Annotated in this window: 52 protein-coding genes (2 of these 52 cut by a window edge); 22 read left to right on the forward strand and 30 right to left on the reverse strand. The window is 64.5% G+C overall.

Annotation, left to right across the window (positions count from 1 at the left end; translation table 11 throughout):
• The 3 genes in view from HHL14_RS25045 to HHL14_RS25055 are tightly spaced (at most 22 nt apart) and all read right to left on the reverse strand, a layout consistent with a single transcriptional unit that may run on beyond the window.
• On the reverse strand, positions 1–263 hold the 5' portion of the coding sequence (locus tag HHL14_RS25045) for a hypothetical protein (protein ID WP_169500228.1). It extends 10 nt beyond the left edge of the window; only the first 263 of its 273 coding nucleotides appear in the window; its start codon is at positions 261–263; its stop codon lies off the left edge, out of view.
• Positions 238–1,242: a cytochrome d ubiquinol oxidase subunit II gene (cydB, locus tag HHL14_RS25050; protein ID WP_169500273.1), complete on the reverse strand. Its 1,005-nt coding sequence runs from the start codon at positions 1,240–1,242 to the stop codon at positions 238–240. The genes HHL14_RS25045 and cydB overlap by 26 nt, the downstream gene beginning before the upstream one ends.
• Before the next feature lie 22 nt (positions 1,243–1,264).
• The gene (locus HHL14_RS25055) at positions 1,265–2,689 is read right to left on the reverse strand and encodes a cytochrome ubiquinol oxidase subunit I (protein ID WP_169500274.1); all 1,425 of its coding nucleotides are present in this window, start codon (positions 2,687–2,689) and stop codon (positions 1,265–1,267) included.
• A gap of 804 nt (positions 2,690–3,493) precedes the next feature.
• Between HHL14_RS25055 and HHL14_RS25060 the strand changes: the two genes are divergently transcribed.
• The 3 genes from HHL14_RS25060 to HHL14_RS25070 all read left to right on the forward strand — a co-directional run bounded on the left by HHL14_RS25060 (position 3,494) and on the right by HHL14_RS25070 (position 6,801).
• The gene (locus HHL14_RS25060; protein ID WP_169500275.1) at positions 3,494–4,315 is read left to right on the forward strand and encodes an alpha/beta fold hydrolase; all 822 of its coding nucleotides are present in this window, start codon (positions 3,494–3,496) and stop codon (positions 4,313–4,315) included.
• A gap of 347 nt (positions 4,316–4,662) precedes the next feature.
• Positions 4,663–5,457: an NAD-dependent epimerase/dehydratase family protein gene (locus HHL14_RS25065; RefSeq protein ID WP_169500276.1), complete on the forward strand. Its 795-nt coding sequence runs from the start codon at positions 4,663–4,665 to the stop codon at positions 5,455–5,457.
• 45 nt (positions 5,458–5,502) lie between these two features.
• Positions 5,503–6,801 (forward strand): MFS transporter, encoded by a 1,299-nt coding sequence (locus tag HHL14_RS25070; RefSeq protein WP_169500277.1) that lies wholly within the window; start codon positions 5,503–5,505, stop codon positions 6,799–6,801.
• Positions 6,802–7,028: 227 nt separating this feature from the next.
• Here the strand turns inward: HHL14_RS25070 and HHL14_RS25075 are convergent, their stop codons facing one another.
• Together HHL14_RS25075 and HHL14_RS25080 are read right to left on the reverse strand one after the other, a co-directional pair.
• A complete protein-coding gene (locus HHL14_RS25075) occupies positions 7,029–7,328 on the reverse strand; it encodes a contact-dependent growth inhibition system immunity protein (protein WP_329601726.1) in 300 nt (99 codons plus the stop codon).
• On the reverse strand, positions 7,329–8,066 hold the full coding sequence (locus HHL14_RS25080; RefSeq protein ID WP_407945305.1) for an RNase A-like domain-containing protein: 738 nt from the start codon (positions 8,064–8,066) through the stop codon (positions 7,329–7,331).
• A gap of 391 nt (positions 8,067–8,457) precedes the next feature.
• Between HHL14_RS25080 and HHL14_RS25085 the strand changes: the two genes are divergently transcribed.
• Positions 8,458–8,817 carry a DUF1493 family protein gene (locus tag HHL14_RS25085; RefSeq protein WP_169500279.1) on the forward strand — a complete coding sequence of 120 codons (360 nt, stop codon included), beginning with the start codon at positions 8,458–8,460 and terminating at the stop codon, positions 8,815–8,817.
• A gap of 125 nt (positions 8,818–8,942) precedes the next feature.
• Here HHL14_RS25085 and HHL14_RS25090 read toward each other — a convergent pair whose 3' ends face one another.
• On the reverse strand, positions 8,943–9,872 hold the full coding sequence (locus tag HHL14_RS25090; RefSeq protein WP_268966643.1) for a 2-hydroxy-3-oxopropionate reductase: 930 nt from the start codon (positions 9,870–9,872) through the stop codon (positions 8,943–8,945).
• On the reverse strand, positions 9,869–10,669 hold the full coding sequence (gene garL, locus HHL14_RS25095) for a 2-dehydro-3-deoxyglucarate aldolase (RefSeq protein WP_169500281.1): 801 nt from the start codon (positions 10,667–10,669) through the stop codon (positions 9,869–9,871). Before garL ends, HHL14_RS25090 begins: the two co-directional genes overlap by 4 nt.
• Before the next feature lie 237 nt (positions 10,670–10,906).
• Between garL and HHL14_RS25100 the strand changes: the two genes are divergently transcribed.
• Both HHL14_RS25100 and HHL14_RS33995 read left to right on the forward strand, forming a co-directional pair.
• On the forward strand, positions 10,907–12,490 hold the full coding sequence (locus HHL14_RS25100; RefSeq protein ID WP_169500282.1) for an aldehyde dehydrogenase (NADP(+)): 1,584 nt from the start codon (positions 10,907–10,909) through the stop codon (positions 12,488–12,490).
• A gap of 123 nt (positions 12,491–12,613) precedes the next feature.
• Positions 12,614–12,967, forward strand: a complete 354-nt coding sequence (locus HHL14_RS33995) for a hypothetical protein (protein ID WP_169500341.1) — start codon at positions 12,614–12,616, stop codon at positions 12,965–12,967.
• Here the strand turns inward: HHL14_RS33995 and HHL14_RS25110 are convergent.
• The 3 genes from HHL14_RS25110 to kdgD all read right to left on the reverse strand — a co-directional run bounded on the left by HHL14_RS25110 (position 12,868) and on the right by kdgD (position 16,468).
• Positions 12,868–13,611 (reverse strand): FadR/GntR family transcriptional regulator, encoded by a 744-nt coding sequence (locus tag HHL14_RS25110; protein WP_169500283.1) that lies wholly within the window; start codon positions 13,609–13,611, stop codon positions 12,868–12,870. The genes HHL14_RS33995 and HHL14_RS25110 overlap by 100 nt on opposite strands.
• A 346-nt stretch (positions 13,612–13,957) precedes the next feature.
• Positions 13,958–15,343, reverse strand: coding sequence for an MFS transporter (locus HHL14_RS25115; RefSeq protein ID WP_169500284.1), 1,386 nt, complete (start codon positions 15,341–15,343; stop codon positions 13,958–13,960).
• Between the two features lie 207 nt (positions 15,344–15,550).
• Entirely contained in the window at positions 15,551–16,468 is a 918-nt protein-coding gene (kdgD, locus tag HHL14_RS25120) for a 5-dehydro-4-deoxyglucarate dehydratase (RefSeq protein WP_169500285.1), read from the reverse strand.
• A gap of 257 nt (positions 16,469–16,725) precedes the next feature.
• On the opposite strand from kdgD, the gene garD reads away from it, so the two are divergent.
• From garD to HHL14_RS25155, 7 genes are all read left to right on the forward strand, one after another.
• A complete protein-coding gene (gene garD / locus HHL14_RS25125; RefSeq protein ID WP_169500286.1) occupies positions 16,726–18,315 on the forward strand; it encodes a galactarate dehydratase in 1,590 nt (529 codons plus the stop codon).
• 132 nt (positions 18,316–18,447) lie between these two features.
• Positions 18,448–19,299, forward strand: coding sequence for an NAD-dependent epimerase/dehydratase family protein (locus HHL14_RS25130; RefSeq protein ID WP_169500287.1), 852 nt, complete (start codon positions 18,448–18,450; stop codon positions 19,297–19,299).
• Complete coding sequence (locus HHL14_RS25135) at positions 19,299–20,228, forward strand: SMP-30/gluconolactonase/LRE family protein (protein WP_169500288.1); 930 nt, start codon at positions 19,299–19,301, stop codon at positions 20,226–20,228. The genes HHL14_RS25130 and HHL14_RS25135 overlap by 1 nt, the downstream gene beginning before the upstream one ends.
• 615 nt (positions 20,229–20,843) lie before the next feature.
• A complete protein-coding gene (locus tag HHL14_RS25140) occupies positions 20,844–21,836 on the forward strand; it encodes a TRAP transporter substrate-binding protein (RefSeq protein ID WP_169500289.1) in 993 nt (330 codons plus the stop codon).
• A gap of 180 nt (positions 21,837–22,016) precedes the next feature.
• A complete protein-coding gene (locus HHL14_RS25145) occupies positions 22,017–22,526 on the forward strand; it encodes a TRAP transporter small permease (RefSeq protein WP_169500290.1) in 510 nt (169 codons plus the stop codon).
• Between the two features lie 13 nt (positions 22,527–22,539).
• Complete coding sequence (locus tag HHL14_RS25150) at positions 22,540–23,892, forward strand: TRAP transporter large permease (RefSeq protein ID WP_169500291.1); 1,353 nt, start codon at positions 22,540–22,542, stop codon at positions 23,890–23,892.
• Positions 23,893–23,968: 76 nt separating this feature from the next.
• A complete protein-coding gene (locus HHL14_RS25155) occupies positions 23,969–25,195 on the forward strand; it encodes a porin (RefSeq protein ID WP_169500292.1) in 1,227 nt (408 codons plus the stop codon).
• A gap of 226 nt (positions 25,196–25,421) precedes the next feature.
• Here HHL14_RS25155 and HHL14_RS25160 read toward each other — a convergent pair whose 3' ends face one another.
• From HHL14_RS25160 to HHL14_RS25170, 3 genes are all read right to left on the reverse strand, one after another.
• Positions 25,422–25,652 (reverse strand): 4-oxalocrotonate tautomerase, encoded by a 231-nt coding sequence (locus HHL14_RS25160; protein WP_329601727.1) that lies wholly within the window; start codon positions 25,650–25,652, stop codon positions 25,422–25,424.
• 62 nt (positions 25,653–25,714) lie between these two features.
• On the reverse strand, positions 25,715–26,491 hold the full coding sequence (locus tag HHL14_RS25165) for a class II aldolase/adducin family protein (protein ID WP_169500294.1): 777 nt from the start codon (positions 26,489–26,491) through the stop codon (positions 25,715–25,717).
• A 169-nt stretch (positions 26,492–26,660) separates the two neighbouring features.
• A complete protein-coding gene (locus HHL14_RS25170) occupies positions 26,661–27,686 on the reverse strand; it encodes an urea transporter (RefSeq protein WP_169500295.1) in 1,026 nt (341 codons plus the stop codon).
• Between the two features lie 191 nt (positions 27,687–27,877).
• On the opposite strand from HHL14_RS25170, the gene HHL14_RS25175 reads away from it, so the two are divergent.
• On the forward strand, positions 27,878–28,432 hold the full coding sequence (locus tag HHL14_RS25175) for a putative glycolipid-binding domain-containing protein (RefSeq protein ID WP_169500296.1): 555 nt from the start codon (positions 27,878–27,880) through the stop codon (positions 28,430–28,432).
• Here HHL14_RS25175 and HHL14_RS25180 read toward each other — a convergent pair.
• The 7 genes from HHL14_RS25180 to HHL14_RS25210 form a co-directional block, all read right to left on the reverse strand.
• Positions 28,393–29,400 carry an alpha/beta fold hydrolase gene (locus HHL14_RS25180; protein ID WP_169500297.1) on the reverse strand — a complete coding sequence of 336 codons (1,008 nt, stop codon included), beginning with the start codon at positions 29,398–29,400 and terminating at the stop codon, positions 28,393–28,395. The genes HHL14_RS25175 and HHL14_RS25180 overlap by 40 nt on opposite strands.
• Entirely contained in the window at positions 29,397–30,275 is an 879-nt protein-coding gene (locus HHL14_RS25185) for a metal-dependent hydrolase (protein ID WP_169500298.1), read from the reverse strand. Before HHL14_RS25185 ends, HHL14_RS25180 begins: the two co-directional genes overlap by 4 nt.
• Before the next feature lie 85 nt (positions 30,276–30,360).
• On the reverse strand, positions 30,361–31,269 hold the full coding sequence (locus HHL14_RS25190; RefSeq protein ID WP_169500299.1) for an SDR family NAD(P)-dependent oxidoreductase: 909 nt from the start codon (positions 31,267–31,269) through the stop codon (positions 30,361–30,363).
• A gap of 42 nt (positions 31,270–31,311) precedes the next feature.
• Positions 31,312–32,922 carry a flavin-containing monooxygenase gene (locus HHL14_RS25195; RefSeq protein ID WP_169500300.1) on the reverse strand — a complete coding sequence of 537 codons (1,611 nt, stop codon included), beginning with the start codon at positions 32,920–32,922 and terminating at the stop codon, positions 31,312–31,314.
• Positions 32,923–33,126: 204 nt separating this feature from the next.
• The gene (locus tag HHL14_RS25200) at positions 33,127–33,984 is read right to left on the reverse strand and encodes a MerR family transcriptional regulator (RefSeq protein ID WP_169500301.1); all 858 of its coding nucleotides are present in this window, start codon (positions 33,982–33,984) and stop codon (positions 33,127–33,129) included.
• A 46-nt stretch (positions 33,985–34,030) separates the two neighbouring features.
• A complete protein-coding gene (locus HHL14_RS25205; RefSeq protein ID WP_169500302.1) occupies positions 34,031–34,612 on the reverse strand; it encodes a GNAT family N-acetyltransferase in 582 nt (193 codons plus the stop codon).
• A 223-nt stretch (positions 34,613–34,835) separates the two neighbouring features.
• Positions 34,836–35,723: a DMT family transporter gene (locus tag HHL14_RS25210; RefSeq protein WP_169500303.1), complete on the reverse strand. Its 888-nt coding sequence runs from the start codon at positions 35,721–35,723 to the stop codon at positions 34,836–34,838.
• Between the two features lie 110 nt (positions 35,724–35,833).
• Here HHL14_RS25210 and HHL14_RS25215 point away from each other — a divergent pair, with 110 nt between their 5' ends.
• Positions 35,834–37,273 (forward strand): aminotransferase-like domain-containing protein, encoded by a 1,440-nt coding sequence (locus HHL14_RS25215; RefSeq protein ID WP_169500304.1) that lies wholly within the window; start codon positions 35,834–35,836, stop codon positions 37,271–37,273.
• A 101-nt stretch (positions 37,274–37,374) separates the two neighbouring features.
• Here the strand turns inward: HHL14_RS25215 and HHL14_RS25220 are convergent, their stop codons facing one another.
• The 3 genes from HHL14_RS25220 to HHL14_RS25230 form a co-directional block, all read right to left on the reverse strand.
• Positions 37,375–38,451, reverse strand: coding sequence for a TAXI family TRAP transporter solute-binding subunit (locus HHL14_RS25220; protein ID WP_169500305.1), 1,077 nt, complete (start codon positions 38,449–38,451; stop codon positions 37,375–37,377).
• 350 nt (positions 38,452–38,801) lie between these two features.
• Positions 38,802–39,968 (reverse strand): hypothetical protein, encoded by a 1,167-nt coding sequence (locus HHL14_RS25225; RefSeq protein WP_169500306.1) that lies wholly within the window; start codon positions 39,966–39,968, stop codon positions 38,802–38,804.
• A gap of 378 nt (positions 39,969–40,346) precedes the next feature.
• Positions 40,347–41,879 carry an MDR family MFS transporter gene (locus HHL14_RS25230; protein ID WP_169500307.1) on the reverse strand — a complete coding sequence of 511 codons (1,533 nt, stop codon included), beginning with the start codon at positions 41,877–41,879 and terminating at the stop codon, positions 40,347–40,349.
• A gap of 75 nt (positions 41,880–41,954) precedes the next feature.
• On the opposite strand from HHL14_RS25230, the gene HHL14_RS25235 reads away from it, so the two are divergent.
• Positions 41,955–42,836: a TetR/AcrR family transcriptional regulator gene (locus tag HHL14_RS25235; protein WP_230413183.1), complete on the forward strand. Its 882-nt coding sequence runs from the start codon at positions 41,955–41,957 to the stop codon at positions 42,834–42,836.
• A 127-nt stretch (positions 42,837–42,963) separates the two neighbouring features.
• On the opposite strand, the gene HHL14_RS25240 is transcribed toward HHL14_RS25235, so the two are convergent.
• Entirely contained in the window at positions 42,964–43,695 is a 732-nt protein-coding gene (locus tag HHL14_RS25240) for a ribonuclease activity regulator RraA (protein ID WP_169500308.1), read from the reverse strand.
• Positions 43,696–44,259: 564 nt separating this feature from the next.
• Here HHL14_RS25240 and HHL14_RS25245 point away from each other — a divergent pair.
• A complete protein-coding gene (locus tag HHL14_RS25245) occupies positions 44,260–44,772 on the forward strand; it encodes a response regulator (RefSeq protein ID WP_169500343.1) in 513 nt (170 codons plus the stop codon).
• An 87-nt stretch (positions 44,773–44,859) separates the two neighbouring features.
• Here the strand turns inward: HHL14_RS25245 and HHL14_RS25250 are convergent, their stop codons facing one another.
• Entirely contained in the window at positions 44,860–45,486 is a 627-nt protein-coding gene (locus tag HHL14_RS25250) for a Fur family transcriptional regulator (protein ID WP_169500309.1), read from the reverse strand.
• Between the two features lie 58 nt (positions 45,487–45,544).
• Positions 45,545–46,171 (reverse strand): glutathione S-transferase family protein, encoded by a 627-nt coding sequence (locus tag HHL14_RS25255; protein WP_169500310.1) that lies wholly within the window; start codon positions 46,169–46,171, stop codon positions 45,545–45,547.
• A 210-nt stretch (positions 46,172–46,381) separates the two neighbouring features.
• Here HHL14_RS25255 and HHL14_RS25260 point away from each other — a divergent pair, with 210 nt between their 5' ends.
• Positions 46,382–48,049, forward strand: coding sequence for an ATP-binding domain-containing protein (locus tag HHL14_RS25260; protein ID WP_169500311.1), 1,668 nt, complete (start codon positions 46,382–46,384; stop codon positions 48,047–48,049).
• Positions 48,050–48,269: 220 nt separating this feature from the next.
• Here HHL14_RS25260 and HHL14_RS25265 read toward each other — a convergent pair whose 3' ends face one another.
• A complete protein-coding gene (locus HHL14_RS25265) occupies positions 48,270–49,217 on the reverse strand; it encodes a phosphoribosyltransferase (protein ID WP_169500312.1) in 948 nt (315 codons plus the stop codon).
• A 385-nt stretch (positions 49,218–49,602) separates the two neighbouring features.
• Between HHL14_RS25265 and HHL14_RS25270 the strand changes: the two genes are divergently transcribed.
• Together HHL14_RS25270 and HHL14_RS25275 are read left to right on the forward strand one after the other, a co-directional pair.
• The gene (locus tag HHL14_RS25270; RefSeq protein ID WP_169500313.1) at positions 49,603–50,142 is read left to right on the forward strand and encodes a molybdopterin-dependent oxidoreductase; all 540 of its coding nucleotides are present in this window, start codon (positions 49,603–49,605) and stop codon (positions 50,140–50,142) included.
• Complete coding sequence (locus tag HHL14_RS25275; protein WP_169500314.1) at positions 50,112–51,950, forward strand: ATP-binding response regulator; 1,839 nt, start codon at positions 50,112–50,114, stop codon at positions 51,948–51,950. Before HHL14_RS25270 ends, HHL14_RS25275 begins: the two co-directional genes overlap by 31 nt.
• 90 nt (positions 51,951–52,040) lie before the next feature.
• Here HHL14_RS25275 and HHL14_RS25280 read toward each other — a convergent pair whose 3' ends face one another.
• The 3 genes from HHL14_RS25280 to HHL14_RS25290 all read right to left on the reverse strand — a co-directional run bounded on the left by HHL14_RS25280 (position 52,041) and on the right by HHL14_RS25290 (position 54,985).
• Positions 52,041–52,895, reverse strand: coding sequence for a helix-turn-helix domain-containing protein (locus HHL14_RS25280; RefSeq protein WP_169500315.1), 855 nt, complete (start codon positions 52,893–52,895; stop codon positions 52,041–52,043).
• A gap of 493 nt (positions 52,896–53,388) precedes the next feature.
• Positions 53,389–54,729 carry a type II toxin-antitoxin system HipA family toxin gene (locus HHL14_RS25285; RefSeq protein WP_169500316.1) on the reverse strand — a complete coding sequence of 447 codons (1,341 nt, stop codon included), beginning with the start codon at positions 54,727–54,729 and terminating at the stop codon, positions 53,389–53,391.
• Position 54,730: 1 nt separating this feature from the next.
• On the reverse strand, positions 54,731–54,985 hold the full coding sequence (locus tag HHL14_RS25290) for a helix-turn-helix domain-containing protein (RefSeq protein ID WP_169500317.1): 255 nt from the start codon (positions 54,983–54,985) through the stop codon (positions 54,731–54,733).
• Between the two features lie 249 nt (positions 54,986–55,234).
• Between HHL14_RS25290 and HHL14_RS25295 the strand changes: the two genes are divergently transcribed.
• Positions 55,235–56,575, forward strand: coding sequence for an NAD(P)/FAD-dependent oxidoreductase (locus HHL14_RS25295; RefSeq protein WP_169500318.1), 1,341 nt, complete (start codon positions 55,235–55,237; stop codon positions 56,573–56,575).
• 51 nt (positions 56,576–56,626) lie between these two features.
• Positions 56,627–56,651, forward strand: the 5' end (the start) of a protein-coding gene (locus tag HHL14_RS25300) for a C39 family peptidase (protein ID WP_169500319.1). 608 nt of this gene lie beyond the right edge of the window; 25 of the gene's 633 nt are visible here — the first part of the coding sequence; the start codon lies at positions 56,627–56,629; the stop codon falls past the right edge of the window.

The following is a 56,651-nucleotide window of genomic DNA, read 5'->3' on the forward strand; positions in this document are numbered from 1 at the left end:
GCGAATAACGTCGCATTCATCAGCAGTTTGAAGGCGAAACCGAGCGACATCGCGGCGGCCACGCCGCCGCACCACAGCATGGCGAACCAGAGCCAGCCCGGCAGTTTGCGCTTGCGCGAGGTCGAAGCGGCAGCGTGAGCAGCGACGTGAGCGGCGAGCGGCACGGAAGCCGCGGCGCAAACTTCCTCGCTGGAATCCGCCGTGGGCATCCCGGCGCGAGCCCGCGCGCCGCGCGTTTCAGTGATAGTGATGTTGGTCGTCATGGCGCACCTTGCCTCGAAAGACCCAGTAACCCATCGTCGTGTACGCGATGATGATCGGCAGGATCACCGCCGCGCCGACCAGCGTGAAGGTCTGGCTGGTTCGTGGCGCGGCGGCCTCCCACAGCGTCATGCTCGACGGAATCGCGTACGGCCACAAACTGACCAGCAGGCCGAGATAGCCGAGCAGCACGAGCGTCAGCGCGAGCACGAACGGCGTGTTGTGATGCCGCGCGCTCACCGCGCGATGCATGAAGAACGCGCAGACCGCGACGAGGAACGGCACCGGCAGCAGACGGTAGAAAATCCCGTCATGGAACCAGCGTTGCGCGATGCCCGCGTCCATCAGCGGCGTCCACAGGCTGACCACCACGATGAAGCCGAGCAGTACCAGCGTGAGCGGCCACACCACGCGATGCAGGCGTCGCTGCAGATCGCCTTCGGTCTTCGCGACCAGCCAGCAGCAGCCGAGCAGCGCATAGGTCGCGACGAGGCCGAGGCCGGTCAGCAGGCTGAACGGCGTGAGCCAGCTGAACGCGTCGCCGGCATAGGCACCGTCGACGACCGGAATGCCTTGCAGGAACGCGCCGAGTACGATGCCCTGGAAGAACGTCGCGCCCGCCGAGCCGCCGATGAACGCAAGGTCCCACAGGTGCTTCGTGCGACGCGCCTTGGCGCGGATCTCGAACGACACGCCACGGAAAATCAGGCACACGAGCATGAATACGAGCGGCAGATAGAGCGCCGACAGCACGGTCGCATAGACCACCGGAAACACCGCGAACAGCGCGGCGCCGCCGAGCACGAGCCAGGTTTCGTTGCCGTCCCACACCGGCGCGACCGTGTTCATCATCAGGTCGCGTTCCTTCTCGTCCGGGAAGAACGGGAAGACGATGCCGATGCCGAGGTCGAAGCCGTCCAGCACCACGTACATGAAAAGGCCTAGCGCGATGATCGCGGCCCATACGACGGTTACGTCCATAGTCTTTCTCTTGATGCGTGGGTTAGACGGCGTCGATCATCTGATCGGCGGCGGACAGTGGGCGGCGCGCGGTCTGCGCGGGCGTGGGTGGCGGCAGCTCGTGCGGATGGTCGTGCGACCCGCTGCCCGGCAGCGCCGGACCTTTGCGCATCAGCTTCAGCATGTAGTAGATGCCGGTGCCGAACACGAGGAAATAGACGACCACGAAGGTCATCAGCGACAACCCGACCTGCTGCGCGGTGAGCGGCGACACCGCCTGCGACGTGCGCATCACGCCGTACACGACCCACGGCTGACGGCCCGCTTCGGTCGTGACCCAACCGGCCAGCAGCGTGATGAAGCCGCTCGGCCCCATCGCGACGCACAGGCGCTGGAACCATATCGCTTCGAACAGGCGGCCGCGGCGGCGCAGCACCCATGCGGCGATCGACATCGCGATCATCAGCACGCCGAGCCCCGCCATGATGCGGAAGCTCCAGAACACCACGGTCGAATTCGGGCGGTCCTCCGGCGGGAATTCCTTCAGGCCGCGAATTTCGCCGTCCCAGCTATGCGTGAGAATCAGGCTGCCGAGGTGCGGAATCGATACCGCGTAGCGGGTGGTTTCGGCCTTCATGTCGGGGATGCCGAACAGGTTCAGCGCGGTGCCGCCTTTTTCGGTTTCCCACAGACCTTCGATCGCCGCGATCTTCGCCGGCTGATACTCGCGCGTGTTCAGACCATGCTGATCGCCGACGAAAGCCTGGATCGGCGTGAGGATCAGCAGCAGCCACAGCGCCATCGAGAACATTTTCTTCACGGCCGGATCGCGCCGGCCGCGCAGCAGATGCCACGCGCCGACCGCCGCGACCACCAGCCCCGCGACGATGAACGCCGCGAGCGCCATATGCGCGAGACGGTACGGGAACGACGGATTGAAGATGATCTTGAACCAGTCGAGCGGCACGACCTGGCCATTGACGACTTCGAAGCCTTGCGGCGTCTGCATCCAGCTGTTCGATGCGAGAATCCAGAAGGTCGAGATCAGCGTGCCGATCGCGACCATCAGCGTCGCGCCGAAGTGTGCGCGCGGACTCACGCGCTGCCAGCCGAACAGCATGATGCCGAGGAAGCCCGCTTCGAGGAAGAACGCGGTCATCACCTCGTACATCAGCAACGGACCGGTGACCGGGCCGGCGAAACTGGAGAAGCCCGACCAGTTGGTGCCGAACTGATAGCTCATCACGACGCCGGAAACGACGCCCATACCGAAGGCGACCGCGAAGATTTTCGACCAGAACAGACAAAGATCTTTGTAATACGTCTTACCGGTTTGCAGCCAGCGCCATTCGAGCACGGCGATAAAACTGGCGAGGCCAATACTCAATGCGGGAAAAACGATATGAAAAGAAACAGTGAACGCGAATTGAATGCGGGCTAGATCGAATGCCGATATTGTGGAACTCATAAGCGTGTTGTGCGTGATAGCCGCGAGAGCGGACTTACGCGCGTCGACCGATGTCGGTGCGCACTGCTCGTGGCAGATGACGCCAGCGTAGGGGATCGAAGAAAATTGTGCTGCAACGCGACGTGCGTCAAAGAACCACGTTGTTTTCTCTAAAAGGCGCGAATTGATACTGCAAGTTCTTGATGGGCATCAATTTTTGCCCGACAGATGAAGAGCGGTCGCTTCGCCCGTCGCTGAGGGGCTGCGTCAATCTGCGTCAGTCGATTGCGCCGCAGCAAACGGCGTCACCACACTTCGCGCAGCCTGGTTCCGCATGCTTGTGTGCAAGGTCCGTCGTCAACCGACAATCGATCCATCCGAACCGACTTCCTGGATTCGCGCGCTAGCCAGGCGATTTTTTTACTTCTACGATGCTCGTTGCCGCATTGCCGCATTGCCGTTTCAGCGCGTTTCTTTTCTTTATTTGCTGCGCATTAGCCAATTCACCAGCCAGTTCGCTATTTGGGTCGTATTCGCCGTTTTTGCGTTAGGTGCGTTGAACTGCTATTGATTCCGGCTTCGTTCTGGATGTCGCTTTTTGCGCGTTGTCTCGCCTCGTCATTCAGCCGTAGGTCCTGCCGTGCCGCGATTGCGCAAACACGGCGAGCGGATTCGCACGGCGCCCGCGTATTGCTATCAACGCATTGCTATCAATTCTGTCACGCATGACCGGCATGCTTTAACCACGGCTTCGGCTTTATTCCGCTTCATTGAGCTTCATCCCCCTGCCGGCGACGGCACACTTCATCCCTTAGGAGTCAGCAGATGAGCACGATTAAAACCAAAGACGGCACGTCGATTTTCTACAAGGACTGGGGCAAGGGACGCCCGGTCGTGTTTTCTCACGGCTGGCCGCTTACCGCCGATGCGTGGGATGCGCAGATGCTGTTTCTCGGCAGCAAGGGCTTTCGCGTGATTGCGCACGACCGGCGCGGCCACGGCCGCTCGGAGCAGCCGTGGGACGGCAACGATATGGACACCTATGCCGACGATCTGGCCGCGCTGATCGAGCATCTCGATCTGCAGGACGCGACGCTGGTCGGTCACTCGACGGGCGGCGGCGAGGTTGCGCACTACATCGGCCGGCATGGCACCGCGCGCGTCGCGAAGGCGGTGCTGATCGGCGCGGTGCCTCCGCTGATGCTGAAGACCGCGGGCAATCCGCTCGGCCTGCCGATCGACGTGTTCGACGGCATCCGCAAGGGCGTCGTCGACGATCGCTCGCAGTTCTTCAAGGATCTGGCGGTGCCGTTCCACGGCTATAACCGGCCGGGAGCGAAGGTCTCGCAGGGCGTGATCGATTCGTTCTGGCGCCAGGGCATGGCCGGTTCGATCAAGGGGCTGTACGAGTGCATCAAGCAGTTCTCCGAAGTCGACTACACCGAAGACCTGAAGAAGATCGACGTGCCGACGCTGGTGCTGCACGGCGACGACGACCAGATCGTGCCGATCGATGCAGCCGGCCGGCGCACCGCGGAAATCGTGAAGAACGCGACGCTGAAGGTTTATCCGGGCGGCCAGCACGGCATGTGCACGGTCGAGGCCGACAAGGTCAACGCCGATCTGCTCGAGTTCATCGGCGCCTGATGCGGTAGAAGGGCAAAACCCGTGCGGGCCGACTCCGCCCGCGCGGGTTCGTGTTTTTCCATTCGATAACTGAACGAAGCCAATTCACGGAGGAAAGAAGCGGTCTAAGTTATACGATGTCGCATAAATAATCACTTCCTATCTCCTTGATCTATAAAGAGATAATGGCTGAATCCTTGATGATTTAAGGGTAAATGCCTAGTTGAATTCCGCTTCTTCATCGTCGATAGTACGTTATCGTACAACTTGGGTGTGTTATGCGACGCGCACAGCGCGACTCCGCCGGCCGCTCAAGCTCTCCCTCTGTTCTCGGTAGACCTCGCGCGCGGCGCAGCAAAGGAACCCTTATGAAGAAGATTGCCCTCAGTGGCGCCGGCGGTCAGCTCGGCTCCGTGGTACGTGCGGAATTCGTCGCGCGCGGCATTCCGTTGCGCTCGGCCGCGGGCTCGAAAACGCTCACGCCGCTGGTCGACGGCGAGGACGTGATGAACGGCGACCTGCGCGATCCGGCGATTGTCGACCGCCTGCTGAACGGCGTCGACGTGCTGATCCATTTCGCCGGCACCAGCGTCGAGCGTCCGCTGCCCGAGATCATCGAAAACAATCTGCGCGGTCTCGTCGAAGTCTACGAAGGCGCGCGCCGCAACGGCGTGAAGCGCATCGTGTTCGCGAGCTCGAATCACGCGATCGGCATGTATCCGGTCACCGAGCCTCTGAGCCTCGATTGCGAACTGCGCCCGGACGGCTTCTACGGTTTGTCGAAAGTGTGGGGCGAAGCGCTCGCGCGCATGTACTGGGACAAGCACGGCATCGAGAGCGTGTGCGTGCGGATCGGTAGCTGCCTCGAGAAACCGACCGAGCAGCGTCACCTGAGCACCTGGTTCGGCCACAAGGACCTGTTCCATTTCCTCGATCGCTGCATCGAAGCGCAAGACGTCGGCTTCCTGACCATCTGGGGCGTGTCGGCCAATACGCGCAGCTGGTGGGACAACAGCGGCGCCGCGCGTCTGGGCTACGAGCCGAAGCAGAACGCCGAGGACTACGCCGTGGAGATCGAGGCGCGCCCGAATCCGCTCGATGAGTTGTGCCAGCGCTTCCAGGGCGGCAGCTTCGTCGGCATCGACTATTCGCGCAAGGCTTAAGTCCCGGGCACTTCGACGGGCAATGCATCACGAGGAGACGTAGCAATGAAGATCAAGGGAATTCGCTGGTGGATGGTGGGTCTGGTCGCGGCCGGACTGATCATCAATTACCTTGCGCGCAATACGCTGTCGGTCGCGGCACCGACGATGATGAAAGAACTCAACATCACGACCGAGCAGTACTCGCACGTGGTCGTGGCGTGGCAGCTCTGCTATGCGTTCATGCAGCCGGTCGCCGGTTTCGTGCTCGACACGATCGGCACCAAGATCGGCTTCGCGGTGTTCGCGCTCGCGTGGTCGGTGGCGTGCGCGGCGGCCGCGTGGGCGACGGGCTGGCGCAGTCTCGCGGTGTTTCGCGGCATCCTCGGTCTCGCGGAATCGGCCGGTATTCCGGCCGGCGTGAAGGCGACGAGCGAGTGGTTCCCCGCGAAGGAGCGCTCGGTGGCGATCGGCTGGTTCAACATCGGCTCGTCGATCGGCGCGCTGCTCGCACCGCCGCTCGTCGTGTGGGCGCTGTTTCACGGCAAGTGGCAACTCGCGTTCGTGATCGTCGGCGTGGCGGGCATCGTGTGGAGCGTGCTGTGGATGCTCGTCTACAAGCATCCGCGCAATCAGAAGCTGCTCGGCGACGACGAGCGCGACTACATTCTGAGCGGCCAGGAAGCCAAGCATAGCGACGACGTCAGCACGCCGAAGCGCAACTGGCGCGCGATGCTCGCGAGCCGCGATTTCTGGGCGATCGGTATTCCGCGGATTCTGTCCGAACCGGCGTGGCAAACGTTCAACGCGTGGATTCCGCTGTACATGATGACCGAGCGTCACATGAACCTGAAGGAAGTTGCGCTGTACGCGTGGATGCCGTTCCTCGCGGCCGATATCGGCTGTGTGCTCGGCGGTTATCTGAGCCCGCTGTTCCACAAGTACGCGAAGGTGTCGCTGTTCACGTCGCGAAAGATGGTGTTCGTGGTCGGCGCGCTGTTCATGATCGGACCGGCGTGCGTGGGGCTGGTCGAGAGCCCGTACGTGGCGGTGGCGCTGCTGTGCGTCGGCGGCTTTGCGCACCAGACGCTGTCGGGCGCACTGTACGCGATCACCTCCGACATGTTCGGCAAGAACGAAGTCGCGACCGCGACCGGCATGGGCGGCATGGCCGGCTATCTGGGCGCGGCGGCGTTCACCGCGCTGTTCGGCGTGCTGGTCACGCAGATCGGCTATAGCCCGCTGTTCGTCGTGCTGGCGGTGTTCGACCTGATCGCCGCGGCGGTGGTCTGCCTGATGGCGAAGAGCTCGGACAAGGCGCCGGAGCCGAAGTGGAGTGGGGCGGGGCCGGTGACGGTGAAGTGATATGGAATGACGGTCGGCGGCTTTAGTGGGTCGACTGCGTAATTGATGTGAGAGGCGGCGTCCATTTGAGTGGGCGCCGTTTTTTTTGTTTGGGGGTTCTGGTCATCGAATCCCGCATCGAGGAAGAGTTTGCAGAGCATTACCGAGACTGGAAGGCGGTGTTCGATTTCTTCGGATTCGTTTGAAACCGACGCATGGCATCGACCTGATGTGTTGCGACGAGTGGGCTATGTGCTGAGAAGCCGCTTCAACTCTTCGAGGAACGATGCCGTCGTGTAGCCCCACAGTTTTGGAGAGAAATTTCGCCCATAGTCTTTTTTGAACGCGGAATCTAAATCATTCGGATGTTCATTTATGAATGAATTTGCTTCATCAATTATTCCAAGTTGATTTTCCCGTGGGCAATCTCTTTTGTAGCAAGCGATTATTTCGGGGAGCGTGTCTCCCCATATATCCGAATCCTCATTGAGGTATGCGCCAAATAGCTGATACATGTAGGGGTAGCGAGTTGATAACATAGGCTTCATTTATCCAATGTAAGCAGTAACAATATAGTATGGCATCCCGTTGTAGGTTTTATATTTCAGAACAACCACAACTTCATTCATTGGCGTCAATTTTCCTGTCTCTCGTGTTATGCCATAACCGACGTCGCCTACCACACGTCGCTTCAGAGTAAGAGGGCCACCTCCACCTGAGGACTGCGCCCAGTTTCTGATGTTTGTCGCATTGCTACGCATAACTTCCGAGATCGCCCATTCTGCCCGTTCAAGGTTCGTGAACGACGAAACCTGTTCTCGCTGTGGTTCCAGTCTGAGCCTTTCACGCAACTCGGCTTCAGTCCGCCCAATATGCTTTCGCAGCGTATGCCCACCAATCTGGCTGCCGTTTTTCGCCTCATGCATTTCCAGGTTGACCCGGCCCATCACGATCCGCGAAGCCCTTACGGCTTTGAGCGATCCCGCGAAACCAAACGGCACGGCCAGATCGAGCGACAAGCCGATATTGTTCGCCATGTCGGGGCTGGCTTTCATCGCCTCGGCTAGCTTCGTGGCGCCCTGGTAAGTCAGCGTCGCCGTATCTCGTGCCGTCCAGATCTGACGTAGGCCGCCCGCCGCGGTATCGGAGCCGTGTGCGCCGAACACGATGCACCCAGCTTTGCTTGCCATCGTCGGTTCTGGCATCACACACAGCGCTCCGGCTCCGACCATTTCCAACAGGCCACCGACAAGCTGCAATCCACCCCACAGCCGGTTGGTAACCATTTCTGTGGAGCTGATCGAGTGCCGACCAAGCACCGCTACCAGTTCGGCGCACTGAGCACGACGCGCACGCCATCTCCATCCTGTTCGAGCGGCATTCCGTAGTCCTTTGTGATTATTCGAGGCCGCGAAGATAGCAGCCGACCCTAGGGACAGGAAATGGGCGATGGATGATTTTTATGTCCGATCGGCCAACTAATAGGAGACATTCAGACTTCAGACTGCTCGGGGTCATACGCTGGTTGAAGCGCATGAGCAGTGCGGTTCGACGTGAAAGTCCGGATCGAATATGCGCTTCACCATGGACTCGCCATGCGCTCGAGAATATGATCGCGACCTTCCCGGCATTCCGTGAGGCATGCTAAAAATAACCGGTTCGAGTAACTCTTAACAAATGACCTCACGCACATGGGCAGATCTCGAAAAATTTATTCGAGAAGAAACCGGAATTTCCGACAGAAAACCGGTCGAGAGGAATCTGGATGTGGTGTTTGACCTGGGCCAGGAAGGCGATGAGGCGGACGAATTTATGGGTAAATTCTTCGAGCGCTTTGAGATCGAAGTAGGGGATTACGACTTTGGGCTCTATTTCATGATGGAGGGCGAAGGCCTGCTCTATCATTTATTCAGAAAATTTATCCGGAGAAAGCCTCACACATTCCGGCGAGAGGTCCTGACGGTTGGCATGCTTTACAACGTCATTCTCAAGGGGAAATGGGAGTGTGACGCGATATCTGAAGGAAAATATAGTTGACCGCATCATCGTCCCTCACACACGTTCATCAACCATCCACGCATAAAAAAACGCCGCCGCGTCGTCCCCGTCTACAACGAGGAACGGCCGCAGCGGCGTGATTGATGTGGCGAGTCGGCGCGAATTTACGCCGTCTTCTGCCCAATCTCATGATTCGCGAGCACCTCAAGCGCGCGCACCATCGCCGAGTGATCCCACGCCTTGCCGCCATGCGCGACGCACGCATTGAACAGCGCCTGGCAGGTCGCAGTGTTCGGCAGCGACACGCCGAGCGCCTGCGCGGTCGACAGCGCGAGATTCAGGTCCTTCTGATGCAGCTCGATGCGGAAGCCCGGGTCGAAGGTGCGCTTCGTCATGCGCTCGCCGTGCACTTCGAGAATCCGCGACGACGCGAAACCGCCCATCAGCGCCTCGCGCACGCGCGCCGCATCGACGCCGGCCTTCGACGCCAGCAGCAGCGCTTCGCCGACCGCCTCGATGGTCGCCGCGACGATCACCTGGTTGGCGACCTTGCACACCTGGCCCGCGCCGACCGCGCCGATCAGCGTGACGTTCTTGCCCATCATGTCGAAGAGCGGCTTCACACTGTCGAACGTGGCCTGCTCGCCGCCGACCATGATGGTCAGCGAGCCGGCCTTCGCGCCGACTTCGCCGCCCGACACCGGCGCGTCGAGATAATCGGCGCCGGTCTCGCGCACGCGCGCCGCGAAATCGCGGGTCGCCATCGGCGAGATCGAGCTCATGTCGACCACGGTCTGGCCCGCGCGCAGTGCGCTCGCGAGGCCGTTTTCGCCGAACAGCACGCGCTCGACGTCCGGCGTGTCCGGCACCATGATGAAAATCACGTCCGCGTGCGCGGCGACCGCCGCCGGGTTGTCGCAGGCGACGGCGCCGGCCTGCGTGAGCTCGGCGGGCACGCCGCTGCGCGTGAACGCCGCGAGCGACACGCCGTTTTTCAGAAGGTTGGCGGCCATGGGCTTGCCCATGATGCCGAGTCCGATAAAGCCTGCTTTTTGCATGGAATGCTCCGAAGATGTCGTGGCGGCGACGCTCAGGCTTCGCCCGCCGGTTTCTGCATGAAGTGTTTCTGCGCCGCCTGCGCGGCGCCCTTGAGCAGCCCGAGATCCGCGCAGACCGCGACGACGCGCGCGCCCATCGACAGATAACGTTCCGCCTCGGCCTGCACCGGTGCGAGGATGCCGCTCGATTTGCCGGCCGCCTGCGCGCGCTCGAACACATGCGCGATCGCCTGCTGCACGTCCGGATGGTTCGCGTTGCCGAGGTGGCCGTACGAGGCCGCGAGGTCGGACGGACCGATGAACACCGCGTCGATGCCGTCCACCGCGAGGATGCTGTCGATCGCCTCGACCGCCTTGCGGCTTTCGATCTGCGGGATCACGCAGAGGTTGTCGTTGACGATCGCGAAGTAATCGGCGACGGTGCCGTAGCGGTTGCCGCGATGGCCAACCGACACGCCGCGAATGCCCTGCGGCGGGTAGCGCGTCGACGCGACCGCGCGGGCGGCGTCGTCGGCGCTGTCGACGAAGGGCACGAGGAAATTGGAGAAGCCGCTGTCGAGAAAGCGCTTGATCACGACGCTGTCGTTGGCCGGCGGACGCACGACCGGCGCGCTGCCGCTGTCCTTCAGCGCCATCAGTTGCGGGATCAGCGTGAGCACGTCGTTGGGCGCGTGCTCGGCGTCCAGCAGCATCCAGTCGAAGCCGACCGTGCCCAGCAGTTCGGTGGCGATCGGGCTGGCGAGCGAGGCCCAGCAACCGATCTGCGTGTGTCCTTCACGCACCGCGCGACGGAAGCGGTTGGGCAGGGACTGGTAGGGCGTGACAACGGGCATGCGGTATCTCCTCGAACTACGATGGATCGGGAACAGGCTCGGTCGACGCCCGATAACCCGCGAAATGCGAGGTTATAAGTCGTCGTACGTCTAGTCGCAGATTAGCATTGGCGTCCGTGGTTGTAACGGGCACGTAAACCCGAATATCCTGATCTGACAAGCGTTTCGGGTTGCATGCAGGCCTCTCTATGTTGTAGGATGACTTATATCCAAAGCGTTCATTTGAGGAAAGCCAAAATGCCTATTACCGGCGAAATGCTGATCGGTCGCAAAGCGCTGCGCGGCGAAGAAAAAGCGCTGCGCGCATTCAATCCCGCCACGGGTTCCGAGATTGCCGAGCCGGTATTCGGCAGCGGCACCGTCGCGAACGTCAACGCAGCGTGCGAACTCGCGCGCGACGCATTTGACGCCTACCGTCAACTGCCGCTCGCCGTGCGCGCCGAGTTTCTGGATCGTATCGCCGATGGCATCACCGCGCTCGGCGATGAGCTGATCGAGCGCGCGCAGGCCGAGTCGGGTCTGCCGAAGGCGCGTCTCGAAGGCGAGCGCGGCCGCACCACGGGCCAGCTCAAGCTGTTCGCTCAGACCGTGCGCGCGGGCCAGTGGCTCACCGCGACGCTCGATTCGGCGCTGCCGGATCGCAAGCCGCTGCCGCGCTCGGATCTGCGCATGCAGAAGATCGCGCTCGGTCCGGTCGCCGTGTTCGGCGCGAGCAACTTCCCGCTCGCGTTCTCGGTCGCCGGCGGCGACACCGCCGCGGCGCTCGCGGCCGGCTGCCCAGTCGTCGTCAAGGCGCACCGTGCGCACCTCGGTACGTCGGAGCTGGTCGGCCGCGTGATCCAGCGCGTCGCGCAGGAAATGGATCTGCCGGAAGGCGTGTTCTCGATGATCGTCGGCGCGGGCAACTCGGTCGGCGAAGCGCTGGTCGCGCATCCGGCGATCAAGGCGGTCGGCTTCACCGGTTCGCGCGCGGGCGGCACGTCGCTGATGCGCGTCGCGGCGGCACGTCCCGAGCCGATTCCGGTCTACGCGGAAATGAGCAGCATCAACCCGGTGTTCCTGATGCCGAACGCGCTGGCGGCGCGCGGCGACAGCATCGCGCGTGGATTCGTCGACTCGCTGGTGCTCGGCGCTGGCCAGTTCTGCACGAACCCGGGCCTCGCGATCGCGATCGACAGCGACGCGCTGAAGGGCTTCGTCGCAACGGCATCGGAAGCACTCGTCGCGAAGCCGGCGCAGACCATGTTGACCGCCGGCATCCACGCCGCGTATGAAGACGGCGAAAGCAAGCTGGCCGCGACCAAGGGCGTCGAGGTGGTGGCGCGCGGCGTTGCCGCAACCGGCCCGACCCAGGCATGCGCGGCGCTGTTCGTGACCGACGCGGCGACGTTCCTCGCGAACCCGGCGCTCGAAGACGAAGTGTTCGGCCCGGTGTCGACGATCATCCGCTGCAAGGACGAGCAGGAACTGCTGAAGGTTGCCGAGCACTTCGCCGGCCAACTGACCGCGACGCTGCAGATGGACAGCGCCGACGTGGCGGCCGCCAGGAAGCTGGTGCCGATTCTCGAGCGCAAGGCGGGCCGGATTCTGGTCAACGGCTTCCCGACCGGCGTCGAAGTGTGTCACGCGATGGTCCACGGCGGCCCGTTCCCGGCGACCTCGGACAGCCGCGCGACCTCGGTCGGCACGACCTCGATCGACCGCTTCCTGCGCCCGGTCTGCTACCAGGACTTCCCGGCCGAACTGCTGCCGGAAACGCTCGTCGACGGCAATCCGCTGGAACTGTGGCGTCGTCGTGATGGCGAGCTGACGCGCGCTTGAGGCGCAGCTGATATGCGTTTGATGCACGCTTGCGCGTAGTTAAGCGCAGGCAACTGTCCTGAACGATGGCGGCGCGCCCGCGGCGAGAAATCGCCCGGGCGCGTATTCACGAAAGCAGGGCGGATTACATGCCGCGCGGCAAAAGCGGGGAAAAAAACGCATGCGTCGGGCGCAACAAACGCAGGCAAAGCAAACGCAGGCAAAGCAAACGCAGGCAAAGCAAACGCAGGCAAAGCAAACGCAGGCAAAGCAAACGCAGGCAAAGCAAACGCAGGCAAAGCAAACGCAGGCAAAGCAAACGCAGGCAAAAAAATGGCCGGGATCTCCCCGGCCATTTTTTTATCCTGCCCAGCTTCGGGCCATGCGTTGCGCGCGAATCAGCTACTTGCCTCGCTCACCTCATTCGCGCGACGCAGCCGCTCGCGGCTATTCGACAGATGCATGCGCATCGCCGCGCGCGCGCCTTCCGCGTCGTGACGCGAGATCGCTTCGAGAATGCTCTCGTGCTCGAGGTTCACCAGCGACAGATACGCATCCGGATCGGCACGCGCGATGCCCGCCGAGTCGAGCCGGTTGCGCGGAATCAGCGCGCTGCCCATCTGCGTGAGGATGTCGACGAAATAGCGGTTGCCGGTGGCTCGCGCGACCGAAATATGGAATTGGAGATCGGCATCCACGCTATCGAGCCCGTTGTGGCGCGTGGCTTCGATCGCGTCGAGCGCGCTGCGCATGCGCGCGAGGTCGTCCGGCTTCGCGCGTTGCGCGGCGAGACCCGCGCATTCGGTTTCGAGGCTGATCCGCAGTTCGAGAATGGACAGCACGTCGCGCAGCGTGGTGGCGGGCACCATGTCGATGCCGAGTTTTTCGCGCTGCGGTTCGAGCACGAAACTGCCGATGCCGTGCCGCGTCTCGATGACCTTGCCCGCCTGCAGGCGCGAAATTGCTTCGCGAATCACCGTGCGACTCACGCTGAGCGTGCTCATCAGCTGTGATTCGGTCGGCAGTTTGTCGCCGGGCTTCAGCATGTTGGTGGCAATCTGCTCGGTGACGTAGTTGACGACGAACTCGGCAAGATTGCGAGCGCGTCGTGGCGGGGCCGCGGATGCTAGTGGAGTAGCCATCGAAAACGCTCCTTTGTGGGTGGTTCGCTGAGATTCCTGCATTTTCATTATATCGTCGTCTGACGACTGATTATATAAGCGTCGGATCGTTTTCGGCGCGAATGTGATAGGGAACGGCGCACGGCCGCTGGAGAGCCCGTCGGCGCGCGCGTAGCGCGATGCGTCGGTGCTCCGGTGGCTGATAGTTCGCGAGTCGCTATGACCGCGAGTGCGCTGAAGTACGATAACCTGGATCGACGCGGGTCGACATCAGGACTGACGAGGAGCTGACAAAGGGGCTGGCGAAGGGAGCTGATGCAGGGCCGGCCGCCGCCGCCCCCGCCCCCCCGTACAGCCGCGCGCCCGTTCAGGCGGCGCGCAGCTCGACCCGCTTGATGTCCTTGACGATCACCAGATAGCTGATCACCGTCAGCAGCGCGTTCGCGCCGACGAACACCAGCGCGCCGTTGAACGAGCCCGTGCGCGCGACCAGATAACCGATCACGATCGGCGTGACGATGCCCGCGACGTTGCCGAACATGTTGAAGATCGCGCCGGACAGGCCGAGCGCTTCCTTCGGCGACGTATCGGCGACCACCGCCCAGCCAAGTGCGCCGATGCCCTTGCCGAAGAACGCGAGCGACATCAGCGCGACGACGACCCAGTCGGTCGACACGTAGTTACAGCCGATGATGCACGTCGACAGCAGCATCCCGCCGACGATCGGCACCTTGCGCGCGACGGTCAGCGAGCAGCCGCGACGGATCAGCCCGTCCGACAGCACGCCGCCGAGCACGCCGCCGAGAAAGCCGCAGATCGCCGGCAGCGACGCCACCAGACCCGCCTGCAGGATCGTCATCCCGCGCGCCTGCACGAGGTAGATCGGAAACCAGGTCAGGAAGAAGTAGGTCAGCACGTTGATGCAGTACTGCGCGAGATAGACGCCGAGCAGCATGCGGTTGCCGAGCAGCTGACGCACCAGCGACCAGCCGCCGGCCTGAGCGACATCGGCGGGAGCGGATTGGCTCGAGGCGCGCGAGGTACGCGCACCGTTGACGAGGCCGCCGCCCTGTTCGATGTAGTCGAGCTCGGCGCGCGACACGCGCGGATGGTCGGCGGGATTCTTCATCACCTTGAGCCACGTCAGCGCGAGCACGAGCCCGATCGCGCCCATCACGACGTAGACCATATGCCAGCCGAACGCGTGCGTGAGCCACGCCATCAGCGGCGTGAACACGACCGCGGCGAAGTACTGCGCGGCGTTGAAGATTGCCGACGCGGTGCCGCGCTCGTTGGTCGGAAACCAGCTCGCGACCACCTTCGCGTTGGCCGGGAAGGCCGGCGCTTCGGCCGCGCCCATCACGAAACGCAGCACGAACAGCGCGGTGACCGCGGCGCCGGCGCTGCCGAGCAGGCCGATCGAGCTTTGCAGCAGCGTGAACAGCGACCACGAGAAGATGCTCGCCGCGTACACACGCCGCGCGCCGAAGCGGTCGAGCAGCCAGCCGGCCGGCAACTGCGACAGCACGTAGGCCCAGCTGAACGCGGAGAAGATGTAGCCCATGCGGATCGCGTCGAGGCTGAACGCGGTGCGCATCGCGGAACCGGTGACGGACAGCGTCGCGCGGTCGGCATAGTTGAGGGTGGTGATCAGAAAGATCAGCAGCAGGATCGTGTAGCGGACCTTGGTGCGCGCCGCGCTATCGGCGGCATCGCGGGCATTGGCGGAACGGGCCGTGCGGCTCATGTCCATGGGTCATCTCCTGTATCGTCGGGCGCGAATGGGATCCGCGCGCCGGGCGGCCGGCTGGCCGCCTGCCTGTCGTGCAAAAGCAGAAACGCCCGGCGACGTTGCCGTGCCGGGCGTTCGCGACGGGACCGTCTATGCGGTCCTCGTTCATACGGCTGGCGAAAGAAAATCCGTGTGCCGGACTTTCGCGCGAGCCGTGACGCCGGGGCCTTACTGCGGTCCGAGCTTCCTGATCAGCGCGTCGAGCATGTCCAGCTCTTCGGCCGTCAGATCGGTCAGCGGTGCGCGCACCGGACCTGCGTCGTGGCCGACCAGCTTCGCGCCGGCCTTGACGATGCTGACCGCGTAGCCTGCACGACGGTTGCGGATCTTCAGATACGGCAGGAAGAAGTCGTCGATCAGCTTGCCGACCGTTGCGTGGTCGTCAGACGCGATCGCGCGGTAGAAGTCCATCGCGGTCTTCGGGATGAAGTTGAACACCGCCGACGAGTAGACCGGCACGCCGAGCGCCTTGTACGCTGCCGCGTAGACTTCCGCGGTCGGCAGGCCGCCGAGGTACGAGAAGCGGTCGCCGAGGCGGCGGCGGATCGTCACCATGTTTTCGATCTCGCCCACGCCGTCCTTGAAGCCGATCAGGTTCGGGCAACGGTCGGCCAGACGCTCGAGCATGTCGGCGTTCAGCTTCGAATTCGCGCGGTTGTAAATGATCACGCCCATGCCCGGCACGGCCTTGCAGACTTCTTCCGCGTGGTCGGCGATACCGTCCTGGCTCGCTTCGGTCAGGTAGTGCGGCATCAGCAGGATGCCGTGCGCGCCGAGGCGCTGCGCTTCCTTCGCGTAAGCGATCGCCACGCGGGTCGGGCCGCCCGCGCCGGCGAGGATCGGTACCTTGCCCTTGCAGACTTCGACCGCGGTCTTGACGACTTGCGTGTAGTCGTCTTGCGTCAGCGAGAAGAATTCGCCCGTGCCGCCGGCGACGAACAGTGCCGAAGCGCCGTACGGAGCGAGCCATTCGAGGCGCTCTGCGTAAGTGTCGGCACGGAAGTCGCCTTTAGCGTCGAAGTCGGTGATGGGGAAGGACAGGAGGCCTTCCGAAACGATCTGCTTGAGTTCCTGCGGTGTCGTCATGATGAGTAATCCAGGCGTCGGAATTGGGTCGATGGGTCGGAATCGGCCGGTGCGGCGGGGCCGTGCCGGCAGAAATTTTTTGTTAATCCAGATTTCTTATACGTCATCGTACAACAACAAATCAGACAACTCAACGGGGTTTTCACGGCATAATGCGCACCATAGGGTAAATACGGAACATCCAGGCTAACTTCTATGTTGTAGGATGACGTATGAATAGTCGGCGCGCAGGCTGAAAGCGCCTTAAGGATCGATCAATGGAACACACTCCGCTCTATATACGCGTTCATCCCAATGACAATGTCGCGATCGTCGTCAACGACGGCGGTCTGGGTGAGGGCGCCGTATTTCCCGATGGCCTCAAGCTGCGCGAGCGTGTGCCGCAAGGCCACAAGGTCGCGCTGGCCGATCTGGCCGAAGGCGACGAAGTCATCCGCTACAACGTGGTGATCGGCTATGCGCTCAAGCCACTGCCGAAGGGCAGCTGGATCAACGAGCATGTGATTCGCATGCCGAGCCCGCCGGGACTCGAAGACCTGCCGATCGCAACGACCAAAGCGCCGGAGATGGCGCCGCTCGAAGGCTATACGTTCGAGGGCTACCGCAACGCGGACGGCTCGGTCGGCACCCGCAACATTCTGGCGATCACGACCACCGTGCAGTGCGTGGCCGACGTCGTGCAGCACGCGGTGACCCGCATCAAGGCCGAACTGCTGCCGAAGTATCCGAACGTCGACGACGTCGTGAGCCTCGGCCACACGTACGGCTGCGGCGTCGCGATCGACGCGCCCGACGCGATGGTGCCGATCCGCACCGTGCGCAACATCGCGCTGAATCCGAACTTCGGCGGCGAAGTGATGATGGTGAGCCTCGGCTGCGAGAAGCTGCAGCCCGAGCGCCTGATGCCGCCCGGCACGATTCCGATCGCGGCGGCCGCCGTCATCGACGACGTGGCCGATGTCGGCGACGTCACGCTGGAACAGAACGGCGACGTGGTGGTGCTGCAGGACGAATCGCACGTCGGCTTCCAGTCGATGATCGTGTCGATCATGAAGATGGCCGAAGGCCACCTGAAGCGCCTGAACAACCGCCGCCGCGAAACCTGCCCGGTGTCCGACCTCGTGGTCGGCGTGCAGTGCGGCGGCAGCGACGCGTTCTCGGGTCTGACCGCGAACCCGGCCGTCGGCTTCGCGACCGACCTGCTGGTGCGCGCCGGCGGCACCGTGATGTTCTCGGAAGTCACCGAAGTGCGCGACGGCGTCGATCAGCTGACCGCACGCGCGGCCAACGCGGACGTCGCGCAGGCGATCATCCGCGAGATGCAGTGGTACGACGATTATCTGAAGCGCGGCGGCGCCGACCGCAGCGCGAACACCACGCCCGGCAACAAGAAGGGCGGCCTGTCGAACATCGTCGAAAAGGCGATGGGCTCGATCATCAAGTCGGGCAACTCGGCGATCTCCGGCGTGCTGTCGCCGGGCGAGAAAGTGCGTCAGAAGGGCCTGATCTACGCGGCGACGCCCGCCAGCGACTTCATCTGCGGCACGCTGCAGGTTGCCTCGGGCATCACGCTGCACGTGTTCACGACCGGCCGCGGCACGCCGTACAGTCTTGCCGAAGTGCCGGTCATCAAGGTCGCGACGCGCTCGGATCTCGCGCGCCGCTGGTTCGACCTGATGGACGTGAATGCCGGCACGATCGCGACCGGCCAGTCGAGCATCGAAGAGGTGGGCTGGGAGCTGTTCCGCCTGATGCTCGAAATCGCCAGCGGCCGTCAGCAGACCTGCGCGGAGAAACTCAAGCTGCACAACGCGTTGACGCTGTTCAACCCGGCGCCAGTGACCTGATCCGGCCGCGCTCCGCATCACATCTCAAGGCGAGCCCGGCTGTGCCGGCGCTCGCTTTTCTGTTCAGCGGACCCCTGCTGGTCCGATTGCTCATCGCAGCCAATTCGCAGCCAATTACAGAAACACAAAGACATGACCGATTCGAACCTTGACCGCGCCGCGGCAAAGAAACCCTTCCGTCGTCTGCTGCTCACCGGCGCCGCCGGCAACCTCGGCAAGCAGTTGCGCCCCGCGCTCGCGCAGTGGGCCGATATCGTGCGTGTGTCCGACATCGCGCCGCTCGGCGAAGTCGCGTCGCACGAAGAAGCGGCGGTCGTCGATCTGGCCGACGCAGCCGCGGTTCACGCGCTGCTCGAGGGCGTGGATGCGGTCGTGCATCTGGGTGGCATTTCCGTCGAGGCGCCGTTCGAAGACATCCTCGAAGCGAACATCCGCGGCCTCTACAACCTGTACTCGTCGGCGCAGAAGCACGGCGTGAAGCGCGTGATCTACGCGAGCTCGAACCACGCGGTGGGCTTCCATCCGGTGACCTCGGTGCTCGGCACCGACGCGCCGCTGCGCCCGGACGGCATGTACGGCGTGTCGAAGGCCTTCGGCGAATCGCTGTCGCGCTACTACTTCGACCGCTTCGGCCTCGAAACCGTGTGTCTGCGGATCGGCTCGTCGTTCGAGCAGCCGAAGACCGCGCGCATGCTGGTCACCTACCTGAGCTATCGCGACTTCATCGAACTCGTACGCTGTTCGCTATTCACCAACCGCGTCGGCCATGCGATCGTCTACGGCGTGTCGAAGAACCGTATCTCGTGGGTCGACAACACCAATGCCGCGTTCCTCGGTTTCCGTCCGCAGGACAGCTCCGAGCAGTTCGAGCATCTGTTCCCGCCGGTCGCGCCCGACACCCGTTTCGACGACCCGACCCAGTTGTACCAGGGCGGCCCGTTCGTGCTGGCCGGTCCGATGGAGCCGAAGGCGGGGGCGAAGTAATGAGCGCGAATCCGCAGGTGGAGCGCTTCGAAGCCGCCGGGCCACTGCCCGCCGCGACCGGCGAAAGCCCGGTCTGGCGCGCGGCCGAACAGGCGCTGTACTGGGTCGACATTCCGGCGAAGAAAATCGTGCGCGGCTCGCTCGCGACCGGCAAGCGCACCGAATGGCAGTTGCCGGAGCAGGTCGCCTGTATCGCGTTCGATCGCAACGGCACGGTGCTCGCCGGCTGCGAGACCGGATTGTTCGCGGTCACGCTCGCGGATGCGTCGCAAGCGAGCGGCAACGAGCCGCTGACGGCGTCGCTGCGCAAGCTCGCGGCGCCCGAATTTCCGCACCCCGGCATGCGTTTCAACGACGGCCGCTGCGACCGGCAAGGGCGTTTCTGGTCCGGCACGATGGTGATGGACATGGCGGCGGCGATCCCGGGCGGCGCGCTGTATCGCTTCGACGGGAAGGGCGTGCTGTCCGCGCCGGTCGTCGATGCGTTGATCACGCAGAACGGTCTCGGCTGGTCGCCGGACGGCACGACGATGTATCTGTCCGACTCACATCCGCTGCGCCGGCTGATCTGGGCGTTCGACTACGACGTCGAGACCGGCGAGCCGCGCAACCGTCGGGTGTTCGCCGATCTGCATCACCATGAGGGCCGTCCCGACGGCGCGGCGGTCGATGCCGACGGCTGCTACTGGATCTGCGCGAACGACGCCGGTGCGCTGCTGCGCTTCACGCCGCAAGGCAAGCTCGATCGCCGGATTGCGGTGCCGGCCGTCAAGCCGGCAATGTGCGCGTTCGGCGGCCGCGATCTCGACACGCTGTTCGTCACGTCGATCCGCCCGGCCAACGGCGCGAGCGAGCACGACGGCCACGTGTTCGCGCTGCGGCCCGGCGTGAATGGGCTGCCGGAGCCGGAATACGCCGGGCAACTGTAAGCAGGATTGCAAGGCGGCGAACGCCGGGGCGAGCTTCTCGCCCCGGCGTTTTTTATTTTCAGGTCATTTTTACGTCGTTTTATTTGTCACTCGTCGTACAACATGTGGTGTGAAGACCACGATTGTTCCTTGTTCGTCTCATAAAAAAACAACACTTCACGAGACTGTTTTCCGTTTCTTCGCATTTCGCGCGAGGCCGCGCGGGGCCTTGAGCCCGCGTGGTGTTGGTCAATGCTGCCGAGGGCTTCCCGGGTGCGGGTAAATACCGTCTGTACAAGAGAAAAGCCCTTTTATAGACTTCATATGTCGTCGTACAACATATGAGCCCAAACAAATGCCTTTCTGTGTTTGGGCCGTAGTGTGCAAACACGGCGGGCTTCAGCAACGCAGGGCGGTGGTCGTTAATGCCGGTCTGCGTATTGCCAGCGCGCCGACGTGCCTGAAGTAAGTAGTCGAGTTGTCGACTGGAGTGCTGGACACACTGCGCCGGGGAATCGCGCAGCCAGTACGGCAAGTGCCCGCACCTGCGAGGGGGTGAGCGCAACGCCGGAGACGCATCAAAACCATGTCACATCCGCAATCGATGGGATGGTCTATTTTTCAAGGAATGTCACGATGAACAAGAAGTTTGCCTCTTCCCGTGTTTCGATGATCGTCGCAGCGACGGCACTGGCCTTCGGCACGATGTCGGCACAAGCGCGCGTATTCCGCTGCGCCGACGTGCATGGCGATACCTTCCCGACCAACATGGCCGTGAAGTTCATGGGCGAGGAAATCAACAAGGCGACCGGTGGCAAGGATTCCGTGAAGGTGTTCGGCAACAGCGCGCTCGGTTCGGAAAACGACACGATCGACCAGGTGCGTATCGGCGCGCTCGACATGGCGCGTGCCAACGGCGCGGCGTTCAACGAAATCGTGCCGGAATCGATGATCCCGTCGCTGCCGTTCCTGTTCCGCGACGTCGACCATTTCCGCAAGGTGATGTACGGCCCGGAAGGCCAGAAGATCCTCGACGCGTTCACCGCGAAGGGCATGGTCGCACTGACGTTCTATGAAAGCGGCGCGCGTTCGATGTACGCGAAGAAGGCGATCAAGTCGCCGGCCGACATGAAGGGCCTGAAGGTCCGCGTGCAGCCGTCGGACCTGATGGTCGACGAAATCAAGGCCATGGGCGGCACGCCGACCCCGATGCCGTTCTCGGAAGTCTATACGGGCCTGAAGACCGGCCTCGTCGACGGCGCCGAAAACAACCTGCCGTCGTACGACGAAACCAAGCACTTCGAAGTCGCTCAGGTCTACTCGGAAACGCAGCACTCGATGACGCCGGAAGTGCTGGTGTTCTCGAAGAAGATCTGGGACACGCTGTCGCCGCAGGAGCAGCAGACCATCAAGAAGGCGGCCGCCGACTCGGTGCCGTACTACCAGAAGCTGTGGACCGCGCGTGAAGCCGACGCGCAGAAGGCTGTCACGAAGGGTGGCGCTACGATCGTCGCGCCCGCGCAGATCGACCGCGCGGCATTCGTGAAGGTGATGCAGCCGGTGTGGGTGAAGTACGAAAAGACCCCGGCGATGAAGCAGATCGTCGACGAAATCCAGGCAATCAAGTAAGTCTCGCGTCGTTCCGACGCACTACGTAATTAGCAACGCTTGTAGCAGCAGTGGCGCGGAGGTCTCGCGGGGCAACCCTCGAGGCCTTCCGCCGCGCGGTGTCGCGCGCGCGTGACGTCCGTGTTCGAACAGGACTGCTGACTGTCAGACATTAGGTCGGTCGTAAGCAAGGACAGGGTCATGAGTTTCCTTAAACGCCCAAACGATTTTCTTTTTCGCGTGCTGCTGGTCCTGGCGTCGGTCAGCCTCGCCGCACTTTGCCTGCTCGTCATCTATAGCGTGGTGATGCGCTACGTATTTGCCGATGCGCCCGACTTCGTCGAGCCCATCGCACTGTTGCTGGTGATCCTGATCGCGATGTTCGGCGCCGCGCTGAAGGTCCGCGAAGGCGGCCACATCGGACTCGACTCGCTGGTCAAGAAGCTGCCGCCGAAAGGTCAGGTGGCGGCGACCGCGATCCAGCACATCTGCCTGATCGCTTTCGCGGTGGCCGTGTTCGTCGGCTGCTGGGAAATGGCGGAGACCACGATGCACGACCGCATTCCGATCATCGGCGTGCCGGAAGGGCTGCGTTACTGCATCCCGATCGTCGCGAGCGTGTGCATCGCATTGTTCTCGTTCGAACATCTGCTCGACCTGTTCTCCGGCAAGCGGAAAGAGCAGCCGCTCGAACTCTCCGTCACGGAATAAAAGTAGATCCATCATGGAACTTACCCTTCTTACCGTCAGTTTTCTTGTTTTCCTCTTTCTAGGGGTTCCGGTTTCGTTCGCGTTGGGTCTGTCGTGCGTGCTGACCTACCTGTTCGAAGGTCTGCCGACCGCGACCGCGATGCAGTCGATGATCTCGGGGATGAACGGCTTCTCGTTCCTCGCGGTGCCGTTCTTCATCTTCTCCGGCGAGCTGATGCTGCACGGCGGTATCGCCGACCGCATCCTGCGTTTCGCGCAGTCGACGGTCGGTCACTTCCGCGGCGGCCTCGGGATGGCCAACGTGGTCGCCTGTACGCTGTTCGGCGGCGTATCGGGTTCGCCGACCGCCGACACCTCGGCGATGGGCGGCGTGGTGATCCCGCTGATGAAGCGCGAAGGCTATAGCGCGGCTTACGCGGTCAACGTGACGACCCACTCGTCGCTGGCTGGCGCGCTGATGCCGACCTCGACCAACATGATCATCTACGCGTTCGCGGCGCAAGGCGTGAGCGGCGTGCTGCACGGCCAGCAGATGACCGGCGTGTCGATCGGCGATCTGCTGTTCTCGGGGCTGCTGCCGGTGCTGTGGGTGATGGGCCTCGTGCTCGCCGCCGCTTACTGGCAGGCCGTCAAGTTCGGCTATCCGCGCCGTGCCGACGGTTCGACCGGGCTGCAGCGCTTCCCGGGCTGGATGGCGGTGCTGCGCACCTTCATCGGCGCGGTGCCGGGCCTGATGGTGATCGCGATCATTCTGTTCTGCGTGGCGCGGGGGATTGCCACGGCGACCGAAGCGGCCGCGATCGCGGTCGGCTATTCACTGATCCTGACCATCGTCGTGTATCGCTCGCTGTCGCTCGCCAAGCTCGGCCATGCGCTCGGCAAGGCGGCCAAGACCACCGGCGTGGTGCTGCTGCTGATCGGCGTGTCGAACATGCTGCGCTTCCAGATGGCGTATCTGGAGATTCCGGACGCGATCGAACGCATGCTCGACGGCGCGACGTCGCTGCCGTGGCTGATGCTGCTGTACATCAACGTGATTCAGGTTTTCCTCGGCACGTTCGTCGATATGGCCGCGCACATCCTGATCACGACGCCGCTGTTCCTGCCGATGGCGATGCATAACGGCGTGGGCCCGGTCCAGTTCGGCATCATGATTCTGCTGAACTGCGCGCTCGGTCTCGTGCATCCGCCGATCGGTTCGGTGCAGTTCATTGGTTGTGCAATCGGCAATGTGTCGATTGGTGAAACTACCAAGGTGGCGTGGCCGTATTACCTGGCTATCTTCAGCGCCATCAATATCGTCACGTACGTGCCGTGGTTCTCGACGTGGTTGCCAAGCGTGATCAACGGGCACCCGGTGTTCTAAGCAGATACTTGATATTTCCATACTCAGCGGCGCTTGGTCCGGCCGCATAAATATAGTTTTTAACAGAGGAGTAAAAATGAAAAAGACTCTCGTCGCCGCAGCTGTGGGGTTGGTCGCCCTGGGCGCGCATGCTCAAAGCAGCGTCACGCTGTACGGTATCGTCGATACGGGTTTCGGCTGGCAGAACAGCTCCACGTCGCTGAGCGCGGTCGGTTCGGCCAAGCCGTCGGCAGGTGGCCGCTCGGTCGTGAAGATGATCAACGGTATCTGGGCTGGTAGCCGTTTCGGCCTGAAGGGTTCGGAAGATCTGGGTGGCGGCACCAAGGCCATCTTCACGTTGGAAGAGGGCTTTAACAGCGCAACCGGCGCGGAAAGCACGTCGGGCCTGATGTTCAGCCGCCAGGCATGGGTCGGTATGACGAATGCGCAATTCGGTACGCTGACGGCTGGTCGCCAGTACACGTCGTACTACACGCTGCTCTCCCCGTACAGCCCGACCACGTGGCTGACCGGCGCTTACGGCGCGCACCCGGGCGATATCGACTCGCTGGACACGCTGTACCGCGCGAACAACTCGCTGGTCTATACGTCGCCGAACTTCGCGGGCCTGACGGTCAGCGGTTCGTACTCGCTGGGCGGTAACGCAGGCAGCTTCGCGGCAGGCCAGGTGTGGAGCGTCGCGGCACAGTACCTGAACGGCCCGGTCGGCATCGCCGCCGGTATCCAGCGCATCGACAACGCAGGTATCGCGACGGTTACTCCGCCGGCCGTGAACTGGAATTCGGCGATGTCGAACAACGGCGCCGAACCGGCCGTCTCGGCAATCAACAATGGCTTCCAGACCGCAGCGAAGCAGCAGCGTATCGCTGTGACGGGCGGCTACGCGTTCAACTCGCAGTGGGACGTGTCGGCTTCGTACTCGAACGTTCAATACGCTCCGGGTTCGAGCTCGTTCTTCCACAACACGCAGATCTGGAACACCGGCGGCGCAGTGCTGCACTTCAAGCCGATCTCGGTGCTGGACCTGGCCGCTGGCTATAGCTACACCCGTGCAACGCAAGCGAACGGCATCACGAGCGCGGCGACGTACAACCAGTTCAACCTGTCGCAGTACTACACGCTGTCCAAGCGCACCGGTCTGTACGCGCTGGAAGCGTACCAGCGTGCTAGCGGCAAGACGCTGGCAGGCGACGGTCACACCATCATCGACGCAACCGCAAGCATCGGCGACGCTCAGAACGGTTCGCCGTCGTCGTCGCGCAGCCAGGTCGCTGTCGGCGTGGGCATGATCCACAAGTTCTAAATAGTTACTGAAAAACGTGGCGACGTGTTGTTTTGTCGCCACAACAACACGATTTTTTCGGGTTGTCAGTGATGCAGGCTGCGCATGAAAATGCGCAGCTTTTTTTTTCGTCTGCGGATTGTTTGTGCGGCTCGCGGGTTGGTTTCGGCAGTGCGGTGTGGGCTCGTTTCGACGCGACGTCAGCGCAATCCGGCCGACGCCGCTTCAGGCGAATTCCCGCGGGCGCTCAGGCGTCCGACCACAAACGGCCACCCGTTGCCCAGTTTTCGCGCTTCACGTCGGTCAGGATGATGTCGACGGAATTGGGTTCGACGCCGAGCGATTCGCAGGTCGCCTGGGTGATCGCTTCGACGAACTGGCGTTTCTGTTCCAGCGTGCGGCCTTCGAAGAGTTCGATATGAAACGTGGGCATGGGATGGCTCCGTGAGGTTGACGATCGAGGGTGGAGAAGCGGTATCGAATTGAGCGAACGGGGTGCGGACTAACTCGTCAGTTAATTCATGCCGCCGTGGCGATGGACTAGTCGCGATAAGCGAGGTCGAGGCGGTCGAGCTTGCGCAGCAGCGCGGGCCATTCGAGCGTGCCTTCGATTGCGCCGCCGTCGTAGAGCTGTTCGGCGGTGCGCGCGGCGATCGCGTCGGGCGGCACCACCAGCGGCGCGCCGCAGGCTTGCGCCTGGATCTGGATTTCGCAGGCTTTCAGCAGCGTCGCCATCAGCACATAGGCCTCGGCGACCGTGCGCCCGAGTGTCAGCGTGCCGTGATTGCGCAGCAGCATCGCCGGTTTGTCGGCGAGATGGGCGACCAGACGCTCGCCTTCGGCGGGCGTGAACGCGAGACCTTCGTAGTCGTGATACGCGAGCTGGCCGTGAAAGCGCAGTGCGTGCTGAGAGGCCGGCAGCAGTCCGGCCGGCTGCGCGGACACGGCGACGCCCGCGGTGTTATGCAGGTGCATCACACAGAACGCGTCGGCGCGCGCCGCATGCACGGCCGCGTGCAGCGCGAAGCCGGTCGCATTCACCGGATAGTCGCTGGCGCCGACGATATTGCCGGCGATATCGATCTTGACGAGATTCGACGCGCACACCTCGTCGAAGGCGAGGCCGAACGGATTGATCAGGAAGTGGCCGGGTTCGCCGGGCACGCTCGCTGAAATATGCGTGTAGATCAGATCGTCCCAACCGTTGAGTGCGGCGAGTCGATAGGCGGCGGCAAGATCGATGCGAGTGAGCCGCTCGGCTTCCGATAGCGGCCCGGTCCCGGCGATACGACCGGCGGGTAAATGAACAAACGACATTGTGTCTCCTGTCGACCCGAGTTAGCGCTTCAGCGCTTACTCGGGTCCCATGCAAAGCGGTCGACCCGAGTTAGCGCTTCAGCGCTTACTCGGGTCCCATGCAAAGCGGCCGACCCGAGTTAGCGCCTGATCGCTTACTCCGGTCCCACATAAGGCTCAAGGCTCTTACTCATTCCCACGCCTTGCGCGCGGTGTGTGCGAGCCGACCAGAGATGCTACCGCACAATGCCGATGAGAGAAGCGATGCAACATGCCTCGATGCTACGTGATCGTCCACCACGCGAACCTGAATAATTCCCGCCTGCCGCCCATGCCTTGGCCCACATGAGAGACGGCGCCTGATCAGTTGCATAGCCCACGTCGCAAGCACGAACGGCGCGCTCATCGTCGGCCAACCGACGTGCGCTGCGCCCGCCTGCAAAGCCGCTGCGAGCGTAACGCCAGCGAGCATCGTTGCCCAGCCGGCATCGGCCAGCGCGAGCGCGGTGAGCGCGCCATTGAAGCCGCACAGACCGGCGGCGAACGAATCGATGCCCGCGCCAAGCGATAGAAGCACGGCGCTCGCAAGCGTCCCGCCGATCAGCGCGCACCACGCGGGCCTGCGCGCCGCGACAACAATTCCCAGCAACACGATCGCGCCCGCCGGTGCCCCCGACGCGAAGCCGGTTTGCGCGATGCCTGCGAGCGTGCCACCGATGAACTGCATCGCATCGAGCGGCTGAGCGGGCAGCGCACTAGCCTGTCCGGCATGAACGCCGGCCAACGGCAGCCACAACCACGTCACGATCAGGCACGGGCTCGAATAACAGCCGAGCCCATGCTTTCGCAGCCAGCGCGACCACGGTGGCTGAAGCCACGCGGTCGCGGTCGCGGCCAGCAGCGCGACGGCCGCCGCGGTCGCCGGGTCGTCGATGAAACTGAACGCGGCAAGGCCCGCGAGCGCGCCGTTGAAGCCGTGCAGGCCGGCACGCGTGTCGGCATCGGCGGCGCCTGCGAGCGTTGCGTTCACGTTGGCCGCCAGCGCGCCGAGCAGTGCCGCGCATGCGAGACGCGGTCCGCTCAGTAGCCATGCAGCGACGAAACATGCGCCGCTGAAAGCGTTCGCTTGCAGCACGATCTGGCCGAAGCTGCGCAGCAGCATGCGTAACGGGGCGCTGGGCGAGGCGGCAAGGGCGTCGGTTGCGGCGGCGTGCATCGGCGGAAGGTTGGGCGGATTGCGGCAAACCGCGAGCATAGTCCCGCCAGACCTTGCGAGGCATCGTCGCGCGGTGATAGTGGCTATTTGTCGTCGTCGCGCGCCTGGTGCGGCAGTGTCTGCCGCGTCCGCTTTCGCGCTACGATGAAAACCCGGCGCGCGCCGCTGCGCCGTTTCGCGAGGAGACGTCGATGCGTGAACTACGGTGGGCTTCAGAAGAGGGCGATGGCATCGAGCATCTGGTGTTCGATGCGCGCGACGATGGCTTCGCCGTCGAGAGCGTGGTGGTCGGGCAGCGTTACGGCAAGTCGTACGGGCTGCATTACGCGGTGCGCTGCGATACGCAATGGCGCACACGTTACGCACGCCTGAAGATCGTCGGCGGTGGCGAGCTGGAACTGCACGGCGATGGCGAAGGCCGTTGGCACGACGGGCACGGCCTCGCGCTGAGCGCGATCGAGGGCTGCATCGACATCGATATCGCCGCGACGCCGTTCACCAACACGTTGCCGATTCGTCGCCTGCAACTGGCCGAAGGCGAGCGTCGGCCGCTGGCGGTCGCGTATATCTCGACACCGGATCTGCAGGTCACGCGAGTCGAGCAGGCGTACAGCTGCATCGATCTGAATCGCGAATACCGCTACGAGGGGATTTTTCGCAACTTCGTCGCCAATCTGCCAGTGGACGGCGACGGTCTCGTTATCGACTATCCGACGTTGTTCGGACGTTTGCCGCGCGTGCGTTGAGCGTCGTCGTGGTCGTCGTTGGCGGCGGCGTCGCGATGTGCGTCGACGAAGCGCGCGATGTTCGTTGCGATCCGCTCGGGGTCGCGCAGCACGACCCAATGGCCGGCGTCGATTTCGATGCGCTCGTACGCGCCGAGCCAGCCTTCGAGCCCGAGCGATAACGCCGGTCCCACATAGCGATCGCGCAGCGGCACGATGAACTGCACCGGCACATGCGCATGACGCGCGCGCGGCCGCAGCAGCTTGTCGATGAAATTCGCGCGATACAGATTGAGTCCGTTCAGCGCATTGCGTTTCTGCGCGGGATCATGCTCCGGGCGCACGCGTTCGGTCACGCGCAACCATAGCGGCCACATCCGTGCGCCGCCCGCGCGCCACACGAGCTCGGGCAGCCACGGTAGATGAAAGAAGACGATGTACCAGGACTTCAGCGCCTGCCGCACGCCGCTGCCGAATGGACGTTTGGCGGGACGTTCGGCCGGACGTTCGGCACGCGTAGCTCGCGGCGTTTGCCGGTCCTGATCCGGCGCAGCCGCTGCCGCATCACCGCGCACACCGAGCGACGCATGATCGAGGCACGGCCCCGAAATCGACGTGTACGACAGGATGCGACCGTTGAACGCCGGATCGGTGACCGCTTCCCAGCTTTGAATCGAACCCCAGTCGTGACCGACGAGATGAAACGGCCGCGCGCCGCAAGTCGCATCGGCGACCGCGGCGAGATCGGCGGCGAGGCGTTCGAGCCGGTACGCACCGCGCGTGGCCGGCGCACCGGATGCACCCGCGCCGCGTACGTCGTAGGTAATCACGCGATAGCGCGTATCGAGCTGCGCGCGCAGCGGTTCCCATACCGCCGCCGAATCGGGGTAGCCGTGTACGAGCACGATCGGCGTCGCGTCGCGCGGTCCGCTGACGTAGGCCGCGAGGCGCACGTCGCCGGCATCGACCGACAGCGTCTCGCGTATCACGCGGCCGCCCGTACGCCGCGCCGCGCGCTGCGCGCACCCGGCATCGTCGCGTTGGCGGCGTCGACCGCGGCGACGAGGCCGTCGATGCGCGTGAGCTGTTCGCGATTGTCGTGATCCCACGGATGGAAGCCGGGCCGGAAAAAGCTCAGCCATTCGCCGGCGATGCGCGGAAACACGCCATGGCGCGGCCCGTACAGATACTTCGTCAGGCGCCACATGCCGCGCAGATGGCCGCCGCGTTTGCGGTCGGCGATGATCAGCCGCACGTTGTAGTCGAACACGATCAGCCAGAACGTCAGCGTGGTGAGCAGCATCGTGCCGGTACGCAGCAGGTAGCGGCCGAGGCCGGGCTTGAGCACCGCATTCCACACGTCGTACGAAACGGACTTGTGTTCGGTTTCCTCGAGCGCGTGCCAGGTCCACATCTGCGCATAGCCTTCGACGGCACCGGCGATTCGTGTCGAGTCTTCGAGCAGCAGCGCGGCCAGCATCGCCGTGTAGTGTTCGAGGCAGACCGTGATCGCGAGCTGGTACGAATTCGGCAGCATCTTGCGGAACAGGTTCAGGATCCACCACAGTCGTTTATCGAGCTTGTGCGCGGGCAGTCCGGCCTGTTGCAGCAGTTCGTTGTACTCGATGTGCTCGCGCGTATGCATCGCTTCCTGGCCGATGAAGCCGAGCACCTGCTTCTTCAGTTCGGGGTCGTCGATCTGGTCGCGATAGTTGCGCACCGAGTCCATGAAAAAGCGCTCGCCGGCCGGAAACAGCAGCGACAGCGCGTTGAAAAAATGCGTCACGTGCGAGCCTTGCGCGTGCCAGTCGCAGGCGCGCTCCGGCGGCAGGTTGAAACGTAGATCGCGGCGAACGGGCATCATGGCCTTTCTCCCTGTGATTTTTTTACGTACTACGAAGTGCTAGATGAATGCGGGCGAGCGTGATGTCGCGCGCTTGTTGCCCGCTTCACGCGCGCTTGCCATCGATCTGCGCGGCGCGGCGCGCGCGCTTTTCGGCGGCGCGCTTGAGCCGGCGCGTCTGCATCACGACGAGCGCCTGATAGGCGGCGGGCAGCGTGCGCGCGAGCCAGTCGGCGGCGCGTGCATCGCGTCCGATCAGCACGCGCCGTCTATTTCTGCGCACGCCGTCGAGAATCACGCGCGCGGCGTCGTCGGCGCTCGTGATGAAGAACTTCTCGAAGTCGTCCTTGCCTTGCTGCTCGTTCTCGACCATGAAGCCGATCATGTTCGACGAGATCCGGCTCGCCTGCGCGATGTTGGTGCGGATGCCGCCCGGATGCACGCAGGTCGCCGAGACGCCGCATTTCATCAGGTCGAGCTCCTGGCGCAACGCTTCGGTGAAGCCGCGCACCGCGAACTTGGTCGCGTTGTAGCCGCTCATGCCGGGTTGCGCGAACAGCCCGAACACGCTCGACGTATTGACGATATGCCCCGCGCCCGACGCCTTCAGATACGGCAGAAACGCTTTCGTACCGTGTACGACGCCCCAGAAATTGATGCCGACGATCCACTCGAGATCGGTGTACTCCATGCCGTCGATCGTGCTCGACAGCGCGACGCCCGCGTTGTTGAACACGAGGTTCACGCGTTTGTGTTCGAGCGCGGTTTCGGCGGCCCAGTCGAACATCGCGGCGCGATCGGCGACGTCGAGCACGCGCGTCGTGATGCGCAGCGGCGCGCCGACCACCTGCGGCGCGGCCGCCTGCGCAAGCTGCGCGGTCTCGGCGAGGCTCGCCGGATTGCGGTCGGCGAGTGCGAGATGGCAGCCCTCGCTCGCGAGCTGGATCGCGAGCGACCGGCCCATGCCCGAACCCGCGCCGGTGATCGCGGCCACTCTGTCGGTGAAGTTCTTCATTCGCTTGTTCTCCCTGATCGATGCACTGTCGTTGTTATGAGTTCAGGTCGCTTCGGCCGACGTGACCGCGGCGTTGCCGCGCGCGTGCGCGGTCTGTGCCGTCTGCGCGGCATGTTCCGTGTAGGCGCCGGTTTGCTGGGCAGGCGCGTACGCGAAGTAATCGTTCATGCGGAAGCTGCGCGTGGCCTGGCGGAACTTGTACGCGAAGCCTGGCCAGAGCGTAGTGTTCTTGCCGGTCTGCGGGTCGAGATACCAGCTCTTGCAGCCGCCCGTCGACCAGATCGCGCGACCGAGCTTCTGCTGGATGCGTTCGTTGTAGTCGCGTTCCACTTGCGGACGCACCTCGATCGCGGCGGCGCGCTCGGTTTTCATCGTCTGCAGCGCCTGCAGGATGTATTCGACCTGCGACTCGATCATGAACACCATCGAGTTATGACCGAGGCCGGTGTTCGGGCCGACGATCATGAAAAAGTTCGGATAACCAGGCAAGGTCGTACCGAGGTACGCATGCGCGCCGTCGCGCCATGTATCGACGATGTCGACGCCGCCGCGTCCACGCACGACGCCCGGCGTAAACGGATCGGCGACCTGGAAGCCGGTGCCGAAGATCAGGCAGTCGGCGGGATGACGCACGCCGTCGGCGGTGACGACCGCGTCGGCCTCGATGCGCGCGATGCCGGTGGTCTTCACCGACACGTTCGCCTGCGAGACGGCCGGGAAGTAGTCGTTCGAGATCAGGATGCGCTTGCAGCCCATCGTGTAGTTCGGTGTCAGCGTCGCGCGCAGTTGCGGGTCCGGCACCTGGCGACGCAGATGACGCTCGGCGACTTTCTGCGCGGTCTTCATCAGCGACGGATGCACGGCGAAGCCGACCGCGCGCGATTCGAGCATGCAGTACAGCGCCGAGCGCATGATCTTCTGCGTGAACGGCAGGCGTTTGAACAGCCACTGTTCGAGCGGCTTCACGGGACGATCGGCCTTCGGCATGATCCACGGCGGGGTGCGCTGGAACAGATCGAGATGCGCGACGTGCGGCTGGATCTGCGGCACGAACTGGATCGCGCTCGCGCCGGTGCCGATCACCGCGACGCGTTTGCCTTGGAGCGAGTAGCGATGGTCCCAGTGCTGCGAATGAAACGCTTTGCCCTGAAAGTTCTCGATGCCGGGAATGTCCGGCATCGCCGCGCGCGACAGGCCGCCCATGCCCGAGATCAGCACGCGCGCCGACCACTGCTGGCCATTGGCGAAGCGCAGTTGCCAGCGATGGCTGGCTTCGTCGTAGACCGCGCTCGCGAGCTCGTGGCCGAAACGCAGATGACGCTCGACGCCGAAGCGCCGCGTGCAATCCTCGAGGTACGCGCGAATTTCCGGCTGGCGCGCGAACATGCGGCTCCAGCGCGGATTCGGCGCGAACGAAAACGAGTAGACGTGCGATTGGACGTCGCACGCGCAGCCGGGGTAGTGGTTGTCGCGCCAGGTGCCGCCGACCGAATCGGCTTTCTCGGCGATGACGAAATCGGTCAGGCCGGCCTGGCGCAGGCGGATCGCCATGCCGAGGCCCGCGAAGCCGGAGCCGATGATCGCGACATCGGTGTGGAGCGGCGCGGCCGCGTCGCGCGGGGCGTCGTCGTGGGGCATCATGCGGGCGTTCATCCGATCCGTCTCCTTTTTAACGCTCATAACTGTTACATTGAGTGATGTAACAATAGAGGCTGACAACGGACGATGCAAGACGCCGGTTAGACGGGCTGCTCTAGTGCGGTCGTTCGGTTCGGGAGGGCGAGGCGAAAGCGGGGGGCGGGGTTGCCGCGCCGAATAGGCGGCAGGAGGCGGTTTGTGGGGGCGGAAAAGCGCGGCTTAGGGCTTCGTTTTGCCTTTCTTCGTCGCCACGCGTTTTTCGGCTGTGCGCGATTCCGCCGCGTCCGGGCCTTCCGCCTGACGCGCGAGCTTCTTTTCCATGATCGCCGCGACGCGGTCGCCGAGATAGTCGCCAGACGCTTCTTCGAGCGCGCGATTCATCTCGCTTTCGACCAGCACGCTCGCGAGTGGCCGCAAGCGCCAGATCGCGTCGGCCAGCGCGGGCACGTCGGCGGGCGGCGGCAGCGCGTCGGCTTCGTAGCGGTCGAGCTGATGCACGACCAGATCGACGAGCGCCTTCGCGACCGCGTTGAAATGCGGCCGCGCGATGCCGACCGCATCGAGCAGGTCGGCGAGCGGGATGCCTTCTTTCGCCATCGTCGCGCCGGCGGCGAGCGCGGTCGGATTGCCCGACACGAACGACAACCCCTTGCGCTCCAGCAGCCCCAGTTCGACCGCTTTCGTGAGTGCGCTCGGCGAGGCCTTATCGCCGAACATCTGCAACAGTTCGATCAGCGAGTACTTGCGCGGCCGTTCGCGTGACCAGCGTCCGCCGATCGCGGTTTCGAGCCCGAGGATCGAGCGCAGGTCGTGGCCTTCGTCGACCGCCTTGATCAGGTCCTGGATGTTCGCGAGCGTGTAGCCGCGCGCGAGCAGGTGATTGATGAGCTTCAGACGCGACACGTGAGTGTCGTCGTACACGCCGACCCGGCCGCGCTTTTCCGGCGGCGCGAGCAGACCGCGATCCTGATAGGCGCGCACGTTGCGCACGGTGGTGTCGGTGACGCGCGCGAGTTCGTCGACGGTGTATTCGTTACGGGGCGCGGCGGACGGAGCGGAGGGCGGCAGATTCGGCATGCACGGATTCTAACGCGGCGGCGCGCGCGGCGACCAGCGCGCGGGCCTAGCGGGGCGGCTGGCCTGGCGCGTTTGAAACGTCGTCGGGTGCGGCCGACGCGCCACGCCCGAGTGTGCGCTGCATCAGCGTCGTGTCGAGCCAGCGACCGTGCTTGTAGCCGACCGCCTTCAGCGTGCCGGTCAGCTCGAAGCCGAGTTGCGCATGCAGCGACAGCGAGCCGCCGCTGCCGCCGTCGGCGATCACCGCGACCATCTGGCGCCACGGCCCGCTTTCGCAACGCTCGATCAACGCCTGCAGCAGCACCCGGCCGATGCCGCGGCCGCGATACGCGTCGCTTACGTAGATCGAGTCTTCGATCGTATTGCGGTAGGCCGCGCGCGGGCGATACGGCGTTGCGTAGCAATAGCCGGCGATCGCGCCGTCGAGTTCCGCGACCATGTACGGCAGATGGTGACTGCGCACCGACGCGAGCCGGCTGCGCAGATCGTCGACGGACGGCGGGGTTTCCTCGAACGACGCGACGCCGTTCAGCACGTGGTGCGCGTAGATGACCTGGATCGCGGGGAGGTCGGCTTCGGTGGCGTCGCGGACGTGGAGCGTGTCCGAGGTGGCGCTGCTGGGGCTCATGCGGGGTGGTCCTGTCGTGGCCGGTGAAATCCGTGATGGGTTTCACTATGCCTGCCGGCGGCGCGGATTTGAAGCGGGTCAAAAATGGCGGAGGTTTGCGTGCGCTCGGATTGGGGTCCGAAAAAGGCTGGTCGAAGCTGGCCGGGCCGACATGCGACACGCGTGCGAGCCCCACGCGCCCCACACGTGACCCACGCGCGGCCGACGCCAGTCAGAGTGCGAGTCAAACAGCCGGCCGTGCCGGCGCAGCCCGTGAAAAGCGCCGCGCTCCCGCCACGCACGCAACCACGACGACGGTCACGACGATCATCGACGGCGGCACCTGTTCGTGCAGCAGCACGCCGGCAAGCAGCAGCCCGAAGAACGGCTGCAGCAACTGCAATTGCCCGACCGCCGCGATGCCGCCGAGCGCGAGCCCGCGATACCAGAACACGAAGCCGATCAGCATGCTGAACAGCGACACGTACGCGAGGCCCCACAGCGCGGCCGCGCCGACGCCGTCGAACGAGGCGGGCCGCGTCCACCACGCGAGCGGCAGCATCAACGGCAGCGACAGCACGAGCGCCCACGAAATCACCTGCCAGCCGCCGAGATGACGCGACAGCCGCGCGCCTTCCGCGTACCCGAGCCCGCACACGACGATCGCGGCGAGCATCAGCGCGTCACCGAGCGGCGATGCGTCGATGCCGTGCCGCAACGCGAACGCGGCGACCGCGCCGCTGCCGAGCGCCGAGAACAGCCAGAATGCCGGCTGCGGCCGCTCGCCGCCGCGCAGCACGCCGAAAATCGCGGTCGAGAGCGGCAGCAGACCGATGAACACGACCGCATGCGCGGCGCTCACGTGACGCAGCGCCAGCGCGGTCAACAGCGGAAAGCCGACCACGACGCCGAGAGCGACCACCACGAGCGGCAGCAGATCGCGCCGCGCGGGCCGCGTCTCGCGAAACATCAGCAATAGCAGCAGACCGAGCAGGCCGGCGATCGTCGCGCGCGCGACGGTCAGAAACACCGGTTCGAGTCCCTGCACGGCAAGCCGCGTGGCGGGCAGCGAGCCGCTGAAAATCAGCACGCCCGCGAAACCGCTGAGCCAGCCGTTGGTGGTCTTGTCCATGGCAAAGATTCCTGCGCTGAAAGCGGTCCATGATGCTCGCCGCCGCCGAAAACGGTAAGCTACAGATCAGTACACTTCGCACGAACTGTACCGAACATGGAACAGTACAGATGGCCGAAAGCAGCAACAACGAGGCGGTATCGGGCACGCGGGTCGGTCTCGTGATGGACACCTTGCGCGAGCGCATCGCGAGCCGTTCGCTGATGCCGGGCGCGCGCGTGCCGTCGATTCGCGCGATGACCGACACGCTCGGCGTGTCGAAGTCGACCGTGGTGGAAGCATACGACCGGCTGGTCGCGGAAGGGGCGATCGTCGCGCGGCGCGGCTCCGGTTTTTTCGTGTCGGGCCATGCGCCGCCGTTCGCGCTTGCCGATCTCGGGCCGCGGCTCGATCGCGAGGTCGACCCGTTGTGGCTCACGCGGCAATCGCTGGAGGCGAGCTCGAAAGTGCTGAAGCCGGGCTGCGGCTGGATGCCGGCATCGTGGCTGCCGGAGGACGGCGTGCGTCGCGCGCTGCGGGCGGTGGCGCGCGATCCGCAGTCACTGCTCGCCGATTATGCGAGCCCGGCCGGCTTGCCCGCGCTGCGTCAGCAACTGGCGCGGCGGCTCTCGGCGCACGGTGTCGACGCGCCGCCCGAACAGATCGTGCTGACCGATGGCGGTACGCACGCGCTCGATCTGGTGTGCCGCTTCCTGCTCGAACCGGGCGACACGGTGTTGATCGACGATCCGTGCTACTTCAATTTTCAGGCGTTGCTGCGCGCGCATCGGGTGCGCATCGCGAGCGTGCCTTATACGCCGCAGGGGCCGGATCTGGCGGCGTTCGAGCGTGCGTTGCGCGAGCATCGTCCGCGGCTCTACGTGACGAATTCGGCGATCCACAATCCGACCGGCGCGACGCTTGCGCCGGCCGTCGCGCACCGGCTGCTGAAGCTCGCGGGCGAGCACGATCTGCTGATCGTCGAGGACGATATCTTCGCGGACTTCGAGAACGAAGCGGCGCCGCGTCTGGCTGCATTCGACGGGCTCGCGCGTGTGGTGTCGATCGGCAGTTTTTCGAAGACGCTGTCGGCGGCGGCGCGTTGCGGCTATATCGCCGCGCGCGCCGAATGGATCGAGCCGCTGATCGATCTGAAGCTCGCGACCTCGTTCGGCAACGGCCAGCTCACCGCGAGCGTCGTGCATCGGATGCTCGTCGACGGTACGTATCGGCGTCATATCGAGGCGATGCGCGCGAGGCTCGCCGATGCGATGGGCGAGACGGTCAGGCGGCTCGGCCATGCGGGGCTCGATATCTGGACGCTGCCGCGCGCCGGACTATTCGTGTGGGCGCGTCTGCCCGATGGGCTCGATGCCGCCGAGATCGCGCGGCATGCGTTGACGGCGGACGTGGTGTTCGCGCCGGGCAACGTGTTCAGCGCGACGCAGGCGGCCACGGATTTTCTGCGCTTTAACGTGTCGCAATGCAATCGCCCGAAAGTCTACGAGGTGCTGCAACGGGCGATGGATGCGAGTGCGGCGTCGGCTCAGGCAGAACGCGAGCGCGTGTGAAACGAACCGGATGGCAGAAGCGCTCGCGTTTTTTGCCCGAAGATTTCTTGCACGAAGCAACACGCCTGCACGGCGCTTTTGCCTGAAGTATTACTTGCGCGTTATTTGCACAGCAGCAGCAGCCGCTCCTGTTCGGAACATGGCGTGTGCGGTTTCTGCGCGGCCTGGGTCGCCGCGGCCGCGCTCATCGCCGCGCTGCGATTCGCGAGGCAGGCTCGCAGATGCTTTTCGACCGGCGGATAGTATTTCCAGCCGTGCACGAGCGTCGGCAGTTCGAGCTTCACCTGCTTCCATTTCGGATGGCCGTGCTCCTGCAGGTTGTCGAAGTTCGCGCAGAGCGAGTCGGCGAAATGATTCAGATTGCTGACGGTGTCGCGCAGGCCGTAATCGTAGGTGACGAGAAACGCCTTGACGGTCAACGCGGGAACGTCTTCCTTGAGCCAGTTCGGATAGCTGGTCTGACGGATCGTCGTCGGGAAGTAGGTCTGCTTCGCGCGCAGCGTTTCCGGCGCATTCGGATCGGCGCGCAGCAGACGCAGTTGTTGCAGCAGCTCGGGTTTCATGCCGTTGAACAGGTTCGCGGGCTGCCCGACCACGATGATCGCGACGTCGATCTTCTTCACGATCAGCGCGGCGAGCGCATCTTCGTTGCTCAGATGCTGGACGTTCTGCTCGGGAATCGGCTGGCCGAACATCAGCCGGTAGAGCGTGGTCGCCGACTGGGCGGTGCCGCTGCCGAGCAGCCCCACGCTGATGTTCCTGTCCTTCATGTCGGCGAGCGTTTTCAGCGGCGAATCCGCCCGCACGACGACGTTAATCTCCTCGTCGTAGAGCGGCATGATGAGCCGCAGCGGGCGGATCGTCGTGCCGGCATCGGGGTTGCCCGTGTTGGCCATATCGATGAACGCCTGGTAGACGTCTGACTGCACGAGCGCGAGTTTCACGCCGGGCTCGAAACGCATGCGCTGCACGTTTTCGGCCGAGCCTTTCGACGCGACCACTTCGAGATCGATGCCGGCCGGCTGGGCCACCCATTTCGACAGATCGTTGCCAATCTGGATATAGGTGCCGCGCTCCGGTCCAGTGACGATCTTGTAGTGCGCCGGCTCCGCGCCGGCCAGCGAACACACGACGAGTGCCGTCAGCCCCAGCCATCCCGCGAGAAGTCTCTTCAGCATGGTCTTTCTACCTATCGGTCAGGTTGATCCCGCTTCACGCGTGGCGCGCGCAAGTACCAGTGATCCGGCTGCCATGTCATGTTCAGGGTGTCGCGAGAGGCAGTCCGTCTGTTTCCGCTCAGAACACGGACGAAAATGTGCGGGTCGGCACAGACAGTCATCGTTTGATTCGGTATGCGAATGATGTTTTCGGCTTCGGGCGTGTCTTGTTGCCGCGGGCTTTCGAGTGAGTGCGAGTGCGTTTTGCGGCCGATTGCAGTGGGTGGCGTTGCTCGATGCCGTTGCGCTTCATCCGGCACCGCGTGTGTCTCGGGAGCGCGACGCCTTCTCCTTCGCTTTTGCCATTCCGTCTAACCGCTTGCAAGCGCTCGCGTCGGCTGTTGCGCCTGCGCGAGCGAGGTATCGTGTAGCGCAGCGCCTGGCGCGGCCGCATGCGGCGGTGGCAGCGGAGCCCAGCCGGTCTCGCGAATTACACGCTCGAGAATGCTCTTCGCCGCGTCGTTGCTGCTGTCGATCGCCAGCGCCTCGTTTGCGTGCTGACGGGCACAGGGCCACGACTGTTGCGCGACACAGTTTTGCGCGGCCTGCAGTGCGTTGTCGCGGCGCTCGACGAGTGGGCGCATCTCGCCGGCCAGATCGCGGGCGTCGCTATTGCCGGGTTGTAACGTTTGCGCGACGGCGACAGCGGCCAGTGCCTGCGACAGATCGTTGGCACGGAACGCGGCACGCGCGGCCTGCAGCGCTTGCGCGGCGTCGTGGAACTGCGTCGCGGGGCGTACGGTTGTCGCCGCGAGCGCTGCGTTAGGTGTAGGGGGCGCCACGGGCGTGGCCCGCGCGACGGTCGCGGGCGGTGCGGTGGGTGCCGGCTTCGCCGCCATATCGGGCGCGGCATTAGGCGCGGCTGCCGACGGCGCAGCCGGTTTGACCGCCGCGGCCGAATGCGCTGCCGGTGTTTGAGCCGGCGCCACCGCAGCAAATGGCGCGATCGTACCGCTCGTGGTGGTGCCTGTCGGCGCCGTGCCGGCGGTTGGTCTGGGGTCCTGAGTAATCTGCTCGACGCCTTTGTCCTCCGATTCGCTACTGTCACTGAATAGTGCATAACCGACATACGCAATGCCGATCAGGACAATTGCGCCGATCGCGTACAGCACGCGTCGAATCGTTAGCACGGTGTTGCGTGGCGCATACAGCGGCTCTTCGAAGTCCGGAATCGTCGTTTCCGTCGAGACCAGCGCCGTGTGCATGAGCGGTTCGCTGGGCAGCAGTTCGTCGGCGGGCAACGTGTGAGCGGCGAGGACGGAGCCGCCCGGCATGTCGGGGGTGTCGTCGAAGTGGGGCACGGGTTTGTGCGTAGCACTCGCACGACTGCCGGGCGTTCCCGTGCGCCGGTGCGGATCCGGATCGAGCGGATGCGTGGCGCCGCAATACGGACAGGCATCGACTTGCCGGTAAAGGGTGCCGCCGCAGCGTTTGCAGGGCGTGGGAAAACTATGGCCGGTTGCTGTCTGGGTGGACATGCCGTGGCCCCACCTTTGGAAAACGATGCCGTGAAGGCATGCTCCGGATCGTGTTGAGGCAGGAGCCTTGTCCGCGGAATCACGATCCACATGCGCCGGAGAGTCACCGAGAGCGAAGTCTCGCGCGGCTTCCAATATGTGGTGTTTCAGGGGTAACGTCAATCGCCTTACGCCCCTGGTCTGTGTGCGTTAGCGCACATTCGGACGTATGAAGAAAGTCGCGTCGGGCACTGGACATGCATCGCGCGATGCGATGAGCGGGAAGCGGAATGGAAACGAGGCCGACGCGTTTCGCGTGCGGCCTCGTCATATGGAATGCTACAGGCACGTGGCGCAGGCATTTGCAGCCGCGCCGGAAGCGCGGGCGCCGACGCCCGATTAGCGCTTGCGCAGCGGATGATCCTTCAGCAGCCATGCGAGCACGAACGCCAGCACCACCACGCACGCGGCCGACAGATACACGGTGTGCAGCGCGCCGGCGAACGCATGCAGATAGTCGTCGCGCAATGCTTCGGGCAACTGATGGATTGCGGTCGGACCCAACGCGTGCGGCAGCTCGGTATCAGGCGGAATCAGCTTTTCGAGCCGGCTGGTGAGGCCATTCGAAAACACCGCGCCGAAGCTGGCCACGCCGATCGAGCCACCGATCGAGCGGAACAGCGTCACGCCCGAGGTCGCCACGCCCATGTGCCTGAACTCGACCGTGTTTTGCACCGCCAGCACCAGCACCTGCATCACCATGCCGAGACCGCAGCCGAGCAGACCCATGTACAGATACATCACATGAATCGGCGTGTCGATCTGCAGGCGCGCGAGCAGCAGCATCGCTACAGACACCAGCAGCGTGCCCATGATCGGGAACATCCGGTACTTGCCGATCTTGCTGATCACGCGACCCGTCACCATCGACATGATGAAGAGGCCGCCCATCATCGGCAGCATCTGCATGCCGGCTTCCGACGGCGTGGAGCCCTTCACGACCTGCAGATAGAGCGGAATGAACGTCACCGAGCCGAACAGCGATACGCCGATGATGAAGCTCACGAGGCTGCTGATCAGAAACGTGCGGTCCTTGAACAGTGCGAGCGGCATGATCGGTTCGACCGCGGTGCGCTCTTCGTGAATGAAACCCCAGATCGACACGAGACCCATGCCGAGCGTGAACCACAACTGCGGCGAGGTCCACGGCAGGATCGTGCCGCCCTGGCTCGTGAACAGGATGATGCAGGTCAGCGCGCCGGCGAGAAACGCGGCGCCCATGTAGTCGATCGTGTGCTTCACGTGGTGCACGTGCGGCTTGAACACCGCGCCGATCACGACCAGCGACAGGACGCCGAGCGGCAGGTTGATGTAGAAAATCCAGCGCCACGTCAGATGCTCGACCAGAAAGCCGCCGAGCAGCGGGCCGATCACGGTGGCGAGACCGAAGATGCCGCCGAACACGCCCTGGTAGCGGCCACGCTCGGCGGGCGGGATCACGTCGGCGATCGCGGCCATCGTGACGACGAGCAGGCCGCCGCCGCCGAGGCCTTGCAGCGCGCGCAGCACGATCAACTGGCTCATGTTCTGCGCGATGCCGCAGAGCGCCGAGCCGACCAGGAACACGACGATCGCGGTTTGCAGCACGATCTTGCGGCCGAACAGGTCGCCGAACTTGCCGTACAGCGGCACGACGATCGTCGAGCTGAGCAGGTAGGCGGTCACGACCCACGACAGATTGTTGAGCCCGCCGAGTTCGCCGACGATGGTCGGCAGCGCGGTCGAGACGATGGTCTGATCGAGCGCGGCAAGCAGCATGACCAGCAGCAGCGCGGGAAACAGCAGCCGGATCGGCGGGTGGTCCGCGGCGGCAGGGGCCGAGCGCGGATCCTGCGCGGAATCGACAGACGGGGTCGTGACGGGTTGTTCCATGGCGGCAACATATTGAAATTAATTAACTCGGCGATTAATATATGCGACATCGCCTCTCACGTCAAATTGAATGCAATGGCAAGGATTCCGTCAGACACCCCGTTGGGGGAGCCGGTCGCGACCGCAGCGCCGTCGCGTAGCAGGGTCGCCGCGCAGCCGCGCGGCGCGGCGAAGCGCGCCGTGAAATCCGTGCCGGCTGCGGTGCGAGCCGAGGGTGGCAGCAGCGCGAAGCCGGCAGGCGAGATGGCCGGCGCTGGGCCCGTTGAAGCGCCCGCTGGCGCGACTGCCGGAGCAACTGCTGGCGCAACCTCGGCGCCCCGTCGTCCGGGACGGCCGAGCGGCGCCGCGCGCGGCGCCGAACAGCGCGCCCGTCTGCTCGAAGCCGCGCTTACGCTGTTCGCGAAGCAGGGCATCGTCGAGACTTCGCTGGGCGAGATTGCCCGCGAGGCCGGCTTCACGCCCGCGATGATGCATTACTACTTCAAGACCCGCGACCAGTTGCTCGACGTGCTGATCGACGAGCGTTTCGCACCGTTGCGCGCGAACCTCGGTGTGCCGTTTCAGGAAAATCCCGATGATCCGGTCGAGGCGATCACGCAGCTCACGCATCGGCTCGTGCAGATCGCGAGCGATTACCCGTGGTTCGCATCGCTGTGGGTCCGCGAAGTGATCAGCGATGGCGGTCTGCTGCGTCAGCGCATGCACGAGCGCTACGGCAACGCGAATCAGAAAGCGTCGCTGCTGGCGATCGCGCGCTGGCAGAAACAGGGGCGTCTGAATGCGTCGCTGGAGCCGGCGCTCGTGTTCGTCACGCTGCTCGGCATGACGATCCTGCCGCTCGCGACCTCGAAGCTATGGCGCAACGATCCGATGCGGCGCAACATCGGCGGCGCGGAAATCGCGCGGCATGCGGTGGCGTTGCTGGTGCAGGGAATCGGGCCGAAGCAGCGCGAATAGGGGCGAAAGGGCATAAAGGCGAATCGGGTCGCGCCGGTGCGAAGCTTCTGGTGCCGAACTTCTGATCCGACGCGCTTCGGAGCAAAGCTTCCAGCCAACTTGCAGCAAAGCCTTTCGTCGAGCCTTTCTAACTCTTGCGCCGTTTGTTCCATTCTTCGAACGCGGCTTTCGTCGCTTCGTTCGGCGGATAAGTCCCCGGCAGCGCGGCGCCCGCGCGAATCCGTTCGGTGAGAAACGCTTCGAGCTGTTCCTGCGCGGCGGCGGCTTCTGTAACCTCGTCGGCCATCTTGCGCGGAATTACAACCACCCCATCCACGTCGCCGACGATCACATCGCCGGGAAACACCGCCACGCCGCCGCAACCGATCGGCACATCGATATCGACCGCATGATGGCGGATCAGATTCGGCGGCGCACTCGCGCCCGCGCAGAACACCGGCATGTCGAGCGCGGCGATCGTCGCGCTGTCGCGCACCGGGCCGTCTGACACCATGCCCGCGACTCCGCGCACCTGTAACCGCAGCGACAGAATCGACCCGAACGACGCACTGCCGCGCTCGCCGCGGCAATCCTGCACGAGCACGTAACCGGGCGGAATGGTCTCGACGCATTTGCGTTGCGCGTACTCGGGGTCCGCGAACAGTTCGAGCACGTCGATATCTTCGCGCGATGGAATGTTGCGCAGCGTGAACGCGGGCCCGACCAGATTCGCGCCACGCGGCGCGGCGAGCGGCGCGACACCTTGCATGAACGTATTGCGCAGTCCGCGTTTGAACAGTTGCGTGGTCAGCGTCGCGGTGCTGACGTGGCGTAGAAGATCGAGCGTGGTGGGACTGAGTGGGGACGGGATCGCGGACATGGTCGGCTGGCTCCGGTTGACATGACATGCGTTCGGACATGCGTTCGCGATGATAGCGCCGCCATGCTATGCCGTAGCGCGCCGGGCGATTCAACGGCCGCCTATCTCCCGACGATCGGCCACATCTTCGCCGGTTCGCGCCAAACTCCATGCACGCGTCGCAAGCCATGCCGCCGAGGCACGCGACGTGCTATTTGAGGGGGGATACGAAACGACGAAGCCGCGCGATACGAAGTAACGCACAGCAACATGCAGCAACGTGAAACGACATGAAGTACCGCGTCGCGTGATCGGAGTCGAAGGACAGGAACGATGCCGGGCGGGGCAGGCCGCGCGAACGGGGTTCGCGCGAACCGCGCGGATGAGTCGGGTGCCGGCAATCGGCATGCCGCGGAAACTGCGGAAAAACAGGCAGAAAAATCGCGGTGGAGTCGAAAGCCGTTTTTTCATCGGCGTGCAATTTTGGCGCGTTACCGTGCGCGCGTTGTACTCGGGCAGGCGGCGGGCGATGCTTTAAAATCGCCGACCTCTCTGCAACTCGGCGTGCGAAATCGAGTCGGAACCATGGACAGCAACATCGTAGCCGCGCAGATCGGCGGCAAGCAGCAGAGTGAAACATTGGCCATATCGGATGGCCTAACCGGTTTTCCAGAGCAACAACAGACAATGAACGCAGCAATGAGGCTCGATCACGCAACGATCGTGCTGGTGGAAGACGACCCGGACAGCCGCGAGTCGCTGACCTTGTTACTCGAAGCGGAAGGCGCGAACGTGTGCGCGGTGGCGGATGCCGAAGAGGGCGTCGAAGCGGTGACGCGGCTCTTGCCCGACGCGGTCGTCTGCGATCTCGACCTGCCGGCCATGGACGGTTTCTACCTGATCCAGCGGCTGCGCGATCACGAGATTTGCGGTGGCCATTCACCGGCGGTCGCGGTGGCCCTCACCGGACATACGGACGACGCCTACCGTCTGCGCAGCATCGGCGAAGGCTTCCAGCATTTCATGACCAAACCCGCATTGCCGGAAGATCTCGTGACGCTGTTGCACGACGCGATCGACGCACGCGCGGCAGGTTGAGCCGCGCCGCCCTGGGGATGGTTGCCGCGAGATAGATCGTGGTAGGCGAGGTGCGCGTGCCGCGCCCCTCGCTATTTCTCTATTTCTCTATTTCGCCGAGGCCTCCGGCGCGACGGCGCCCGCCGCCTCGGCCGCCTGACAGGCCGAACACAAGCCCTTCAGTTCGATTTCATCGCTCGCGAGTCGATAGCCCGCGTCCTCGATCTGCGCGACGAGCGCCTGGCGCAACTTCGGCTGATGCAATTCGGTGACGCTGCCGCATTGCTGGCACACCACCAGGATGCCGTGCTGGCATTGCGTCAGATCGTGGCACACAGCGAACGCGTTGATCGATTCGATCCGATGCACGAGCCCGGCCGACAGCAGAAAGTCGAGCGCGCGGTACACGGTCGGCGGCGCGGAGCCGGGGTGAATCTGGCGCATTTCGTCGAGCAGCGAATAAGCCTTGGTCGCGCGGCCGGAATTCAGCAGCAGTTCAAGCACCTTGCGGCGGATCGGCGTGAGTTTCTCACCGCGCTCGCGGCAGTACTCCTCGGCGAGCGCGAGGGCGGCTTCCGGCGACGCGCCGTGCGTGTGCGCCGAATCATGGGCTTCATGATGGGCGTCGTGATGGGCTTCATGAGGCGAGCCGTGATGCGCATGGGCGTCGTGCGCATCGGTTGCGTGGGCAGGCGTGGACTGAGGGCCGGTCGCGGCGGGCTTGGCGTTCTTCATGCGTCGATTATAGAGGTCCGCGCGGGGGGCCGCCGCGCGGGTCGTCGCGGCGGAAGACTCAGGTCAGCGGAAAGTCCACGTACTTCTTGAACCCCGAGCGCGTCGCGAGACGCGAATACCAGCGTTCGAGGTTGGGCAACTGTGGCCGCTGCAAGCCATCGACGCCAAACCACCGCTTCGCATACGCGCCGATCACGATGTCGGCCAGCGTGAACTTCTCGCCTTCGAGAAAGAAGCGCCCCTGCAGATGCGTGTCGAGCAGATGCCACAGCTTGCCGACCGCCTTCACGTCGTCGGCGAGTTTGTCCATGTTCCGCTCGGCTTGCGGCGTGCGCACCAGCGTCCAGAACACCGGGCGCTCGGTGGGCTGCAAGGTGGACAGCGACCAATCGAGCCAGCGGTCGATGCTCGCGCGCAGTTTCGGCTCGGCCGGATACAGCAGGCTCGATTCGCCGTATTGCAGCGCCAGATAGCGCAGGATCGAGTTGGATTCCCACAACGCGAAGTCGTCGTCGACCAGCGTCGGAATCTTGCCGGTTGGGTTCATCGCGAGGTAATCGGGCTCGTTGTTGCGGCCGAATTGCAGGCCGGCGTCGATGCGGTCGAACGGCAGCACGAGTTCGTCGCAGCACCACAAGACTTTCTGAACGTTGACCGAGTTGGTGCGTCCCCAGATCGTAATCATCCGGTAAATCCTTTCTCTTACGGTTGGCAAGCCGCGCGTCGTCCGCGGCGTTCAGCCAAAACGATACACGATGCGCACGCCTTTGCGCGCGCCGAGCAAAGCGTGCCGGCCCTTCCTGCCGACACCGCGTTGCGTACAATGACCGCACCCTGAATGGCGCACGGCACTCACGCATCCCGATCCACGCATCTGAATTCATTGAGGCACTGCATGGCCCGCATTGTTCCCGACGACTGGAAGAGCCTCGAAGCAACCGGCGCGGCGGCGCGCGAACGCGAAACCCTGGCGCTGCTCGAAAAAGCGCTGCCCGCCGATTACACGGTCTACCACGGCGTGCACTGGACGCGCCTGAACCAGACCTTTTCGGTGTTCGGCGAGGCCGATTTCGTGATCGTGAGCCCGGCGGGCCGCGTGATGATCATCGAGCAGAAGACCGGTTTTCTGCGCGAAACGCCCAAGGGGCTCGTCAAGGTGTATCTGCAGACCGAGCGCAACGTCGCGATCGCGCTCGCGCATACGATCGAGAGCCTGCATCGGCGCTTTACCGCGGCGTTCGGCGCGGGCACCTACTTCATCGAGGAACTGCTGTACTGCCCCGACCACATCGTCAAGGACGCGGCGATCGCCGGCGTGAATCCGGCGCGCATCGTCGATGCGACGCGGCGCGACCGGCTCGCCGCGGTGATCCGCGAGGCGCTGCCGGAAGATGAGCCGCGCCTCGCGTGCGCGTCGAAAATCCATCACTTTCTCGCCGATGAACTCGCGCTGACGCCGGACACGAGCGCGCTCGTCGGTCAGGCCGGCACGCTCGTCACGCGTCTCGCGGGCGGTCTCGCGACGTGGGCGCGACGGCTCGAATTCGCGCCGTTCCGTTTGCGCGTGATCGGCACGGCCGGCTCTGGCAAGACGCAACTTGCGGTGCAGGTGATGAAGGACGCCGTCGCGGGAGGTCAGCGGCCGTTGTACGTGTGCTTCAACCGGCCGCTCGCCGATCATATCGCGCGGGTGGCGCCGCCCGAGGCGAAGGTCGCGAACTATCACCAGCTGTGCGACTGGATCGCGCGCGACGCGGGCCGCGCGCCCGATTTCGAGTCCGCCCACGTGTTCGAGCAACTGGAGCAGGTGTTCGCCGCGACGCCGATCGAGCCGCGCTGGCAATTCGACGTGCTGATCGTCGACGAAGGGCAGGACTTCCAGCAGCCGTGGGTCGCCTCGCTGGAGCGGTTGCTGCGTCCGGGCGGCGCGTGGTGGTGGCTCGAAGACCCGCTGCAGAACCTGTACATGCGCGAGCCGGTCACGCTGCCGGGCTGGACGACGCTGAAGGAAACCACCAATTACCGCAGTCCGCGCGACATCCTCGACTATCTGCGCGAGGTGCTCGGGCCGGCGGCGCCGCTTGCGGCGGCACTCGCGTCGGGCAGTCCGTTCGACGGCTCCGAGGTGTCGCTGTCCGTGTACGACGAAGCGCAGGCGCCCGAAAGCGCGATCGACGCGAGCAAGCGCGCGATCACCCATGCGTTGTCGCTCGGTTTTCGCAAGCAGGATATCGCGGTGCTGTCGTTTCGCGGCCGCGAGGGCTCGGCGCTGACCGCACTCGATCATCTCGGGCCGCATCGGCTGCGCAGTTTCACCGGCAAATACGATCTGTTCGGCAACCCGGAGTATCGCGAAGGCGACGTGCTGTTCGAGTCGATTTACCGCTTCAAGGGACAGGCGGCGCCGTGCGTGATTTTCACGGAGATCGACTTCGATGCGTTCGACGAGCGCAGTGCCCGCAAGCTGTTCGTCGGCGCGACGCGCGCGACGATGAAGCTGATCGTCGTCGCGTCGCAGCGGGCCGCGCGGCATTTGCAACAGCGCGACGGTAAGGCAGCGTAGGGCGGTTGTGTAGGCGCGGGCTGGGCGCGGAGTCATCGGCACGCGCCGCGCCTTGCCGGGCCGCGTCCAGCCGTGCGCGTCACGCCGCCCGAACGCAGTCGGCGCTGCTCCGACGCGCTTACCGCGCAATCAACGCGCAATCAACGCGCAATCACCGCGCAATCACCGTGCAATCACCGCCCGCTCACCGCCCGTTCGGCATCCCGTCAACCCGCCTCGCTCAACTCCACGCCCGTCCACTCACCAGCATGCCGGTGCGGGTCGGCGCATCCCACCAGATCACGCGCAACAGCGGCGCCTGCTGCGCGATCAGCAGCGCCTGCAGCGGCTCGCTTTCGACGAAGTGCGTGACGCCCGCGCGCAACGCCGCGCCCGCCTTGTGTGCGGCTGCGCCGGCGGGGCTGTCGTCGTGCGTGCCGGGCTCGCGCATCAGCAGTTGTAGATGACCGAAGCCGTGACGCGCGAGCCAGGCTTCGGTACGCGCGCGATCCATCTCCGGGCGTCCCGTGATGATCGTGCGCACGCGTTGCAGGTCGATGCCCGGCAGCACCTCGAACGGCAGCAGCGCGTCGCGTTCGGCGAGGGCGGCGGTGAGGTCTTCGTCGTAGCGCGCGGACGGCACGTCGGGCAGCAGGATGCCGTCGAGGTCGATTGCATACGCCGCGTATTCGTGATCGTCGGCCATCGCGGGCGCGGCGCCGGACTCGACACGCGCCCAGTCGTCGCGATACTGCTCGGTGTAGGCCTGGCGCTCCCACGGAAACAGCGCGAAATAGCCGCGCGCGTCAATCGCATAGTCGGGCTGGGCGCGGCTCAGATCGTCGACCGCGGCGGTCAGCGTCTTGACCTCGAGCCCGTGGCCACGCAGAAACGCGATGCAGTCGACCAGCGTAAAGCCGCGTCCGGCGATGTCCTCGCACAGCAGCACTTTCGTGCCCGCGGGCGGAATCGGCAGCGTCGAATCCCACGCGACCGCGCGGGTCTGACGGTCGTAGCGCAGGAACGCGACCGGCGTGCCGACAGCGTGCGACACCATCAGCGCAAGCGGCGCGCCGCCGCGCAGAATGCCGAGCGCAAGCGTGAAGCGTTCGGCGAGCAGGGCGGGTTGCAGCGATTCGATCCATTGATCGAGCTGTTCGTACGTCAGAGGCAGGACCGGCTTGTTCATGACTATCGGCGTCGCATGGCGCGATGAAAGGCGGGTGTCCGCGAGGACGCGTCGGCGCGGCTGACGTGCCGATGCGACGCTGCGGCATCCCGTTTTTGAGTCGAAGGATTTTGGCGATATTATGCATGCGGGTCACAGGTCGCGTGTCGGGGTGATGCGCGTTTGACGGCACGGCAGGACGTAGTGCGGCGCGTGGCGGCGTATCGTCCGCGCGGTGCGGTGGGAAACGGCGCGCGCGTGGCGAGGCAGCAAGGCAACGAGACAGCGGGGCAACGACGCCGCGTGCCGCAGCCGCGCAAGGGCAACGAGATCGTGGCGTGCCGCATCGGTACCGTTACAGCGCCCGCCGGTCCTACGAATCAATGGAAAACGGATAAGAAAATAGATGGCCAACGTGATTGCAACGCTGCGTGATAGCGCCGCCGCACCCGGGTGGACACGCTGGATGATGGGGCTGATGCTCACGCTGGCCGCCTGTTGCGCGCAGGCGCAGCAGGCACCGGCGTTGTCGCTCGACGTGCAGGGCAAGATCGCCAATACCAACGACGCCGAGCATCGCGTCTATCACTTCAGCGAGGCGCAACTGCTCGCGCTGCCCACGCATACGATCACGACCGCCACCACGTGGACGCCGCGCTCCACATTTACCGGTCCGCTGCTCTCCGACATTCTGAAGGTGGTCGGCGCATCCGGCACCGAGATCGAATTTCATACCTTCGACGACTACACCTACACGGTGCCGGTGTCCGATTGCGAGCGCTATGGCGTGATCGTCGCTTATGCGATGAACGGCCAGCGCCTGAAAATCAGCGACTTCGGGCCGCTGTTCCTCATCTATCCGCGCGACGCGTATCCGAATGAATTGACGGGCGCGGGCGGCGATTCCAAATTCGTATGGCAGATCAAGGCCCTCCTCGTCAGATAGCGCATCGTCCGTGGCGCCGGGTCATGCACGTGCTGATCTGGCTGACCGCGCTGGCGGCGCCGGCCGGCGCGATCGGCTACCTGCTGTACGCGAACCTGCTGAATCCGCGCACGACCGAGCAGTTGACCGGCAGCTACGACGGCTTCTACTGGGACGCCGCGCAGCTGCAGATCGCGTATGCGCGCTTCGAGAACCAGCTGCTGCTGTATCAGTCCGGCACCGACGACGACTATCAGCGGCTGCTGCTGCGCTTCCAGTTGCTGCAATCGAAGCTGCACGTGATGGCGGGCTCGACGCATCGGCTGTCGGCGCAGCTCGCGCTGCTGCAGCGGCAGCTCGACGAAATCAATGCGCTCGATCATCTGCTCGACCAGATCCAGCCCGAAATCGACGCGCTCGCGAAGGATCGCAGCCGCGCGGCGCAAGTCGTCCGGCAATTGGGCCTGCACTGGAACGAGGTCAACGATCTCGCGCTGTCGCGCCGTTTCGCCGACGTCGCCGACCGCGAAGCGATGAACCGCGATTTCATCGACAAGCGCCGCATGCTGTTCGCGGGCGGGCTGTTGCTGCTGCTGTTGTCGGCGGCGGCGACGCTGCTGCTGGTGCTCAACGGCCGGCGCCGCACGCGGCTCATGCATCAGCAGCGCGCCGCGCTCGACGCCGAGCATCAGGCGAGCCGCGCGGCGCGCGAGGCGAGTCTCGCGAAGGATGCGTTTCTCGGCATGATCAGCCACGAGCTGCGTACGCCGTTGCACGCGATCGTGTCGTCGGTCGAACTGCTCGGCTTCAACTATCACACCGAGGCCGACCGCAAGGTGATCCAGCGGCTCGAAACCGCGGCGCGCCATCTCGAAGCGCAGATGAAGGACCTGACCGACTACGCGCGGCTCGGCGCCGGCAAGCTCGAATTGCGGCACCAGCATTTCGAGCCGCGCGAGCTGCTCGCGTCGATTGTCGACGAACACACGATGTCCGCCGAAGCGCGCGGACTCCGGCTCGAAAGCGAGGCGAGCGGCGCGAGTGGTCTTGTCGAGTCGGACCCGCATCGGATCCGGCAGATCGTCAACAATCTGGTCACCAACGCGATCCGCTACACCGAAGCCGGTCGTGTGCGCGTGGAGCTGCGGCAGCAGCCGGCGCTGCTGGTTTTTGTCGTCAGCGATACGGGGTCGGGGGTACCGCCGGCGCAGATTCCGCTGATCTTCGAGGAGTTCACCCAGCTCGACGCGTCGCGCACGCGCCGCTTCGAAGGCGCGGGGATGGGGCTCGCGATCGTGCAGGGGCTCGTGAAGCTGTTCGGCGGCACGGTCGATGTCGCGAGCACGGTCGGCCAGGGCACCACCTTCACGGTGACGATTCCGGTCGTGCCGGTCGCGACCATCGAGCCGTCGGACGTCGCGACGCAAGCCGCGCCGGGCGGCGCGCGGCCGCGCGTGCTGATCGTCGACGATAACCGTCTGATTCGCGAGTCGTTGAGCGAAATGGTCGCGCACATGGGTTACGACGCGCACGCGTTCGGCAATGCCGACGATGCGCTCGCGTGGCTCGACACGAGCCGTTGCGACGTGGTGCTGCTCGACCTGCATATGCCGGAGCGCGACGGCTATACGTTTCTCGCGGACTTCGCGACGCGCGGCGGACCGTCGGTAGGGGTGCCGGTGATCGTGGTCAGCGCGTACGCGCCGGAGGTCGTGCGGGACGACGAGGACCCTGTGCCGGCGTTTTTCGAGGCGTTATTAAAGCCGGTACATTACGAGGATCTGAAGCAGGCGCTGCAGCGGGCGTTGGCGGCGCGGCAGATCAGGTGAGGGTGCGCGCGGTGAGGGTGGCCAGGTTCGCCGCTTCGCACGGTGGGCGCGCGCCGACGCGGCTCGCGCGCTCACATACTTACATGCGTCTCAAGGCCGGTTCAGGCGCTTCGACAGATCGGCGACCAGAATCGCCATGCGCGCGGGCTTCTCATAACAGGCGACGTCATAGTCGCGAATTACCTGACTGATTTCCGATTCGCTGGCTTTGCCGGTCAGCAGTTCGCCGGTCAGCACGAAGATCGGCGCATCCGGATTTTCCGACGCGCGCACCGCGCGAATCGCGGCCGCCGAGGTTTGCGCGCCGAACAGCCAGTCGATGATCACGCCGTCGAACACCTGGGTCTGCAACTGCTCGGTAAAGGCCGCGAGCCCGTAGATCGCCACCGCCGTGAAGCCGCTGCGCTCGAGGTAGTCGCGCAGGTTGTCGGCGCTCGCGCGATCGTCGTCGACGACCGCGATGGCCGGCTTGTCGGTTTCGGCGCGGCGCGGATAGATCTCGATCTTATGGACCTCGTACGCGCTCTGATACAACGCGCTGTCATGACGCGCGACGCGCCATTGACCGAGCCGCGAATACGCGACGAACTCCGGGCGGTTGCCCGGTTCGAGCGCGGCGCCGACCCACGCGGTGCAGGCGATCTCGGTCGCGCCGACGCAGAACAGCGCCTCCTGGGCGACCGCGCCGACCACGCCCGGATCGAGCGATTGCGCGCCGAACAGCTGCGCCGCGGGTTCGTCGAATACTTCGGCGACTTTCTTGATCTGCGAGAGGGTCCACGGGCTATTGCCGCGCAGCTTGCGGTGTCCCTGGGAAAAACTCAGGTCGAGAATCCGGCAGAGCTCCGTGGTTTGCTGGCGCTTGCCGATTCCATGCCGGCTCATCAACTCGCGCACGCGCTCGGCAACCGCGATGGAGTCGGGTGAGTGTGTTTCGTTGGCCATACTGCTTGAGAAATCTGCCGTCTTAAAAGGTACTGGGGGAGCGCGATCGTCCGGCGCAGCGCGGGTGAATATGCAATATGCATGGGCCGGCTACGCGAGGGACAGCAAATGTACCGTAAAAAATTCACAGTTTGTGATTTTGTTTGCCTGCTCGCAAAGACCGTTGATACACGCGGCGCAACGGCCATGTCGACGAAATTTTATGCAATTTGCATCACCCGCATTTTACCGGTGAAATGATGACGAAACCGTAGGGAATGCGCGAATGAAGTCGCATCGCGCGTGCGGGAAATGGGCGAGCCGTTTGCCGGGCCGGTCGGCCCGGCGCACCGTGGGATGGCGGGTTCGAGGACGAACAGGACGGGCGGGTTGCGTGTATCGCCGCACGCGACGGATTGACGCCGCGGCGGGTTAATCCACACCGGGCAGCCTGAGGGCAGTCGCGGCGCAGGCTCGCCGGGCGTTCAAGCCGACACGGCTGCGCCGGCCGGGATCAACGGGCCGGCATTTTTTCGAGCTTGACAGCCGAGTTTTTTAGCCCCTTGAAAATCTTGTCGGCGACCTTGCCGGGAAAGCGCTCGGGCAAGTCGGCCGCGACCCGCTCGATCACGCCGGGCGTCTGTTCGATCAGCCGCTGGATCAGCGGCTCGGCGTCGGCGCCGTACGAGCAGGTCAGCGCCGTCGCGTTGAAATGGCGCCGCTGTACGTCGCGAAACGCATCGTGCTTGCTGCGCGACCACAGGCCCATCGCCAGTCGCGCCTTGTACCACGACCACTGATTCGGGCCGTTGCCTTCGACCGGCCAGATCGACATTACGTCGTAGAGCGGGGTGAGGCGGAACTGGCCGCCCGCGAGCAGGCGGATGCTGAAGTTTTTCGCGTGGCCATCGGGCGCGGCGAGCATCCAGAACAGGATCTGGCTCGCCAGCAGGGTTTCGATGTCGCGCCGCGCGTCGACCGACTGCTGCAGAATCCGCGCGAGATCGCGCACGCCCGGGCCGCCTTCGTTTTCGTACTTGCGATGCGACGGCACGCCGTACACCTGGCAGAAGTCTTCCTGCGGCAGACGCAGCAGCCAGGTGCCGCTCGAATGCATCTGCCGGTCGAAGCGCTCGACCGCGAGCACGCGCTGCTTGCCGAATCTGAGCACTTCGGTGTTCGCGACCGGCAGCCCGAATTCGCGCAGAATCCGCAGACACAGCCACTCGTTTTCCACCGACGTGCTGAGGTCCGCGAGCCGGTTGCCGACCAGCCCGAGCGGCAGCTTGAAGATGTGCGTGGTCGGCGTCGCGCCGTGCGGCCGTTGCCAGCGGCCGTCGTGCCATAGCAGCGCGGTTTTCTCCTGCGCGCCGGCGAGCGAGATGCGGAAGTCGTCGCTCTCTTGCGGCGCGCCGAGCGGTGGATTGCCGACCGTTTGCGCGAGCAGCGCCTCGATTTCGTCGTCCGTGAGCGGCGTGCCTTCGATCCTGTCGACCCCCACCGGCACATCGTCTTCGGCGAGCAATTGGACCGCGCCGACACAGTCGCGGCCGATTGCCTGCAGCAGATCGAACGCGTCGAGCGTCTCGGTGCGGTAGCGTTGCGCGATACGTTTGCGGATCACGTCGCTATCGGGCAGCAGGTTGTCGAAGTAGTTGAGGACGCGCGGCCCTTTGTGCGCCATGTTGCCGGGCGTGAACGGCAGCGAGAGCGACAGCGGCCGGCCTGCCGGCGACACGACCCAGGCGTCGTCGTAGACGAATTCCATCGGACCGCGCGCGGGCAGGCGCCAGAGGCCGACGCGCTCGCCGTTGGCCCATACCGACAAGGCTTTCGAGGAAGTTGGCCGGGTCATCTCACCACTCGGTGGCCGGCACCGGCTCAGGGAGCGGCTGGTGTTTGTCACGGAGCTGCAATTGCAGGCCGTAGACGCCGCACAGCGCCAGCAACTGCGTGAGGGTGAGGGCGCTCGCGTCGGTTTCGAACACCGAAATGCGGCTCTGGCTGACGCCGATCCGCGCGGCGGCCTCGGCCTGCGTGAGGCCCGCCTGGCGGCGACTGGCCGCAAGCAGCTGGGCCAACTGGTCCTGCGTGGCGATGAGATGGAGCATGGCGAATTATCTGTGAGACGAATAAATGCAGTTTATGCGTGAGACGAATATTCGTCAAATATTCGTTTGGCGAATAAACGACGAATATTCGTCTGGCGCATAAATAGGGCTGGGTTTGTCATCTGGCCGTGCCGGCCGTGCGGCGGGCGTTTGCGGCCTTCGGCATAGCGCTGGCTAGTGTCGCGCGGCATTGCGAACAACCCCAGCGCCTGCGAAGATGACGCCCAATTCGCCAAAACCGCCGAGCTCATGACCACGACTTACCCGCTGCACTCGACCTTCACCGGCGCCGACCAGGCGTTTCCCACCCAGGCCGACGTCGTCATCGCCGGCGCCGGCATCATGGGCTGCGCGGCCGCCTACTATCTGACGCGCCGCGGCCTGTCGGTGGTGGTGCTCGACAAGTCGCGGATCGCCGGGCAGCAGTCGTCGCGCGCGTGGGGTTTCGTGCGGCAGCAGGGGCGCGAAGCCGCTGAAGTGCCGCTGATGATGGCGAGCATCCCGCTGTGGCAGGAACTCGAGCGCGAACTGAATTTCGATCTCGAATGGCGTCAGGGCGGTTGCCTGTACGTCGCGACCGATGAAGAGGATTGGGCGTCGTTCCGGCAATGGCTCGACGTCGCGCGTCAGTACGGACTCGACACGCGCACGCTCGACCGCAAGCAGATCGATACGATCGTGAGCGGCATGCAGGGCCCCGCGCTCGGCGGCCTCTACACGCCGAGCGACGGTCAGGCCGAACCGCGCCGCGCCGCCGCGGCATTCGCGGCGCGGGCCGCGCAAGCCGGCGCGCTGTTTTTCGAAGGCTGCGGCGTGGTCGGCGTCGAACGCGCGGGCGGCGCGATCGCCGGCGTCGTCACCGAGCGCGGCACGGTGCGCACGTCGCGTTTTATCTGCGTGGCCGGCGCGAGCAGCTGGCGGCTGCTCGACACGCTCGGCCTCGAATTGCCGCAGCAGGCGGTGCGCGGCACCTGTATGCGCACCAATCCGCAGCCGGCCGTCACCGCGTCGACGTTCTGGGGGCACGGTCTCGGCATCCGCCAGCGCGCGAACGGCGCCATCAATCTCGCCGACGACATGCAGGTCGACGTCGACATGACGCTCGGCCATTTCCGCGCGCTCAAATGGTTTTTGCCCGAGTTGTGGAAGCAGCGCGAGAAGTTCAGCTTTCATCTGAACGGCGCCTGTCTGAGCGATCTGCGCGAACGTCTGCCGGGCGGCGTGCCCGCGGCCGAGCGCGTGCTGCATCCGCGCGATCCGCAGTCGCAGCCGAATGCGGGCCATGCGCCGCGTGCGCTCAAGAAACTGCACGTGCTGTTTCCGGTGTTGCGGGATGCGCGGATCGTCGAGGCGTGGGCCGGTCTGATCGATGTGCTGCCCGACGGCATTCCTGTGATCGACGCGCCGCCGCAGGTTCCGGGTCTGACGATCGCGACCGGCTTCTGCGGCCACGGCTTCGCAATGGGGCCGATCGTCGGTAAGCTGCTCGCGGAAATGAACGATGGCGGCGAGGCGTCGCTGGATCTGTCGGCGTTCCGCTTGCAGCGTTTCTTCGACGGCACGATGCAGCGGCCGCGCAGCATGCTGTAAGCGCCCGGCTCGATACCACCGCAACGACAGCAACGACAGGCGATCCGACCGATGATCGATTCCGTACTCCGCCACG

Source organism: Paraburkholderia antibiotica, assembly GCF_012927125.1.
GTDB classification, from domain to species: domain Bacteria; phylum Pseudomonadota; class Gammaproteobacteria; order Burkholderiales; family Burkholderiaceae; genus Paraburkholderia; species Paraburkholderia antibiotica.

Bases quoted from the DNA above. Each gene is read 5' to 3' on its own strand.
- HHL14_RS25070 (WP_169500277.1), top strand. From the start codon at position 5,503: ATGAAGATCAAGGGAATTCGCTGGTGGATGGTGGGTCTGGTCGCGGCC.
- HHL14_RS25110 (WP_169500283.1), bottom strand. From the start codon at position 13,611: ATGGCTACTCCACTAGCATCCGCGGCCCCGCCACGACGCGCTCGCAAT.
- HHL14_RS25285 (WP_169500316.1), bottom strand. From the start codon at position 54,729: ATGACCCGGCCAACTTCCTCGAAAGCCTTGTCGGTATGGGCCAACGGC.
- garD (WP_169500286.1), top strand. From the start codon at position 16,726: ATGGAACACACTCCGCTCTATATACGCGTTCATCCCAATGACAATGTC.
- HHL14_RS25060 (WP_169500275.1), top strand. From the start codon at position 3,494: ATGAGCACGATTAAAACCAAAGACGGCACGTCGATTTTCTACAAGGAC.
- HHL14_RS25210 (WP_169500303.1), bottom strand. From the start codon at position 35,723: ATGGACAAGACCACCAACGGCTGGCTCAGCGGTTTCGCGGGCGTGCTG.
- HHL14_RS25150 (WP_169500291.1), top strand. From the start codon at position 22,540: ATGGAACTTACCCTTCTTACCGTCAGTTTTCTTGTTTTCCTCTTTCTA.
- HHL14_RS25220 (WP_169500305.1), bottom strand. From the start codon at position 38,451: ATGCTGAAGAGACTTCTCGCGGGATGGCTGGGGCTGACGGCACTCGTC.
- HHL14_RS25145 (WP_169500290.1), top strand. From the start codon at position 22,017: ATGAGTTTCCTTAAACGCCCAAACGATTTTCTTTTTCGCGTGCTGCTG.
- HHL14_RS25225 (WP_169500306.1), bottom strand. From the start codon at position 39,968: ATGTCCACCCAGACAGCAACCGGCCATAGTTTTCCCACGCCCTGCAAA.
- HHL14_RS25275 (WP_169500314.1), top strand. From the start codon at position 50,112: ATGGCAGATCAAGGCCCTCCTCGTCAGATAGCGCATCGTCCGTGGCGC.
- HHL14_RS25135 (WP_169500288.1), top strand. From the start codon at position 19,299: ATGAGCGCGAATCCGCAGGTGGAGCGCTTCGAAGCCGCCGGGCCACTG.
- HHL14_RS25245 (WP_169500343.1), top strand. From the start codon at position 44,260: ATGGACAGCAACATCGTAGCCGCGCAGATCGGCGGCAAGCAGCAGAGT.
- HHL14_RS25170 (WP_169500295.1), bottom strand. From the start codon at position 27,686: ATGCACGCCGCCGCAACCGACGCCCTTGCCGCCTCGCCCAGCGCCCCG.
- HHL14_RS25165 (WP_169500294.1), bottom strand. From the start codon at position 26,491: ATGTCGTTTGTTCATTTACCCGCCGGTCGTATCGCCGGGACCGGGCCG.
- HHL14_RS25130 (WP_169500287.1), top strand. From the start codon at position 18,448: ATGACCGATTCGAACCTTGACCGCGCCGCGGCAAAGAAACCCTTCCGT.
- HHL14_RS25255 (WP_169500310.1), bottom strand. From the start codon at position 46,171: ATGATTACGATCTGGGGACGCACCAACTCGGTCAACGTTCAGAAAGTC.
- HHL14_RS25260 (WP_169500311.1), top strand. From the start codon at position 46,382: ATGGCCCGCATTGTTCCCGACGACTGGAAGAGCCTCGAAGCAACCGGC.
- HHL14_RS25280 (WP_169500315.1), bottom strand. From the start codon at position 52,895: ATGGCCAACGAAACACACTCACCCGACTCCATCGCGGTTGCCGAGCGC.
- HHL14_RS25175 (WP_169500296.1), top strand. From the start codon at position 27,878: ATGCGTGAACTACGGTGGGCTTCAGAAGAGGGCGATGGCATCGAGCAT.
- HHL14_RS25270 (WP_169500313.1), top strand. From the start codon at position 49,603: ATGGCCAACGTGATTGCAACGCTGCGTGATAGCGCCGCCGCACCCGGG.
- HHL14_RS25215 (WP_169500304.1), top strand. From the start codon at position 35,834: ATGGCCGAAAGCAGCAACAACGAGGCGGTATCGGGCACGCGGGTCGGT.
- HHL14_RS25190 (WP_169500299.1), bottom strand. From the start codon at position 31,269: ATGAAGAACTTCACCGACAGAGTGGCCGCGATCACCGGCGCGGGTTCG.
- HHL14_RS25200 (WP_169500301.1), bottom strand. From the start codon at position 33,984: ATGCCGAATCTGCCGCCCTCCGCTCCGTCCGCCGCGCCCCGTAACGAA.
- HHL14_RS25290 (WP_169500317.1), bottom strand. From the start codon at position 54,985: ATGCTCCATCTCATCGCCACGCAGGACCAGTTGGCCCAGCTGCTTGCG.
- HHL14_RS25235 (WP_230413183.1), top strand. From the start codon at position 41,955: ATGGCAAGGATTCCGTCAGACACCCCGTTGGGGGAGCCGGTCGCGACC.
- HHL14_RS25065 (WP_169500276.1), top strand. From the start codon at position 4,663: ATGAAGAAGATTGCCCTCAGTGGCGCCGGCGGTCAGCTCGGCTCCGTG.
- HHL14_RS25240 (WP_169500308.1), bottom strand. From the start codon at position 43,695: ATGTCCGCGATCCCGTCCCCACTCAGTCCCACCACGCTCGATCTTCTA.
- cydB (WP_169500273.1), bottom strand. From the start codon at position 1,242: ATGGACGTAACCGTCGTATGGGCCGCGATCATCGCGCTAGGCCTTTTC.
- HHL14_RS25295 (WP_169500318.1), top strand. From the start codon at position 55,235: ATGACCACGACTTACCCGCTGCACTCGACCTTCACCGGCGCCGACCAG.
- HHL14_RS25075 (WP_329601726.1), bottom strand. From the start codon at position 7,328: ATGAAGCCTATGTTATCAACTCGCTACCCCTACATGTATCAGCTATTT.
- HHL14_RS25080 (WP_407945305.1), bottom strand. From the start codon at position 8,066: ATGGTTACCAACCGGCTGTGGGGTGGATTGCAGCTTGTCGGTGGCCTG.
- HHL14_RS25250 (WP_169500309.1), bottom strand. From the start codon at position 45,486: ATGAAGAACGCCAAGCCCGCCGCGACCGGCCCTCAGTCCACGCCTGCC.
- HHL14_RS25195 (WP_169500300.1), bottom strand. From the start codon at position 32,922: ATGAACGCCCGCATGATGCCCCACGACGACGCCCCGCGCGACGCGGCC.
- HHL14_RS25085 (WP_169500279.1), top strand. From the start codon at position 8,458: ATGACCTCACGCACATGGGCAGATCTCGAAAAATTTATTCGAGAAGAA.
- kdgD (WP_169500285.1), bottom strand. From the start codon at position 16,468: ATGACGACACCGCAGGAACTCAAGCAGATCGTTTCGGAAGGCCTCCTG.
- HHL14_RS25100 (WP_169500282.1), top strand. From the start codon at position 10,907: ATGCCTATTACCGGCGAAATGCTGATCGGTCGCAAAGCGCTGCGCGGC.
- HHL14_RS25205 (WP_169500302.1), bottom strand. From the start codon at position 34,612: ATGAGCCCCAGCAGCGCCACCTCGGACACGCTCCACGTCCGCGACGCC.
- HHL14_RS25115 (WP_169500284.1), bottom strand. From the start codon at position 15,343: ATGGACATGAGCCGCACGGCCCGTTCCGCCAATGCCCGCGATGCCGCC.
- HHL14_RS25230 (WP_169500307.1), bottom strand. From the start codon at position 41,879: ATGGAACAACCCGTCACGACCCCGTCTGTCGATTCCGCGCAGGATCCG.
- HHL14_RS25055 (WP_169500274.1), bottom strand. From the start codon at position 2,689: ATGAGTTCCACAATATCGGCATTCGATCTAGCCCGCATTCAATTCGCG.
- HHL14_RS25155 (WP_169500292.1), top strand. From the start codon at position 23,969: ATGAAAAAGACTCTCGTCGCCGCAGCTGTGGGGTTGGTCGCCCTGGGC.
- HHL14_RS25140 (WP_169500289.1), top strand. From the start codon at position 20,844: ATGAACAAGAAGTTTGCCTCTTCCCGTGTTTCGATGATCGTCGCAGCG.
- HHL14_RS25265 (WP_169500312.1), bottom strand. From the start codon at position 49,217: ATGAACAAGCCGGTCCTGCCTCTGACGTACGAACAGCTCGATCAATGG.
- HHL14_RS25185 (WP_169500298.1), bottom strand. From the start codon at position 30,275: ATGATGCCCGTTCGCCGCGATCTACGTTTCAACCTGCCGCCGGAGCGC.
- garL (WP_169500281.1), bottom strand. From the start codon at position 10,669: ATGCCCGTTGTCACGCCCTACCAGTCCCTGCCCAACCGCTTCCGTCGC.